Raw genomic sequence first — 54,883 nt, forward strand, 5'->3', positions numbered from 1 at the left:
CCTCCGCCACACCGGCCGCGACCACCACCGACCCCTGGCAGCCCTCGGCCTCACGTGATCAACCCGGACAGATCGCGATCATGCAATGACCCTGGTCAAGGCTCCGTCACCACATGCCGATAGCGCTGCTCCTTTCCCCAGAGGTCCCGCTTCAACACAACACCCAACGCGGCCGCGCCCGCAGGGCAGTGTCAGCCTCGTGAAGGACGACGCCATAGCACCCACCCCAGTACTGACACATGCGGAAGCCTCGTTGCCGCACCCAATTGCCCGCGCAACTCGCGCATTTCTGCTGGCACACACGCCTCGGGACCAGTACGAGGCGCTGCTCGACGCAGCCGAGGCAGTCGCAATCGTCATGAGTACAACAGTGGCAGCAGTGCTTCGTGGGAATGTCGTAGAAGGAAAGGGGTACCGAGAAGAAGACCAATCGGCCCTGGCGGCTCTCCAGCGCGCGCATCTCACATATAGCGGCGTCACCTTCGGCACTTGGACAACTTGGCTCGGACGTATCCGTCCTCTTGCCGAATTCCAACCCGACCTGATCCCTGGACTTCGAACTGCTCTCGGCGGAGAACGAGGCAACCAAGGAGTGTTGGCGCATCTTAATGCCCTGCGCGAGGAACGCAATCGCTCCGCTCACGGCAACAAACCCAAGAGTAGACAAGAGGCCGCCTTGCGCGTGGCTCAGCACACGCCCCACCTGGAGGCCGCGCTGGCTGCAAGCGCATTCCTTGAGCACCTCCCGTGGCTACTCATCAGATCGTGCGAGTATCGGCCGCAGGCACGAGACTTCAGCGTTGTCGCGGGTTACGCAATGGGCGACCATCCCGACTTCGAGCGCCGAACCTACATCTGGACTCGCCCCGTGGCCGGTGACTTGTTCTATGCGCTCGGCCCAAGCGGGCCCGTTGCCATGTTCCCCTATGTGGCAAGCCTCTTCTGCCCGCAATGTGAACAATCAGAAGTCTGTTACACATACAAGGCGGATAGAACCAGCGGCCCCGCCTACCTGAAGAGCTTCAGTCGCGGCCACGAAATATCGAACGATGAGCTGGGGTCCGAAGTTCGTTCACTCCTCAACTTTCAAGCCGACGGCGGGTCCTGATCTCCACCGATTCTCGGCCGATCGTTAGCACCCCAAAGACACCGACAGCTGCCCAACGCCCGGTGCCCGCCGGTCGATCCCACAGCGTAGCGGTCTCAGTTCTGGTCTCATTCACCCCCGTCCAGCTCGGTTCAGCGCTCGGGCAGCGACCTACTCCACCGCAGATCGGAACGGGTACGGCCGCTGGCGGACGGGGTCCAGCAGAATTGGAAAGCGTGTTGGGGGCAACCCTCACGAGTTCGAATCTCGTATCCTCCGCACCCGCCCGCCAGGGCAAACGAAGGACCCGACCGCACTGCAGCCGGGTCCCTCGTCGTTCCGTGGTTGCAGTTTTGGTTGCAGTTGACTCGAAGCTAGCAGTGTTCTCAGCCCTGCACTCCAGCAGCTAAGGCCATCCCATCCGGCCCATGGAACGCTGCAGGTACTCCGCACGGCACGCACCATGGACATATGAGCAGAGACGCCGGGCTCCCACCCAGGCGGCAGCGCCGGACTGTGCACCGCAACGCGGTACTACATGTCTACGACCAGCCGCTGTACCGCGACTGGGCGTTCTGGATGACCCTCGGCTTCGCGGTAGTGACGGCACTTTCCATTGGGACGAGCGATAAGCCGTCCTCGTTGCCTAGATGGCTGGACACCTCGCTGGCCGGGTCGGCCGGCACCTGCTCGAAGTCCGGCTTCAGAATCCGGCGCTCCGCGTAGTCCAAGGAGTCCTGCACGAGCCGCACAACCTGCCACTCGCCTGCTTCAGCAGTTCGTGCACGGGCTTCTTGCAGCAGGCGGACCAGCGCTTTTCCCCCTCTGCGATGTCCTCCCCGCCCGCCTTTCATATGTGCCACGGCGGCTGCGATCGCAGCTGTCACTTCCTCGCTGGCTGCCGCCTGCTGTGCGATCCCCAGCTGCAGTTCCAGTGTCCAGTCAGATCTGGTCTCCATGCGGGCGATTGTGGCGAGCGCATCTGACAGTCGGTCATCGCGAAGGGCCGTCATCGCACCCGATGGAACGGGGGGCAACCACCGTACGTCGCTGTCGCCTATACGAGCACAAGCCGCACGCGATCACCGCAGAGCTTGGTCATGTCGTCGATGTCCGAGGTCAGCAGGACGACCGGTCGCTGCTGCCGCACCGCCATCTCGGCCACTGCCGCGTCGATCGCGTACTTGTGGCCGTGCAGACCGGCAGCGATCAACATCGCGGAAGCTGTCCGGGCCTCTTCATCTCCCACTGGGACGATCCGCAGCCCAGAGAGAATCCATCGCAGACGGGCCTGGTCGGTACGGCCGTGCACGGCTTCGATGATGGTCAGCGCACTGATCGCCACCTCCATGCCTCGCTTCCGGGCCTCCGCGACCAACGCTACGGCCGGCTCATGGTCGTTGAGCAGCTTGGAGAGACCCTCGGAATCGAGTACCAAGGTGCCCTCGTGGCTCAGCTTGCGACGGGCCATCCGCCCTCCTCGGCGGACACCTCGTCGAAGACCTGCCGCGCGCGCTCCTGCTCCGCCGCCGAAATCGATCCCTTCCGATGTTCATAGTCGGCCAGGTACTCGTCCAAGATCTGGCCGCGCAGCTCCCGCTCCACAGCGGCAGCGATGAACGCCGAGAACTCGCGCTTGCCCACCCGTTGGCGGATCGCCTCGGCCGTACCTTCGGGCAGGGAGAGGCTGACCCTGGTGGCTGGCCCCTCACCAATGCTGTAGGGCATCTCAGTCATGGAGCCAGATTATCAAAGAAGTAGGAATAGGAGCCTCTGATCTGGCGGCCGACTGGCCTGGTTGCAGTTCTGGTGGCATTCACCCCCGTACGGCGGCGTCCGATGCTGGGCGAGCGAGCCACTCCGCCGCAGGTCTGGACGCTCTTGGACATCCCCGGACGGTCGGACGAACAGTTGGAAAGCGTGTCGGGGGCAGCAACCCCTCACGAGTTCGAACCTCGTATCCTCCGCACCCACCCGCCAGGGCAGACGAAGGACCCGACGGCACTGCAGTGGGGGTCCTCGTCGTTCGCGGCCTCAGTACGCATCTGGGAGTCGATGGCCGCGATCACATCAGCACCGTTCAAAAGAGTGTCGGCAGGGCACGCCGCCGCAGTCCAAGACGCCTGCGGCTGCCGCCGAACACCCGGACGAACAGCTGCAAAGCGTGTTTGGACAAAATCCTCACGAGTTCGTCGCGCGACGCGCCGGTGTGGGCACGGCCGGCGGCGGGCTGCCCGGTCGGTGGGCCGACGGGTCACCGACACCGGTGGTCAGTTGGCTTCGGGGTGCTCCTGGGTGTGCGGGGAGCAGCGGAGTTGTTCGTTGATGCGCAGGGCTTCCTCGAGCTGGTCCTCGAGGATGACGATGCGGCAGGCGGCGTCGATGGGGGTGCCCTGGTCGACCAGGTCGCGGGCGCGCATCGCGATCCGCAGTTGGTAGCGGGAGAAACGGCGGTGGCCGCCGTCGGAACGCAGAGGGGTGATGAGGCCCTGGTCGCCCAGGGAGCGCAGGAAACCCGGTGTGGTGCCGGTCATCTCGGCTGCGCGGCCCATGGTGTAGGCGGGGTAGTCGTCGTCGTCGAAGTTGCTGGCGGCGGCGGGGGCCTCGGGAGTGTGGGGAGTGTGGGGCCGGTTGGTGGTCGTGGCCATTGCACCTCTTTCTCTTACCTGGTGGGGGAACGCGTGGAGGGGCCCCGGCGCCATGACGGCTCCGGGGCCCCGAAGGGGAACAACACCATCTACCGGCCCTGGGCCGGGTTCCTTGTGTCCGCAACGCCCCGAGGGGATGGGGAGTGCGGGGATCGCAAATGCGTGACCGGAAACCACCGTCCTTCGTACATTGGGGGGTCTGCGGTGTCCGCCCGGACGGAACTGCGTGCTTCATGGGCCCGGGCGATCCTGATGGCGCTTGCGCCCTCCGTTCTTCCTCTGCGTGACTGATGTGCTGCGTACTGCCTCGTCCTGCTCAGGTGGCCGTGTGCCCACCTGGTCCGGCAGCCAGCCCCGTCGCCCGTCCTGCTCACCTGCTCGGCTTGGAACCCCACTGGCCGGACCTCCCGGCACGTGCGCCCGCAGTCCGGCGCCTTTGCTGGGATCCCGCGTAGTGCTGGTGACTGCGAATCGACGTGCGTCCTGCGATACCGCTCGACGGCTGCCCCTGATCACTGCGGGCAGCCCGGCCCGGTCGTCAGCCCTGTCGCCGTACTGCACCAAGCCTGGCTCCAGAACTCCACCACCGTGCCGACCTGCGAACTGCTGAACTGCAACCCGCCAGTTCGTGTCTGGCGGGTACCGCTGACTGCTGGCTACGAGAGAAACTCTAAGCACAGTCGGCGCCAATGTCTACTCTCGCCAGCATAGATTTGTCGGCGTCCGAGGAGGAGCTAGTCTTCGGGCCGCCGGCGGGGCGAAGTGGCCGGGATCGGCCGGTGGTGGGACGCCCGGGCCTGCCTCGGGTCGCGCCCCGGTGTCGCGCGGGTGACACTCGGTATCTGTGCCGTTACCGCACGGCACCGTCGACACGAGAGGCACCGACATGAGTGACGCGTCCGACAAGGTGAAGCACAAGGCGGAAGAGGTCGTCGGCTCGGCCAAGGAGAAGGTCGGCGAGGCGACCGGGAACGACCGGCTCAAGGCCGAGGGTCAGGGCGACCAGGCGGAGTCCAAGCTGAAGCAGGCCGCCGACGAGGCGAAGGACAAGGTCCAGGAGGGCGTTGACAAGGTCAAGGGCCTGTTCAACCGCTGAGCCACCGAGGGCGCGCGACCGGGAAGTGTCGCGCACGGCCGCCGGAGGCCCGGGTCACCATGAGGCGGCCCGGGCGTTCGGCCTGCCGGCAGGCAGGGGGCGGTGGTGCCCGGTCCGGGCGGTACCGAGAGTAGTGTGGGGATCACCGAAGGCACTTCGCATGCCGACACCTGACCCGGCGTCGTCTCCGGTGAACGGCTATCCCGGGCCCGGCCCTGGTCGGCGGGTGCGGAGACAGGTCTCTGATCATGACTGCGATCCTCGATCGCGCGACGACGCCGACCACCCCCGACCCTGCTGCGCGGTTCTCCCTTGCGCCCGACGGTGTGCGGGCCGGTCGGCTGGACGGGGCCTGGTGGCCCCGGTCACGTGACCTTCTGCTCGAGCTGCCCGCCCTGGCCGCCGAGCTCGACCGGCGGTGGGCCCGGGTCGCCAGGATCACCGTGAACCCCGCACAGTGGCCGGTCATCCCCTCGCGAATCCCGGTGGTGGGTCACACCGTTCACGCGGGCTGGTTCACCGTCGAGCAGGACGAACACATGATCATGGTGTGCTCGTACGCCCCGCACCGGTTGAGCCTTCTGGTGGTCCCACCGCAGACGGACGCCGTCACCGCCGCTGCTCTGATGTCCGAGGCGGCCGACCCTGCCAACATCAGGACTGCGAGCGCTCTGCTCGCCGCCCGGGCGGGCGACGGTGCGGCGGAGCCTGGGAGTGCCGAATTCCTGCCATCGGCCGTCCTGCCCGCCGGCGGTTCCGGCGGGGTCGGCGAGCGGGCGGACCTCGCCCGGAGTTGAGCCGACTCCTGGCCGGCCGTCGCGTAGGCGGTGGGTCAGGGCCAGGGCCGGGTCCGGGGTGGGCGCGTCACTCGCGTGACCACTCCGTCTCGGCCCGGGGCTCGCCGACCGCCTCGGCCCCGTCCCAGAAGCGGACCCTGACCGCCCGGGGCCCGGGGGCGGGCGAGGAGAGCTTACGGACGAACACGTCCCGCAGGTGGTTGGCCGCTCGCTGCGGCGTCCCGTCGTACTCCACGGGATTCGGCAGGGGGACGCCGTCCTGGCGGGACCAGTGGCCGTCGTCGTCCGGGGTCTCCAGCTCCCGGCGGTACTGCTGCATCCTGGCCTCCTGCGCCGACGGTCCCACCCCGTGACACGACCGTATGGGCCGGACGGGCCGACGGCGACCGGGAGTTGAGTGCTGTCGGGTGTCGCGCCCCCGGGTGCGGCCGGCTCACCGATAAGCGGAAGCTGGGGGCAGCAGTAAAGTTACTTATCGTAGTTGTCGGTTACACTCGGTACTGCCGACGGGAGTTGACCCGCGAGACCGAGGAGACCAGCGCGATGGCCAGCGAGAGCACGGACGTGGACCGCACCGACCCGGTGTACCGGGCCTGGCTCAAGGAGGCCGTGCGCAAGGTCCAGGCCGACGCGAACCGGTCGGCCGACACCCACCTGCTGCGCTTCCCGCTGCCCGAGGAGTGGGGGATCGACCTCTACCTGAAGGACGAGTCGACCCACCCGACCGGCAGCCTGAAGCACCGGCTGGCCCGCTCGCTCTTCCTGTACGCGCTGTGCAACGGCTGGATCCGGCCGGGGAAGCCGGTGATCGAGGCGTCGAGCGGTTCGACGGCGGTCTCGGAGGCGTACTTCGCCAAGCTGATCGGGGTGCCGTTCGTCGCGGTGATGGCGAAGACCACCAGCCAGGCCAAGATCGACCTGATCGAGTTCCACGGCGGCGAGTGTCACCTTGTCGACAATGCCTGCGAGGTCTACGAGGTCTCGGCGGAGCTGGCCGAGCGGACCGGCGGGCACTACATGGACCAGTTCACCTACGCGGAGCGGGCCACCGACTGGCGGGGGAACAACAACATCGCCGAGTCGATCTTCGCCCAGCTGCGGCTGGAGCCGCACCCCGAGCCGGCCTGGATCGTCGCCACCGCCGGGACGGGCGGCACCTCGGCCACCATCGCGCGGTACGTGCACTACCTGCAGCACGACACCCGGATCTGCGTGGCCGACCCGGAGAACTCCTGCTTCTTCGAGGGCTGGGTCGACCACAACCCGGACGCCACCTGCGACCGGGGCTCGCGGATCGAGGGGATCGGGCGGCCCCGGATGGAGCCGAGCTTCGTGCCGGGCGCGATCGACCGGATGATGAAGGTGCCGGACGCCGCGTCGATCGCCGCGATGCGGGTGCTGGAGCGGGTGCTCGGGAAGACGGCCGGGGCGTCGACCGGTACGGGGCTGTGGAGCGCGCTGCGGATCGTGGCCGAGATGCGGGCCGCCGGGGAGCACGGCAGCGTGGTGACGCTGATCTGCGACCCGGGCGACCGCTACCTGGACAAGTACTACTCCGACGACTGGCTGGCCGGCCAGGGCATCGACATCGCCCCGTTCCAGGAGGAGTTGGAGCTCTTCCTCAAGGGCGAGGGCGAGCTGAGCCGGTAAAAGCCTTGGCGTCCGGCACCGGGCAGATGGTATTCAGTGCGACATGGATGATCTTCTGACCGAACGCCTGACCCTGCACCCCTTCACCCCCGACGAGGCCGAACGGGTGGCCGCCGGCGAGCCCGGCCCCGCCGACCACTGGGCGCCCGGCTACCCGACCGAGGGCGAGCGGACCGGCGCCCGGATGTTCCTGAAGGGCTGTCAGGACGGCCAGGACCCGCACCCGTTCGGGAACTTCGAGATCCGCCGCCGCACCGACGGCGCCGCGATCGGCGGCATCGGCTTCCACGGCGGCCCGGACGACACCGGCGCGGTCGAGGTCGGCTACGGCCTGGCGGCGGCCGAACGCGGCCAGGGGTACGCCACCGAGGCGGTGCTCGCGGTGCTGGCGCACGCCAGGGCGGCCGGTGCGCGGGTGTTCCGGGCCGAGACCACGGTCGAGAACGCGGCCTCCCAGGGCGTGCTGCGCAAGGCGGGCCTGGCGCTGGTCCGGACGGACGGGGACGCGCTGCACTTCGAACTCCCGCTGGTGGGCGGCGAGTAGCGAGGGCCTCAGTCCGCGATCAGCAGTTCGCGCAGCTGCGCGCGGGCCTCGGCGGCGGCCGGGGCCGGCAGGCCCGGGTCGGTGACCCAGCTGTGCACGGCGGTCAGCGGGGCGATGGTGGAGAGCGCGACCACGCCCCACTTGGTGTGGTCGGCGACCACCACGGTGCGGCGGGCCGACTCGATCAGGGCCCGGTTGGTCTCCGCCTCGGCCAGGTTGGGGGTGCTCAGTCCGGCGTCGGCGGAGAGGCCGTGGGCGCCGAGGAAGAGCAGGTCGAAGCGGAGCGAGCGGATCGCCCGGTCGGCGACCGGGCCGACCAGGGCGTCCGAGGGGGTGCGGACGCCGCCGGTGAGGATCACCGTGGTGGCCGCCCCGGCGCCCTGGCGGCGGGCCCGTTCGAAGACCTCGGAGACCGGCACCGAGTTGGTCACCACGGTCAGCCGGTCGATCTCCAGCAGCTGCTGGGCCAGTGCGTACGTGGTGGTGCCGCCGGAGAGGGCGATCGCGCTGCCGGGGGTGACCAGGGCGGCGGCGGCCCGGGCGATCTGCTCCTTGGCGGAGGGTTCGAGCGAGGACTTGGCCTCGAAGCCGGGCTCGTGGGCCAGCGGGGCGCCGGGCGCGACCGCGCCGCCGTGCACCTTCTCGACCGCTCCGGTCCTGGCCAGCGCGTCCAGGTCCCGGCGGATCGTCATGTCGGACACGCTCAGCCGCTGGGTCAGTTCGTTGACCCGGACGCCGCCGCGCCGCCGGACCTCGTCGAGGATGAGCGCCCGGCGCTGCTCGGCCAGCAGGTTGCTGGTGTCGGACATCTGATCGGCCCTTCGCTGGATTCCCTCCGCCATCCTGTCAGATCGTCACACCGGAACGGGGCGGCGGAACCGGCAGATCGGCCGGCACCAGCAGCTGGAGCTCCTCGGTGGACGGGTCGGTCAGGTGGGCCACCCGCATCGCGTGCCGCTCCACCATGGTCTCGAAGACCTGCCGCGCGGTCCGCCCGTTGCCGAAACCGGGACCGCGCTCCAGCCCGGCGAAGTGCTCCAGCAGGGCCCCCTCGGTCGCCCCGGCGAGGGCGTACTCGTGCTCGGCGCACTGCGAGCGGGCGATCTCCAGCAGCTCGGCGGCGGAGTAGTCCGGGAAGGTGACGGTGCGGGAGAACCGGGAGGAGACCCCGGGGTTGGCGCTCAGGAAGCGCTCCATCTCGACGGTGTACCCGGCCACGATCACCACCACCTCGTCGCGGTGGTCCTCCATCAGCTTCACCAGGGTGTCGATCGCCTCCCGCCCGAAGTCCCGGGCGCCGTCCTCGGGCGCCAGCGCGTACGCCTCGTCGATGAACAGCACCCCGCCCCTGGCCCGGTCGAAGGCGGCCTGGGTGCGGATCGCGGTGGAGCCGATGTGCTCGCCGACCAGGTCGACCCGGGCCACCTCGACCAGGTGGCCCTGCTGGAGCACGCCGAGCGAGGCCAGGATCTCGCCGTAGAGCCGGGCCACCGTGGTCTTGCCGGTGCCGGGGGAGCCGGTGAAGACCAGGTGGCGGCGGAGCGAGGGCGCCTTCAGCCCGGCCTCCCGGCGGCGGCGGCCGACCGAGATCAGGTCGATCAGGGTGCGCACCTCCTGCTTCACGGTGGCCAGGCCGATCAGCGACTCCAGCTCGGCCAGCGCCTCGTCGGCCGGCCGGTAGTCCGGGATCGGGGCGATCGGGGTGGCCACCGGGGCGGCGGCGGCGGCGGCGGTGGTGAGTTGGGCGGTCCTGGGAGCGGGCAGCTCCGGCGCGGCCGGGGCCACGTCGTCGGAGACGCAGCCCTCGGTGACCGGGCCCGGCTCGGAGAACTCGAAGCCCGCCTGCTCGTTCTGCTCGGCCCGGCACCGGGTCAGCGCGGTGCGGCAGCCGTCCAGCACGTAGAAGCCGAAGCCCTTGCCGTGCGAGACCCGGCAGTCGGTGAAGCTGCCCCGGCCCTGGGCGAAGACGTACACGGCGGCCTCGGCGGCGCCGCGCACGGTGCAGTCGGAGACCTCGGGGTCGGCGCCCTTGGTGACGATCACCCCGGTGCTCACCTCGGAGATCTCGCAGCCGGTCAGCGTCCCGCCGCTGCCGTGGTCGCGGAACCACAGCCCGGTGCCGGCCTCCTGGATCCGGCAGTCGGCCAGCGCCACGGTGGCGCCGCCGCTGACCGAGACCGCCGAGCTGCCGATCCGGCTGAACGAGCAGTCCTTGGCGGTCACCCGGGAGCCCTGGTCGAGCACCGAGAGGGCGTCCCGCAGGTCGTGCAGCGAGCAGTCGGTCAGGGTGAGTTCGGCCCCGGCGCAGACCCAGACGGCGGGGAAGTCGCTGCTGCTGGAGTGGATCTCACTGGACACCGCCTCGGCCCGGGTGCCCGGCTCCCAGACCGAGAGCGCGCCCCGGCCGAAGTCCTGCAGGGTGCTCTTCTCCAGCCGGAGCCGGGAGCCCCGGCGCAGGTCGGCGGCGTTCTCCGGCAGGTCGTGCACCCGGCAGCCGGTCAGCGTCAGCTCGGCGCCGGTGTCCAGGGTGACGCCGTTGCCGGTGACCCGGTGGATCTCGCAGTCGGTCAGCCGGCCGGTCGCCTGGGACTCGGCCTGGACGCCGCTGCCGCGGATCTCGTAGATCTCACAGCCCGTCAGCTCGGCGGTGCTGCCCTGCTCGGCGAGCAGCACCCCGGCGCCGCCCGCGTGGTGCACCCGGCAGTTGGCCAGCCGGGCGGTGGCGCCCTCCAGCACGGCGAGACCGGCCTGGGCCGAGGAGGCCAACTCGGTGTCCTCGGCGAGCAGGGAGGCGCCGGAGCGGAGCCTGACGCCCAGGCCGCTCGGGTTGAGCACGGTGCAGCCGCGCAGCACCGCGGCGGCCCGGTCGGTGACCTCGACGCCGACCGCGGCCCGGGTCTCCACCCGGCAGCCGGCCAGCTCGGCGGCGGTGTCCGGGCCGGTGACCAGCACCGCGGGGACGGAGCTGTCGCCGCCCTCGATCACCAGGCCGTGCACCTGGGCGCCGGCGGTGACGGTCAGCGGGACGCCGCTGGAGGGGTTGATCCGGACGCTGCCGGGGCCGTCGGCGGGCCGCAGCACGACCGCCTTGTCCAGCGCGACGTTCTCCCGGTAGGTGCCCGCCCGCAGGGTCAGCGTGTCGCCGGGCTCGGCGGCGGCGATCGCCTCGGCGAGGGTCTCGTACTCGCCCGCCCGGCGCCGCCAGCGCGAGGCGCTGTCCTGCGTGACCCGGACCCTGTGCTCACCCATGACGACCTGCCATCCCCACCTCGGACCCGCCGGCGATCGGGGGGTCTCAGCCAACGACCTGCCCCGGACGCTGCGGTTGCCACACCGGATACAACGAGCGAGCAGGTTTTCGGTTCCGACGCGCTGGTCCTGCCGGGCTCACTCCAGCACGGTCAGCTCGTCGCCGAGGTGCAGGGTGCCGATCAGCCCGGTGAAGCCCGCCGGGCGTTCGGGGATCAGGTTCTGGCCGAAGACCAGCTTCTGGCCGATCCGGTGGTGCCGGCCGAGCGCGCGCAGCGGCTCGGGGCCCTGGCGGACGCCGGTCTCCTGGTCGGTGGTGGTGACCAGGCAGCGGCCGCAGGGCTTGGCCACCCGGAAGGTCAGCTCGCCGATCCTGACCCGGCGCCAGTGGTCCTCGGCCCAGGCCGGGGTGCCGTCGACCACCAGGTTGGGGCGGAACCGCTCCATCGGCAGGGCGGCGCCCTTGCGCTCGTCGTCCGGGTGGTCCTCGGCGATCCGGGCGTTCAGCTCGTCGAGCGAACCGGTGGTGGTGAGCAGCAGCGGGAATCCGTCGGCCATCGTCACGGTGTCGCCGGGGCCCGCGTGCTCGGGGTTCACGGGCCGGCTCAGCGGGTCGTCCAGGTGCACCAGCCGGACGCCGGGGAACCAGCCGGCGAACCAGTCGTTCACCTCGGGGGCGGCCAGCGCGGTGGCGAAGAGGGTGCCGAACACCTCGGCCTTCACCTCGGGGGCGCCGTGGGCGACCGAGGGGGCGGCCACCTCCAGCCTGCTGCCGTCCGGCCCGGTGACCGCCAGCGAGCCGTCCGGGGAGGGCAGGGCCCGGAACTGCCCGAGGGTGGGCTCGTCCCGCTGGGTGACCGCCCGGCCGCTCTCGTCCACCAGCATCCACCGCCGGTCGCCCAGCAGCCCCCAGGGCTCGACCTGGGCGCTCTCCGGGCTGAGCCGGTAGGTCGACTTGACGGGGTAGATGTGCAGTCCGGTGAGCTGTGGCATGGGCCCATCCTGCCAGTTGTCCCGGCGGTGTTCGCGCGGGCCCGGCGGGCCGGCCGTCCGGGCACGCGCGAGGGCCGCCCGGACCGTGGCGCGTAGTGGTCCGGGCGGCCCTCGGGACGACCGTGGTGCCCTGCTCCGTCCGGCTCCCCCCTGGGGCCGGGCAGGTGGTGCGCGGCTGGGGTCAGTAGGCGTTCCCCTGGTGGCCGGGCTGCGGGTACTGGCCCTGCTCGGCGTACTGCGGGCGCTGCTGCTGGACCGGGCGGACCTGGGCCACCGGGGCGGCCGGGCGGAGCTGGTTGCCGCCGAAGCTCTGGTCCTGGAAGCCCTGCGGGGCCTGGCCGTTGAAGCCCTGCGGCGCGCCCTGGTAGCCGCCCTGGGCGGCGAGGTTGGGCGCCGTGGCGTAACCCTGCGCACCGAAGGCCTGGCCGGCCTGCTGGTACTGCTGGAAGCCGGGGCCGGGTGCGGTGGGGCGCTGCGGCGGCAGGTACGGCTGCTGCTGACCGCCGTAGCCGGGGACCGGCGGCTGCGGGGCGGCGGCGTACTGCTGGGCCGGGATGTACTGGGTGGCCGGGGCCGAGCTCGGGCCTGGGCCCAGCGCGAGCCGGGCCGGCGGCAGCGCGGGCAGGTTGCTCGCGGGGCTGTCGAAGCCCGGATTCCCGTACCCGGAACCGTAGTTGTTGCCGTAGCCGTACCCGGAGGAGGCCGGGGGGAGGGCGGCGGGAACGTTGATGGGGGCGATCTGCGGGACACCGCGCTCTGCGACCAGGCTGTCGTAGATGGGCGTGCCGGAGCTGAAGGACGGAGAGGGGTAGCCGACTCCGTCGTAGGAGCGGGGCGAGGTCATGGGGCATACCGTAAGCCCACAATGTGCCTGCTGAGGAGAGTGGGAGGCGTAGGAGTTCCAGTGTTTACGTACTCTTCGCTAGAACAACTCACTCGAAAGTATGACGATCGGACATTTCGCCGTCGTTTTCCGGCCACTCAGGGGTTGCGGCGCGGGGCTGACGGTGGGTCGAACGCGCGGCGAACGGGTCGTGTCCGCGCGTCTCCGCGAACCCGGCGGTGAGCCGAGGGCGCGTGTCGGCGTGGCGTGAGCCCCCGGGGTGGTCCCCGGTCGGTCGCCGGGCCGGTCGCCGGATCGCTCGCCGGACGCGCCACGGCCCGGCAGCGCGGGGCCGCCGGGCCGGGTGGGGCGGTGCGGGCCTAGCGGGAGGCCAGCGCCTGGGCCGGGAAGCCGGGGCGCCCGGCCAGCTCCGAGGTGCAGTGCGAGCAGCGCAGCGCGGCGGCCGGAATCGAGCTCAGGCAGTCGGGGCAGTCGGTCTTGGCGACCGGGACGTCCTTGATCGGCTCGAACCGGGCCTGCAGCCGGCCGACCGGGAGCACCACGGCGAAGTAGATCACCGCGCTGATCAGCACGAAGCTGATCAGCGCGTTCAGGAACGCGCCGTACGGGAAGCTGGTGCCGCCGATCTCGAAGGAGCGCTTGCTGTAGTCGCCGACGGCACCGGTCGCGACACCGAGCAGCGGGGTGAGGAACGCCGTGACGAATCCGGTGACGACGGCGGTGAAGGCCGCGCCGATCACGATACCGACCGCCAGGTCGACGACGTTTCCGCGCAGCAGGAAGCTGCGGAATCCCTTGAACACCGGGAACTCCAAACCATGAGGAGGCCGGGGGGCCGGCCGGGGGAGGGTGGGGCCAGCAGGCCCAGCGGGTCATTCTGCCCACTCAACCCCCTTGTGGTCCAAGTGAGTTCACCCTATCCGCCTAATCGCCGCACCCCCGTGCGAGGCCCGAATGGGCTTGCCGCCCGGCCCGGCGGGGCACCGGGCGGCCGAGTGGCGGGCTCAGAGCCCGGTGGCGCGCAGGCGCTCCGCATACGGCTGGATCCGGGCGACCGCCTCGGCGGTCCGCCGCACGGTCGCGGCGTCCATCTGGGTCCACAGCGGCACCGTCAGTACGGCGGCGGCCAGCCGGTCGGTGACCGGCAGCGCCTCGGCCTGGCCGAGGTGGGCGTACGCCTGCTGGCGCTGCACCGGCGGGTGGAAGTAGCGCCGGGTGTCGATGCCCTCCGCCTTCAGGGCCCGGCCCAGCTCGTCGGCGGTGAGGCCGAAGGCCCCGGCGTCCAGGATCAGGGTGAGGTCCTTGAAGGTGGAGACGTCGCCCTCCTCGGGCAGCGCCAGCCGCAGCCCGGGCAGCCCGGCGGTGGCCCGGGCGAACTCGGCCACCAGCGCGCCCCGGTGGGCCACCCGCTCGGGCAGCTCGGCCAGCCAGCTCAGCCCGACCGCCGCGTGCAGCTCGCTCATCCGGGCGTTCAGGCCGGGGAAGAGCGTGTTGTAGTCACCGGGGTTGCCGTAGTCCCGGCCGTGCCGCAGGGTCTGCGCGAGCGCCGCGTCCCGGGTGGCGACCAGGCCGCCCTCGCCCGCCACCGCGACCTTGGTCGGGCTCATGCTGAACACCTCGGCCAGGCCGAAGTTGCCCACCGGCACGCCCTTGCGGCTGGAGCCGAAGCCGTGCGCGGAGTCGTACACCAGCGGCAGCCCGGCCGCGTCGGCGATCCGCTGCAGCTCCTCGGTCTGGCAGGGGGTGCCGTAGACGTGGGTGGCCATCAGCGCGGCCGGGTTGTCGGCGGCCTTCAGCCGGGCCTCGGCGTCGGCCGGGTCCAGCGTGATGTCCACCTCCCGGGCCTCGGCGAACAGCGGGGTGCCGCCCGCCCAGTGCGCGGCGTGCGCGGTGGCCGAGAAGGTGAAGCCCGGCATCAGCACCGGCCGGCCCTCGCCCACCCCGGCGGCCTGCAGCACCAGCATCAGCCCGGCGGTGCAGTTGGAGACCGCCACCACGTGCGGTACGTCCAGCAGTTCGGCGGCCCGCTGCTCCAGCTCGGCCACCGTCCGGCCGTTGGTCAGCATGCCGCTGTCCAGGACGGCGCCGAGCCGCGCCAGCAGTCCGGCCCGGTCCGGCACCTGCACCCGGGTCAGCGGCAGGCCGTCGGGGAAGGCGGGTGCGCCGCCGAGAAAGGCGGGTGTGGCAGTGTCAGTGGAAGTCATGGTCGGGTCGATCCCCCCTGGGTCGAGGTGGTGGCTGGGACGGACCGCCGGGACCGCCCATGCGGGCCGGGCGGAGCTCGGAGGTCGGCGGACGGGAACCCCACTGGCCGGGCTGGGCCCGCCAGACCGGCGGCCGGGAGCGCCGCCGGCCGACCGGGCGGTCGCCGTCGCCCTCGGGTCTGGGCACGGCCAGCAGGACGAGCACCAGCGGCAGTACCTGGACCCGCTCGCGGGACAGGATGCCGAGGTTGTTGATGGTCGAGAAGGCCCAGCAGAACAGCAGCGTGTACACCAGCGCGAAGGCGATGTACGAGCGGCGCAGGAACAGCCGGGGGAGCTGACGCATCCTCGGCCAGCCCCGGATGAACATCACCAGCAGGGCGAAGCACTCCACCGACTGGAACAGGCTCTGGATGTTGGACGCCTCGAACGGGAACGGCCGGAACAGCACGCTGACCACGGCCATCGGCAGCCCGGCCGGATTGAGGCTGAAGGCGGGTGCGGCGTCCTCGGGGGCCGGTTGGTTGATCACCGAATTGCCCTGCGAGGTACGGCGGGAGGTCTCCGAGAGCACCTGGTTGACCGAGTCGCCCCCGCCGCCGGTGGTGCCGAAGAAGGTGTTGACCTGTTGCAGCATCAGCATCACCATCGCGCCCAGCACCACCACCGTGACCACCATCCGCAGCGGCCCCAGCGCACTGACCTGCTTCGGCCGCTTGCGCAGCACGTACGCCACGGTGAGCCCGGCCCCGGCCAGCACGGTGACGTGCGGGCGGACCATCGCGGTGCCCAGCGAGCCCAGCGCGATGAGCACGAAGGCGCCGAACCGGCGGTCCAGCAGCCGGGCCACGCCGTAGGTGGTCAGGCCCAGACAGAACATCATCCAGGCGTCCTTGCCGATGCTGGACGGCCAGAACAGCAGCGAGGGCAGGAAGAAGACCAGCTTGGCGTAGCGCCGGGTGTCCGCCTCCGGGAAGGCGATCTGCAGGGCCCGCCAGAACAGCAGCAGCCCCCAGAAGCCGAGCCAGGAGAACACCAGGAAGCCGCCGACCAGCGACGGGCCGGTGATCGCGTAGATCACGCCGGTGACGATGATGACGAAGCCGGTGCCCGCGACCTTCATGCCGAGGTCGTAGTGGATGCCGGCGGAGAAGTCCGCGCGGTCCAGGAAGAGCGCCAGCTCGCCGCCCTTCTGGTGGTACATCTTGGCGTCCGCCGCACCGCCGTAGAGCACGAAGGCCATCAGGTACCGGGGGAAGGCGCAGAGCAGCTTGAGCGCCATCGCCAGCATCAGCAGCTTGAAGATGTCCCGCTCGGGGTTGTTGGCGGCCACCCGGGCCAGGATCGGGGTGCCGATCGCCATCAGGGCGGGCAGCACCAGCAGGGCGCCCCAGGTGTCGTAGCTGGTGTGCACCATGGCCAGCACGAACACGGTGACGTAGCCGAGCACCAGCGACCCGGCCACCACGGACGGCCACGGGACCGACCGCGGCAGCGGGGGCCGGCCCATCAGAAGACCTCCAGGTCACCGAGGGTGAACCGGAAGTCCGCGAGCCCCGGCGGCGGCCGGCCCGCCGGCGTCCTGGCGGCCAGCCGCAGGCCGGTGCGCGGCGCGCGCAGGTAGCCCAGCCGGAGCGCCGCCCGGCCCGCCTCGGTGCCCGGCACGAGGTGGGTGGCCACGTGGTCGCCGCCGGCCCGGGCGGCGGCCCGGAGCAGCCGGGCGGCCGACTCGCCGTCGCCGGGCCGGACGATCAGGTCGGCCAGCGTGAACTCGACCAGCGGCCCGCGCCGCCGGGGCCGGCCGAAGGCCACCCCGGCCAGCTCGCCGCCCCGGTGACAGGTGATCACCCGGTAGTCCAGGCCCGGCGCGTCGCCGTACCGCCAGCGCAGGAACTCCTCGGTGCGCAGCACCGCGAGCCGGGTGTCGGGCGCGTCCGCCGCGGCCCGCTCGTGCAGCAGCTCGGTGATCGGCTCGGTGCCGAACCAGTCGGCGGCGGTGGGCAGTTCGCAGCTCACCGGACCGGCCGAGGCCCGCCGCCGGGTGAGCGCGGCGCGGGCGCCCCGGGCGAACGACAGCGGCCGGGCCACCCGGAGCGTGACCGGGACCTGGCCGAGGTCCTGCCAGCCCATCCGCAGATAGCCGGGCAGGCTGTTGCCGTTCGGGGTGTTGAAGACCAGCTCGGCCTCGGAGGAGACCTGTTCGAGCAGCTGGGTGGTGAGCCGGCGGAACACGCCCCGGCCCTGGAAGTCCGGATGGGTGGCGGTGTCCACCGGGCGGACCGCACGGACCACCTGCCCGCCGCGCTGCCACTCCCAGCGCAGGAACAGCCGGACGCCGACGATCCGGCCGGCCGGGGTGACCGCCACCAGACCGGGGCTGGCGCCGAACGGGTTGCGACGGTGCTTCCAGTCGAAGAACCCGGCACTGCGGGTACCGGTCGGGCCGCCCGCCAGCGAGGCGGTCAGCAGGTCAAGTACCGCGGGGTGGTCGGCCGGGGCGAGCGGACGGCAGATCAGCTCGGCGGCGTCGTCCCGGCCTTGCTCGGGGCTCGCGCTCACGGTGGTGGTCTTCCTCTCGGAGGGGCGGGGCGGGCGACGGTCAGCTCCGCAGCACCTGCTCGTACACCTGCTCCACGGCCCGTTGGGCCCCGGCCACGTCGAAGCGCTCGGCGCGCAGCCGGGCGGCGGCGCCGAGCCGCTCGCGCAGTCCGGCGTCCCCGGCCAGCCGCCCGAAGGCGGTGGCCAGGCCGGCCGGGTCGCCCGGCTCGACCAGGAAGCCCTGCCCGCCGTCGTCCAGCACCTCGGGCATCCCGCCGACCCTGGTCACCACCGAGGGCAGCCCGCTGGTCATCGCCTCCATCAGGGCGACCGGCAGGCCCTCCTGACGCGAGCTCAGGGTGAACACGTCGAAGCCCGGCAGCAGTTCGGGAACGTCCGACCGGGAGCCGGCGAACAGCACGCCCTCGCCCGCCGCCGCGCGCAGCTCCGCCTCCAGCGGGCCCGAGCCGATCAGCACCAGCCGGGCCTCCGGGTGCCGCTCGCGGAGCAGGCCGAACGCGGTCAGCAGGGTGGCCTGGTCCTTCTTGGGGGTGAAGTTGGCGACCGTGCCGATCACCAACGCGTCCGCCGGCAGCGCCAGTTCGGCCCGGGCGTGGGCGCGGGCGGCCGGACCGCCGGCCGCACCGCCGAGGTCGGGGCCGTGGTGCACCACGTGCACGAACGCGCCGGCCCGGCGGCGGGCCGCCGGGATCGCCGCGGCCACCGCGTGCGAGACCGCGATGACGGCCCGGTTGCGCCGGTAGGTCAGCGAGTTGGCCCACCGGGTGGCGGTCCGGTAGCGCTCCCAGACGTTGTGCTCGGTGTGCACCAGCACCGGCCGCCGCCGGCCCAGGGTCAGCAGCCGGACCGCGGCGGCCGGGACCGGCATGTGCGAGTGCACCAGGTGGTAGCGCCGCCGGGCCAGCAGGCGGGCCAGCCGCCAGGGCCAGAGCCGCCCGGGGGCCGCGCCGAGACAGTGCACCCGGACGCCCGCCGCCTCCAGCGCGGGCACCAGCGCGTCCTTCCACGGCAGCACGTACGCGACCTCGATCTCGTACCGTTCGCGGTCCGCGTGCCGGGCGCAGTTGACCAGCAACTGCTCGGCGCCGCCCCGGCCCAGGCCCTTGGTCAGCCAGAGCACCCGGATCGGCCCGGCGGTCATCGGAGCTCGCCCTCGTGGCCGCCGGCCGCCGACTCGGCACCGGGAGGCGCGTGCTGGGTGCGCCGGGCCCAGGTGGGCGAGGCGCGGTGCCGGGGCTCCTCCCTCGGCTGGTGCGGCTGGCTGGGCACCGGGCCGGTCGGCTGCGCCGGTCCGCCGGGCTGGGAGCTGCCTGGCTGGGCGCCGCCGTGCATGCCGTCGCGCTTGCGGCGGACCGACTGGCCGAGCGTGCCGAGCAGCGCCACGCCGGCCACCGGGACCCCCGTCCGGGACAGCAACTCGCTGACCCGGTCGGCCTGTTCGGGTGTCACATTGCCGGCCATCGCGGTCACCAGCACCGCGTCCGCGTGCCGGACCAGGTCGTACGCGTCGTTGGCGTGCAGCAGCGGGGAGCTGTCGATCAGCACCACGTCCGCGTGCCGGCGGGCCCGGCGGAGCACCTCGCCCGCGCGCAGCACCAGGGCGGCCGGGTAGGCGGTGGTGTTGCCGCCGGTGATCAGGTGCACGCCGTCCACGTTGGTCCGCCGGATCAGGTCGTCCAACTCGGGCAGCTGCTCACCGCTGAGCAGCTCCGCCATCCCCGGCCCGGAGCTCACCCCGAACTGCTCGTGCGCGTGCGGGTGGCGGAAGTCGCAGTCCAGCACCAGGACCTCGCGGCCGGTCTCGGCCAGCGCGGCGGCCAGGTTGGCCACCGTGGTGGTCCGCCCGTCGCCGCTGCGGCCGGACATCACCAGGATCACCGGCGCGGGCTGGGCCAGCCGCCGGGAGACCAGCTCGGCCGGGTTGAGGTTGCCGTCGGCCAACTGCGCGGCGAGCGAGGGCGGTCCGGTCAGCAGCAGGGTGGAGCGCAGCGAGCGGAACGCCTCGGCGCCCGGGTCGGACGGCCGGGCCACCACCAGCGGGTCGCGCAGCCGGCGCAGCCGCCGGGAGAGCTGCGGGATCTCGCCGATCACCGGGAGGTTGAACGCCTCCTCCACCGCGTTGCGGGAGCGCAGCCGGGTGTCCATCCGACTGAGCATCAGCGCGGCCACCACGCCCAGGGCCAGCCCGAGCACCACCGCGAGGGTCAGCCGGACGCCCCGGTTGGGCGAGCTGAGCAGGTTGCCGCCCGCCTCCTTGGCGTCGATCGAGCCCCACTGCTGGATGGCGTCGGTCTGGCTGACGTTCTGCAGGTCGCTGATCGCGGTCAGGGTCTTGGTCAGCGAGGCCAGCGCGGCCGTCAACTGCGGCTGCAGCTTGGGCTGGTCGGCCGGCTTGGCGGCGGAGAACTGCTGCTGGAACTTGTTGACCTGCTCCTGCTGGGTGGCCGCCTGGGCCTCCAGCCGCTTGATCGACTCGCTGGCGCTCTTCGCCGACTCCTGGCTGTAGCCGTTGATGATCGCCTCGGCGAAGGCGGCGGCGGTGTCCGCGCAGTTGTGCTGGGTCGGACCGGTGACGGTCACGGACAGCATCTGGGTGCTGGCCGCGGAGACCGTGCGGCGGGCCGCCAGGGCCGCCACGTCCGTGACGCCGAGCTTCTTGGCGGCCGCCGTGGTGACGTCCGAGCCGCCGGCGTACGAGAGCACCTGGTCCGCCCGGACCGCCTCGCCCGAGCCGGCCACCGGGGTGATCGCCACCTTGCACTGCCACTTGCCGTTGTCGACGGTGTCGACGGTGGGGGTGAGCAGCAGACCGATGATCAGGGCCGCCACCGTGCAGCCCGCCAGCAGACGCCAGTAACGGCGCAAAACCATGAAGTGGTTAGCCGGTTCCACCGGTTGGTTCCCCTCGCGTTCGTGGTGCATACGCCGTACGGACCGGCCGGGCCGGATGCAGGGTCGGCTCCGTACGATCCGGCGAGGGCTCGCGGCCGCGCGACACCCCCCGACGTCGCCGACCCTCCCCGAAACCCCCGAGCCTGATGCTTGCGGCACCTGACGTGCGGCGCAAGCGCTTTGGCCAATCTCATCCCCGCCGCAGTGATCTTTCGTAGAACTCGACCATCTGACCCGAGACGTGGTGCAGGGTGAATCGGGTCAGGAACCTGGCCCGGGCCGCCTTCACCCGCAGCGCGGCGGCCGAACGGTCACCGAGCGTGTCCAGCAGCGCGACCGCCAGCTCGCCCGGCCGCTCCGACGGCACCAGCCGGGCGTAGTCCTCCGAGCCGACCGTCTCGCGGAGCGCGGCCACGTCGGCACAGACCAGCGGGACGCCGACCCCCATCGCCTCCATCGCCGCACTGCCCAGGCCCTCCCAGCGGGACGGCACGGCGAACGCGTCGGAGGCCGCCATCAGGTCGAACACGTCCGAACGCGGGCCCAGGAAGCGGACGTTGCCCGCCCGGTCGGCCAGCTTCCGCAGTCCCGGGGTCTCGGTGCCGGGGCTGCCCGCCAGCAGCAGCACCGCGTCGGGCAGCCCGGCCCGGACCGCGGGCCAGGCCTCCAGCAGGACGTCGAGACCCTTCTGGTACTGCTGCCGGGCGGCGGCCAGTACCACCGGCGTGTCGGCGGACAGCTCCAGCGCCGCCCGGACGGCGGCCCGGCGGTCGGGCGTCACCGAGCCGAGCAGCTCGGGGTCGCGGCCGCGCGGCACCACGTCGATCCGGTCCGGCGAGACATGCAGCCGACGGGCCATCACCTCGGCCACGTGCCTGGTCAGCGCGTGGAACCGCCGGGTGCCCTGCGCGGTGGCCGCGTCCACCGCCTGGGCGGCCCGGACCTTCCACGGGTTCAGGCCACGGGCGTGCAGGTGCTCGGGCCCGTACGCGGAGTTGACCAGACTGGACACCACCGGCACCCCGCTGGCCAGCGCGGCCGAGCGGCCGAGCACGTCCGACTCGTAGAGCGTGGTGTGCACCAGCTCGGGGCGGCGACGGCGGACCAGCCGCCGGAGCGCCGCCAACTCGCCGACCCGGTTCGCCGCGTGCACGCCGAAGACGGTGGCGCCGGCCTGGGTCAGCTCGGCCTGGAAGCCGTCCGGCGAGTGCCGCAGGTATGCCACGTCCAGTTGGATGCCCGAGCGGACCAGTTGCGGTGCCATCGCCACCAAGCCCTGCTCGGCACCGCCGATTCTGCTCACGCTGTCGATCACATAGAGCACGTGCACAGCGGCAACCCCCAGCAAGACCCCCGGCGCCGGCCCCCCGGCCCAGCACGCTCTGACAGACGATCAGCATCCCAGGTGGGGCGGGGGATCCGCCAGCGAATGGGCAGACCGGCGGGAACGGTGACCCCAGGCCGGCCCGCCCGTCCCGCCGGAAGGGCCTGCGGGGAGGGCGTCCGGTGTGGAAGGTTGGCCGCATGGCTGACGGACCTCGTGTGCTGCACCTGATCACCGATCCCCGGGGCCGGGGTGCCCAGCAGCTCGCCCGCGACCTGCACACCGAACTGCTGCGCCGGGGCGCGCCGTCCACGCTCCGTTCGCTCCAGCCGCACGCCGACGCGCCTTCCGACCACGACGCCCCGGTGCTCGGCCCGTCCCGGCACCACCCGGCGACGCTACGGGCGCTGCGGGCCGCCGCCCGGCAGGCGGACGTGGTGGTGGCGCACGGCTCCAGCACCCTCCAGGCGTGCGCCGTCGGACTGGTGGGCACCGGGGTGCCCTTCGTGTACGTCAACATCGGCGACCCCAGGCACTGGACCGCGAGCCTGTCCCGGCGGCTCCGGGTGGGTGCCTTCCTGCATCGGGCCGCCGCCGTCTCGGCGATCTCGGACGGTGCCAGGACGGTGCTGCTGGAGCGCTTCCGGCTGCCCGCCCGGAAGGTCCGGACGATCCCGAACGGCCGGGCCGCCGACCGCTACCGGCCCGCCGCCGACCAGGCCGAACGCGAGGCCGCCCGAGCGCGGTTGGGCCTGCCCCGGCAGGGCCCGGTGGTGGCGTGGATCGGCGCGCTGGCGCCGGAGAAGCGGCTCGACCTGGCCCTGGACGCGCTCGACCGGCTGCCGGACGTGCACCTCGCGGTGGCGGGCGACGGTCCGCTCGGCGGCAGCTTCCCGCCCTGCGACCGGGTGCACCTGCTCGGCCGGCTCGCCGACCCCGGAGTGCTCTACCGGGCCGCCGACGTCCTGCTGCTGAGCAGCGACAGCGAGGGCGTGCCGGGCGTGCTGATCGAGGCCGCGCTGGCCGGGCTGCCCGCCGTCGCCACCGACGTGGGCTGGGTCGGCGATGTCGTCCTGGACGGCCGGACGGGCGCGCTGGTCCGGCCGGGCGACCCGGTCGCGCTGGCCGAGGCGCTCGGCGCGGTGCTGTCGGGGGACCGGACCGCGCTCGGGGCGGCGGCCCGGGCGCACGCCCTGGAGCGGTTCGACCTGGCCGTGGTGACCGACTCCTGGCAGCGCCTGCTCCGGCAGGTGGCCCCCGGCCGCTGACGGGCCTGAAGGAGCGTCGTCCGGCGTCTGTTCTCCCCACGGGGCCGCGCGCATACTGTGCCCGCGGCCGCCGTCCGTCGGCGGCCCGACGGGGAGGAAGACAAGCATGGAGATCGTGCTCGGGGGGCTCGGCGCCCTGGCGGCGCTGGCGGTGGCCTGGCTGGTGACCGGGTTCCGGGTGGTGCAGCAGTACGAACGCGGGGTGGTGTTCCGGCTCGGCCGGGTCAGCGGAGCGCCCCGGCAGCCCGGGCCGACGCTGCTGATCCCGTTCGTGGACCGGCTCAGCAAGGTCAACATGCAGGTGATCACCATGCCGGTGCCGGCCCAGGACGGCATCACCCGGGACAACGTCTCGGTCCGGGTGGACGCGGTGGTCTACTTCCGGGTGATCGACCCGGTCCGGGCCAGCGTCGACGTGCAGAACTACGGCTTCGCGATGTCCCAGGTGGCGCAGACCTCGCTGCGGTCGATCATCGGCAAGAGCGAGCTGGACGACCTGCTCTCCGGCCGGGAGGGCCTGCACCGGGGGCTCGAACTGATGCTGGAGAGCCCGGCCGTGGGCTGGGGCGTGCACATCGACCGGGTGGAGATCAAGGACGTCGCGCTGCCGGAGTCGATGAAGCGGTCGATGTCCCGGCAGGCCGAGGCGGAGCGGGAGCGGCGGGCCAGGGTGATCACGGCGGACGGCGAGTTCCAGGCCTCCGCCAAGCTGGCCGAGGCGGCCCGGACGATGGCCGAGACCCCCTCCGCGATGCAACTGCGGCTGCTGCAGACCGTGGTGGAGGTGGCGGCGGAGAAGAACTCCACCCTGGTGCTGCCCTTCCCGGTCGAGCTGCTCCGGTTCTTCGACAGTGCCGCCCAGCAGAGCGCCAAGGCCGTGGCGGCGTCGGAGCCGCAGCCGCAGCCGCAGCCGCAGCCCGAGCCGGAGCCGGAGCACGAGGGCTGACCCGGCGTTGGGCCGTCCGGGCGAAGTTCCGCACCGGACGGCCCGTCAGCTCGCCCGGCGGTGCCGGACGCTGGCAGCATGACCGGCTGTGAACCCGCTCCTGCGCACCGCCGTGCTGGCCGCCGTCGCCAGCGGACTGCTCGTCACCCCTGCCGTCGCCGCCCCCGAGGTCCCGCACGAGGGGGGCCTGGTGGGCCGGATCGACAACCCCGGCCCCGGCCGGGCGGTGAAGCAGGAGGCCGTCGAGTTCTTCTGGTACGACTGCGGGCACTCCCAGCAGCTGGAGGTCCCGCTCGAGCGCTGGGCCGAGAAGCACCGCTCCGACGTGACGCTCCGTCGGGTGCCGGCGGTCTGGGCGGGCAGCCGCGAGGAGCAGACCCAGCGCGGGCACGCCCGGCTGTACTACACGCTGGAGCAGCTCGGCGAGGTGGACCGGCTGCAGCTCGCGGTGTTCCGCGCGGTGCACGAGCGGGAGACCGACGTGACCACCGAGGAGACCGCGCTGGCCTGGGCCCGGACGGCCGGGCTCGACCCGGCGGGCTTCCTGACGGCGTACCGCTCCGAGGAGGTCCAGCGGGCCACCGACGCGGCCGCCGGTCTGCTGACCCGGTACCAGGTGGACGAGCTGCCGACCGTGCTGGTGCAGGGCGGGCAGCGGGTGCAGCCGAGCCGGGACGGCGGGGTCGAGGGGATGCCCGACGCGCTGGACCGGCTGGTCGGCTGACCTCCCTCCTCCGTCCACCCTCCCGACCGACGGCGGCTCTGAGCAGCCCGAATTCTTCACCGAACCAGCCCCTTGCTCGCACACTCTGTGCCAGAGTGGTCGCCGCGGCCGAACTGCCTCTGCAGCGGCCCGGATTCGAGGCTCGTACCTCGGACGTCACCGAATCACTCGGCACCGGAGAAGGCGGGGTTCCGTGGGGGGACAGCGCGCGCAGGTCCTGGACCAGCGCGACAACCAGACCGAGGCGCGGCGGTCGGGGGCCGACGGACCGCCCGCCGAACTGATCTTCAAACGAAGGCTGCGGCCCGCCCAGGTGGCCCGCGAGCTGTTGGGGGCGCGCGAGTTGGTCCGCGCGCTCGCGGAGCGTGATCTGCGGGCCCGGTACAAGCAGGCGGTGCTCGGCTTCGCCTGGGCGGTGCTCACGCCGCTCGCCCTGTGCGCCATCTTCACGCTGGTGTTCCAGCGGGCGGTGAAGATCGACACCGGCGGGGTGGCCTACCCGCTGTTCGCCTATGTCGGCCTGATCGTCTGGCAGTTCTTCAGCAACACGATGAACCAGGGCGCACTCAGCCTGGCCAACAACCTGAGCCTGCTGAACAAGGTCTACTGCCCGCGCGAGGTCTTCCCGCTCGCCACCATGCTGGTCGCCAGTGTGGACATGCTGATCGGCGTCGGCGTGCTCGGGCTGCTCTTCCTGGCCTTCTGGACGCCGCCCGCCGTCACCTTCCTCTGGGTGCTCCCGCTGCTGCTGATCCAGATCGCCTTCACCTACGGCGTGGCGCTGGTGCTGTCGGTCGCCGTGGTCTACCTGCGGGACGTCCGGCACCTGCTGCCGATCATCACCCAGATGGGAGTGTTCGCCACCCCGGTCGCCTACCCGCTCTCGCAGATCCCGCAGGGCCTGCAGGAGTTGTACGTCGGCATCAACCCGCTGGGCGCGGTGATCGAGGGCTACCGGCGGGCCCTGCTCTACGGCCAGACCCCGGACCTGACCCTGACCGGGATCGCGGCCGCCAGTTCGGTGGTCTTCCTGGTCGGCGGCTACCTGCTGTTCAAGAAGCTGGAGACGGGGATCGCCGATGTCGCATGACCTTTCGAGCAGGCAGAGCCTCCCGCTGGGCACGATCAGGACCGAGCAGGTCTGGAAGCGCTTCAAGGCCGACCAGCAGCGGATGCTGCTGCGCGACAAGGTCGAGCAGCTGACCCGTCGGCTGCGCGGCGGCCGCGGTGAGGACTGGCGCTGGGCGCTGCGGGACATCAACCTGCACATCGAGCCCGGCGAGTCGGTCGGCCTGATCGGCTCCAACGGCTCCGGCAAGTCCACCCTGCTCAAGATGCTGACCAGGGTGATGTACCCGTACGGCGGGGTGATCGACGTGCGCGGCCGGATCGGCGCACTGATCGAGATCCGGGCCGGCATCCACCCCGACCTGACGGGCCGGGAGAACATCTACCTGTTCGGCGCGCTGCTCGGTCTGAAGCGTCGTGAGGTGGCCTCCCGGTTCGACGCGATCGTCGAGTTCGCCCGGCTCGGCGGGGCGATCGACCGGCAGGTCAAGTACTACTCCTCCGGCATGCAGATGCGGCTCGGCTTCGCGGTGGCCGCCTACCTGGAGCCGCACGTGCTGCTGGTGGACGAGGTGCTGGCGGTCGGCGACGCGGTCTTCCAGCAGCGCTGCCTGGACCGGATGCGCGAGGTGGCCGAGCAGGGCACCACGATCGTCTTCGTCTCGCACGACCTGCCCGCCGTCGAGTCGATCTGCCGCCGGGGGGTCTGGCTGGAGCAGGGCTCGATCCGGGTGGACGCGGGCATCAAGGAGGCGATGTCCGGCTACCGGGACTCGATCGAGGCGCAGTCCGAGGGCGGTGGCCGGGTCGGCGAGCCGCTCCAGCTGCTCAAGCACGAGATCCTCGGCGACGGCCGGGAGAACCTGACCACCGACGAGCTGATGACGGTCGAGCTCACCCTCGGCGGCGACTACCGGGGTGACGCCACGCTGCACCTGGGCGTCAGCGAGGGCACCTCCAGCCCGATCTTCCAGATCAGCCACGAGATCCGGCTCACCGGCGAGGACCACCAGGTCGCCTGCCTGATCCCCAACCTGCCGCTGCCGCGCGGCCGTTACACGCTCTGGGCGGGTGTCTACAGCATCGGCAAGACCGACGGCGGGACACTGATGAGCTGGCACTCGGTCGGCCAGTTCGACGTCTTCGGCCCGATGCTGGACACCCCGCCACGTGCCGTGGTGCTGGCCGCACCGGTCTTCGTCCCGCACCGCTGGGAGGAGTGAACCGGTGAGCGGCCTCAGAGTACTGGTCCACCTCAACAACCTCGCGCTGGGCGGCGCCCAGTTGAACGCCGTGGACATCGCCCGGACCCTGCGCGACCGGGGCCACCACCCGGTGCTGTTCGCGCAGGGGGTCGAGGGGCCCGCCCCGCTGGTCGAGCTCGCCGCCGGGCACGGCCTGCAGCTGGTGGTGGAGGGCGGGCCGGACACCCCGGCCCGGGTGGTCCGGGCGAGGCTGAACCAGGTGGCCGAGGAGCACGGCAGCCAACTGGTGCACGCCTGGGAGGTCCGGGCCGCCCGGAACGCCTTCTTCGGCCCGGGCCGGCTCGGCCGGATCCCGGTGATCACCACCTTCTACGGCATCCGGATGCTGCGGGGGCTGCCCCGCCACCAGCCGCTGGTGCTCGGGCTCGGCGCCCTGATGGGGGAGGGCCGGGCCTTCGGGCACCGCGACGTCCGCCTGATCGAGCCGCCGGTGAACACCGTGACGGACGCCCCCGGCGTGGTGGACGGTGGTGCGTTCCGCCGCGAACACGGCATCGGTGAGCAGGAGTTGCTGCTCGCCATCGTCACCCGGCTGGTGCCCGACCTGGAGAAGGACGCGGGCGCGCTGCGCACCGTCGAGGCGGTCCGGGCGCTGGCCGACCCCCGGGTCAGGCTGGCCGTGGTCGGCGCCGGGCCCAGCCTGGAGCCGCTGCGGGCCGCCGCGGCGGCGGCCAACGCCGCCCTGGGCCGCGAAGCCGTCCTGGTACCGGGCCAGTTGGCCGACCCCCGGCCCGCCTACCAGGCCGCCGACGTGGTGCTCGGGATGGGCGGCTCGGCCCTGCGCGGCCTCGCCTTCGGCAAGCCGGTGGTGGTGCACGGCGCCGCCGGGTACACCGCCCTGCACGAGCCGGGCCCGCTGGTCGAGCCGCACGCCTCGCGCTGCATGTACGGCTTCGGTGACGGCGCCGCCCCGCCGCAGTTGCTGGCCGAGCAGCTCCGCCCGCTGCTCGACCAGCCGGACCGCCGGGCCGACCTGGGGAGTTGGGGCCGGGAGTGGGTGGTCGGCCGGTTCTCGCTGGAGAGTGTCGCCAGCGCCTTCGAGGCGCTCTACCGCGAGGTGGTCACCACCCCGCCGGGCCGGGCGAGCTGGCTGCGCGACCTGGAGCAGATGAGCCGGTTCGAGTACAGCAAGCCGACCGCCGCGCGGCTGCTCGGACGGTAGGTCTCCGGCAGGCGGGCCGCCTGCCGGAGAACCGATGACCCGTCAGTCCGCCCGGCGCAGCAGCAGGGTGAGGAACCCGAGCGTGCCCCGGTAGCCGCCGAGCCAGCCCAGCCGGTGCTCGGCCGCGACGGTGCCGGCCTCGGCACTGTCCGGGTGCTCGGGGTGGTCCAGGGCCCACTCGGCGAGCGAGCCCGCCCAGGCCCACTCGTAGTCGTCCCACTCCTCCGGCGTGCTGATGTGGCCGAGGACCGGCACCCAGCCCTGCTCGGTGACCAGCCGGACGGTGCCGGTCAGGTCGGCGTGGTCGTCCGCGTTCGGGACGCCGAGCCCGGCCAGCGCGGCCGCGTCCGGCTCCCGCTCCCAGAAGCAGTCACCGATCAGCACCAGCCCGCCCGGGGCCAGCGACTCCCGGGCCGCCGCCAGGGTCGGCAGCAGCCCGCCGAAGGCGTGCGTCGCACCGACCGTAAGCACCACGTCGAACGGCTGGTGGGCCTTGAACTCCTTGGCGTCCTGGTGGTGCAGCCCGAGCCGCCGGGCCACCCCGAGGGCCTCGGCGCGCTCCCGGCCGAGCGTCAGCGCGGCCTCGTCCAGGTCGACGCCGACCGCCTGCAGTTCCGGGTACGCGGCCAGCGCCCGGAGCAGCCAGGCGGCCTCCCCGCAGCCGAGGTCGAGCACCCGCCCGGCCCGGCCCCGGAGGGCCCGGTCCAGCAGCCGCTGGACGTTGCGGTCGGAGAGCGGCGCCGCGATCGGGTGGTCGGAGTGGGCGATCCTGCTTCGTAATTGATGGTCCATCCGGTCAGTCTGACGCAGGACCGTCATCCGGTTCCAGCACCTTTCCGTACGTCCGCCCCTTCCACGCCGCACCCCGCCCGCGCCAGTGCTGGACGGCCGAGTCCACCGTCATCAGCAGGTACAGCAGCGCGGTGAACGGCAGCAGCAGCGCGGCCGCCGCCGGCTGCCCGTAGTAGCGGAGCATGGGGGTGAAGGTGCCGGCCATCAGCGCCCAGGCCGCGCCGCCCGCCGCCGCGACCCACCACGTCCCGGTGACCGCCCCGGCCACCGTCGCCACCGGCGGCACCAGGTACACCAGCGCCAGCCCGAGCACCGTGCCGAGCAGCAGCAGCGGCGAGTGCCGCAGCTGCGCGTACGCGCTGCGCGAGACCATCCGCCAGAGCTGCCCGAGCTCCGGGTAGGGCCGGACGCTGTCCACCTGCTCGGCCAGGCCGAGCCAGGTCCGGCCGCCGGTGCGCTTCACCGCCCGGGCCAGGTTCACGTCGTCGATCACCGCGCCCCGGATCGCGGCGATCCCGCCGGCCCGCTCCAGCGCCGTCCGGCGCACCAGTGAGCAGCCGCCCGCCGCGGCGGCGGTCCGCGAGCCGGGGCGGTTGCTCCACCGGAACGGGTACAGCTGGGCGAAGAAGTACACGAAGGCCGGCACGATCAGCCGCTCCCAGCCGGTCTCCACCCGCAGCCGGGCCATCTGCGAGACCAGGTCGAGGCGGTGGCCCTCGGCCGCCGCCACCAGGGCGGCCAGCGAGTCCGGCCGGTGCGCGATGTCGGCGTCGGTGAGCAGCAGGTACTCGGGCCGGCCGGCCTGTTCCACGCCGTGCCGCAGCGCCCAGAGCTTGCCCGTCCAGCCGGGCGGCAGCGGCGGGGGAGTGGTCACGGTCAGCGGCAGTCCGCCGCCGGTGGCCAGCCGGCGGGCCAACTCGCCCGTCCCGTCCGAGCTGTGATCGTCCACCAGCACCACCCGGGCCCGCCCCGGGTACCGCTGCGCCAGCAAGCTCGGCAGGCTGACCGGCAGCACCTCGGCCTCGTCCCTGGCCGGCACCAGCACCACCACCTCCGGCCACCGCCCGGTCTCCACCGGCGCGGGCAGCCGCTGGTCGGTCCGCCAGAAGAACCCCTGAGCCAGCGTCAGCCACACCCACGCCGCCAGCGACACCCACACCAGTACAATCACCTTCGGCAGTCTAGGCAGGCACCCGGGAATCGACGGCCAGGCGCTCGGGACCGCACCTTTGGCAGGCGGCCCAGTTGCCCGGTCCAGGGGCTGCGCCGCAGGCAGGCGCTCAGCGGTCGACTACCCAGGGGCTTGGGGGCTGCGCCGCAGGCAGGCGCTCAGCGGTCGACTACCCAGGGGCTTGGGGGCTGCGCTGTAGGCAGGTGCTTAGCGGTCGACTACCCAGGGGCTCGGGGAACTGCGAGGAGATCTGGCGTGCGGGTCACTGCGAAAGTGCCTGACCACCCCTGAACAGATCACCTTGCAGGGGCCGGCGTCGCAGTTCCCCGAGCCCCTGGACCGTAGCCGGTGAGCACCTGCCAAAGGCTGGCGTCGCCCACGCGGCGGAGCCGCACATCAGCAGAGCCCCGAGCCCCTGACTCCGTAGTGGGCTGAGCACCTCCCAAAGGGTCGGCGGCGCCCGCGCGGCGGAGCCGCACAACATCAGGGCCCCGAGCCCCTGATGGCTGAGCCCGGCGCGCAGCTGACCGGAGCGGAGTTCCCCGGCGCGGCTCAAGTAGAGTCGTGAACCGTGAAGATCGCACTGGTGGACTCCGGACTCGGACTGCTCGCGGCCGCCGCGGCCCTGCGCCGCCGCCGCCCCGACCTGGACCTGGTGCTCTCGTCCGACCCCGACGGGATGCCCTGGGGGCCGCGTACGTCCGAGGACATCGCCGCGCACGCGCTGGCCTGTGCCCGGGCCGCCGCCGAGCTGGAGCCGGATGCGCTGGTGATCGCCTGCAACACCGCCTCGGTGCACGCGCTGGAGGTGGTCCGGGCCGAGCTCGAGCCGGGCCTGCCGGTGATCGGGACCGTCCCGGCGATCAAGCCTGCGGCGGCGGCCGGGGCCCGGGTGGCGATCTGGGCCACCCCTGCGACCACCGGGAGCCCCTACCAGCAGCAGCTGATCCGGGAGTTCGGCGGCGGAGCCACCGTCACCGAGGTGGCCTGCCCCGGGCTGGCCGATGCGGTGGAGCGGGCCGACCGGGAGGCGATCGCCGCCGCCGTGGCCGACGCCGCCGCGCGGACGCCCGCCCGGACGGACGCGATCGTGCTCGGCTGCACCCACTACGAGCTGCTGGCGGAGCAGATCCGGGCAGCCGTGGTCGCTCCGGGCGGTCCGCTGCCGGTCTGCCACGGCTCGGCCGAGGCGGTCGCCGCCCAGGCGCTGCGCCGGATCGGCACCGACCGGCCCGCAGGCGGCGGCACCGTCACGGTGCTGCTCAGCGGCCGGGTCGGCAGCCTGCCGCCCGCCGTCCTGCGGTACGCCGAGGGCCGGCTGCTGGCCGAGCCCGCGCCGGTGCGCTGACGGTTACCAGTGGCCGGCCCTCCGCAGCCCGGACGGCAGCCGGGTGCTCGCGTTCCCGCGCGCCGCGTTGAGCTGGGCCTGGGTCAGGAAGAGCGCCCCGGTCAGGTCGGCCCCGGTCAGGTCGGCGTCCCGGAAGTCCACGCCGATCAGGTCGGCTTCGCGCAGGTCGGCCCGCTTGAGGTCGGCCGCGATCAGGTACGCCCCGCGCAGGTTGGCCCCGCGCAGGTTCGCCCCGGCCAGCCGGGCGCCCATCAGGTCGGCGCCCCGGTGGTTGCGCTTCTTGCCCGGCACCCCGGCCCGGACCAGTTCGCTGGCCCGCAGCAGCAGCTCGCCGACCTCCTGACGGATCGTCGGCACGTCCGCCGCGACCAGCTCGGCGGCGGTGCCCCGGGTCAGCGCCTCGATCCGCTCCAGCGCCGCGCGCAGCTGGCCGTGCACGGACTTCGCGGCCCGCAGGGTGCCCGCCTCGGTCAGGTAATACAGCAGCTCGTGCAGCTGCCGCATCACCGGGAACACCTCGTACATCGCCCCGGCGGTCTCGGGAGCCTCCCGCCAGCTGCGTCCCTCGAAGGTGATCTGGGACACCTTCTGCCCGGCGCCGAAGCAGTCGAAGACCGTGCAACCGGTGAAGCCGGTGGTCCGCAGCTCGGTGTGGATGCCGCAGCGGAAGTCGGTCCGCAGGTTCTTGCACGGCGTGCCCGCCGGCTTGGTGACCGCGAAGTCGGCCGACCGCGCGAACGGCAGGGCCACGCAGCACAGGCCGAAGCAGTTCGCGCAGTCGGACAGCAGCTCGAGGTTCTCGGACACCACGGGGGGACTCCCGGCACGGACGGGCGCCGTGCTTCCTCCGGCGCCCTGGACGGGTCCATTGTCCCCGACCGTCCGCCCGCTCCGGCCCCGGGCCCCGGCGGTTCGGCCCCGGTCCGGCCGCTGCTGGTCAGCGGGGAGGGGTTACGTGTATACCAAGAGGTCGATGACCGGTCGCAGGACGGTCGCCACCACCGACCGAAAGGCCCACGGAGCCGATGTCGCCCCGACTCTCCGTCGTCGTCCCGATCTACAACGTCGAGCGTTACCTCCAGGAGTGCCTGGAGTCGATAGCCGCGCAGTCCTTCGAGGACTTCGAGTGCGTGCTGGTCGACGACGGCTCGACCGACGGCAGCGCGGCGATCGCCGAGACGTTCGCCGCCGGGGACCCGCGTTTCCGGCTGGTCCGGCAGGAGAACAAGGGTCTCGGCGCGGCCCGCAACACCGGCTGGCGGCACCTCGCCCCGGGCGCCGAGTACCTGACCTTCGTGGACAGTGACGACACCCTGCCGACCGGCGCCTACCAGCTGATGGTCTCGACCCTGGACGAGTCCGGCTCGGACTTCGTGGCGGGCAACGCGCTGCGGCTGCGGGTGGCCGGGCTGTTCCCCTCGCACGGCCACCGCAGGCCGTTCGCCGAGACCAGGCTGAGGACCCACGTGCGCGAGGTGCCCAGCCTGGTCACCGACCGGACGGCGTGGAACAAGGTCTACCGCCGCTCGTTCTTCGACGCGGCCGGCGTGCTGTACCCCGAGGGCATCCTGTACGAGGACGCCCCGGTCAGCGTCCCGCTGCACTACCTGGCGAAGAGCGTGGACGTGCTCTCCGAGCCGATCTACCACTGGCGGGTCCGGGAGAGCGGCGACCTGTCGATCACCCAGGTGAAGACCGACCCGCGGGGCGTGATCGACCGGGTCCGCTCGATCGAGCTGGTCCGGGAGTGGCTGCTGGCCAGGCCCGAGCCGGAGTTCGCCGAGTACCTGCGGACCTACGACCACAACACGCTGGTCGAGGAGCTCCCGATGTTCTTCTGGTCGGTGCCGGACGGCGACCGGGGCTACCGGGCGGCCTACCAGGAGCACGTCAGCCGGCTGCTCCGGGCGATCGGCGTGGAGCGGATCGACGGGCTGCCCGCCCAGCTGCGGCTGAAGTACCGGCTCACGCTGGCCAACCGGATGGAGCGGTTCGTCGCCGTCCAGCGGTTGCACCGTCAGGTCCGGAACCTCCGCTCCCGGCGCGCGGCGGCCTGACGCCGGGTCGGCTCCCGGTGACCTGCCCCGGGAGCCGACCCGACCGTCACTCCGTGACGGTCGGGCTCTTGCGCCAGCGCTGTACGGCGGGCTCCAGGCCGGACAGGATGGTGTCGAAGCGCCGGGTGCTGGTGGTGGAGTCGACCTGCAGCCGGCTGATCCGGAGCGGGTGGACGGGCAGCCGGGGGCCCAGCCGGTGGTCGGACAGGAAGCCGAGCCGGTAGCCGAGCTGGCGCAGCAGGGTGTCGGCGCGCGGGTCGTAGCCGCCGTTCGGGTAGGCGAACGCGGTCGGCGGCTCGCCGAGCCAGCGGGTGAGCGCCTGGTGCGCCCCGGTGATCTCGGTCTGCACGGTCGAGTCGTCGCAGCGGGCCAGGCAGGGATGGCCGAGCGTGTGGTTGCCGATCGCGACGTTGCCGTCCTGGAGGGCCCGCAGGTCCTCGGGGGAGAGCTGGTCCTGCCCCGGCGGGCGGCGGCGGGCGCTGACCCGCAGCTCGTGCAGGCTGCGGCGGCGGTCCGGGTCCGGCAGCGCCTTCAGCCGGGCCAGCAGCTGCTCCGGGCGGACGTGGCTGCGCAGTGAGCGGGCCTGACCGCCGTGCCGGGCCAGGAACGCCGCCTCGTGCCACCAGAACGGGCGGTCGGTGCCGATCAGCTCGGAGATCACGAAGGCGGCGGCCGGAATCCCCCGGGCCGTCAGCTCCGGCAGCGCGTGGGTGAGCACCGAGCGGTCGGCGTCGTCGAAGGTGATCAGCACCGAGCGCGGCGGCAGCGGCTTCCCCTCGGCGATCGCCTGGTCGACGTCGTCGACCGAGACCGGGGTGGCCAGCCGCCGCAGCCGGTCGAGCTGGGCGCCGAACGACCGGGGATCGGTCACCCCGTGGTAGGCGAGCACCGCGAGCCGCTGGGCGGCCCGGGCGCGGAACAGCGGCTGGGCGGGCGAGAACCGCAGCCAGCCGCCCCGGTCGGACTCCGGTCCGGCGTCGTCGGCCGTGGCCGTCGTGGTGCCGGCCTTCGCCGGCCGGCTGCTGACGGTACTGCTGAGTGTGGTGGCTTCGGACTGCGGCACAGGGCCCCCCTCGGTCGCCGGTGCGGCGTGGTGGTACCACCGGGGGGCCCTGACCGCCCTCCGGTCCCGGGGCGCGGCGGCGCCGCCCTCGGCTCGGCCGACCACGGTGGGGACTCCCAACCCGCTCCGCGGACGGCCTGGTTCGCTGCTCTCGATTGCTGCTGGCTCTGCTGGGCCCGGGCGGCCGGCGGGCGGTGTGTGGGCACCGTCCCGACCGGCGGCCGGGCTCGATCCGGATCGCTCAATGTAGTGGAGACCACTCGGGGGCACCGATGGTTGTACGGCGTTTCGGCGAGATTTCGCGGGAGCGCGCCGGGGGCTCGGAGCGGTCGCGGTAGGGTGCGCCGGGCCGGGGCCCGGCGGCCGTCACGGATCGGGCGACGGGTATACCGTGGGTGGCATGGGAGAGACGCAACGTGATCATGGCGGGAAGCCCGCAGCCCGGATCTGGGCCGGCGCGGCCCTGCACCGGCACCAGGTGCTGCTGACCGTGGTCGGCGCGGCCTGCATCGCGATGGGCATCCTCACCGCCGTGCTGGTCCCGGAGAGCGACGGCCCCGCCTGGGCGATGGCGGTGGCCGGCTGCCTGGCGGCGGGCGTGCTGCTGCTCGGCCGGATCGCCTTCGCGGTGCTCCGCCGGGGCGAGCGGACCGCGCTGTAGGCCCACCCGATCACCCTTCGCCCCGGCGTACGCGGGGTGAATGCGCCGGTCAGATCCGGTCCGGTCCGGCGTCGAGCTGATCGGACCGGCTGATTTTCGGCCTATCTGCGCGCTTCTTTCACAACTTCCGGGCATCAGCCCCACACATCCCCCTAGTCTGGGTCCCGCCCGGTCGGCAACTGCCGCCGTGCGCTGGACCACTTGCGGTGCCGGGGAGGGCATCGCAGAGGGGGGAACGATGGCGGGCACCGCTGTGTCCGGAGACATCCGGGGCAGGGTCAAGCAGCAGTTGGCACGGGTGGCGGGGGGTGTCCCCGGCGAGGGTGCCACGGTACTGATCTACCACCGGGTCGGCGGCGGCTCCGCCGACGAACTCGACGTCACCACCGCCGACTTCACCGCCCAGATGGACCTGCTGGCGGAGCTGCCGCCCAGCCGGGTGGTTGGCCTGGACGAGGCCACCGACCGGCTGGAGGCCGGCCGCCGGACCCCGAGCACCGTGCTGACCTTCGACGACGGCTTCGCCGACGTGTACGAGAACGCCTGGCCGCTGCTCCGGGAGCGCGGCCTGCCGTTCACCGTCTACCTGGCCAGCGGCCAGGTCGGCGGCGAGATGCGCTGGGAGGGCTCGACCGCCAAGGAGTCCGGCGCCCCCGGCCTGAGCTGGGACCAGCTCAGGGAGATGGCCGGCTCGGGTCTCTGCACGGTGGCCAACCACACCCGCAGCCACGCCCGCCCCGACCTGCTCAGCACCGCCGAGCTGGACGCCTGCAACGACGACGTCGAGCAGCACCTCGGCACCCGTCCGAAGCACTTCGCCTACACCTGGGGTGTCCCCGTTCCGCACATGGACGAGGCGCTGCGCGCCCGGTTCCGCACCTCCGCCACCGGACGGGTCGGCCGGAACGACCCCGGCTTCGACCCGGTCCGGTTCTGCCGGGTCCCGGTCCGCCGGACCGACCCGATCGACTTCTACCGTGCCAAGCTGTACGGCCGGCTGCTCCCCGAGCGGGCCTACGCCCGGATCGTGGCCACCGCGAAGGCGGTCGGCGCCCGTGCCTGAGACGCCGTCACCCCGGCTGCGCGGCCCCGGCGGCCGCCCGCTCCGGGTGGTCCACCTGACCACCGTGGACATGAGCCTGCAACTGCTGCTGGCCACCGAGCTGCGGGTCGACGTCGAGTCCGGTTTCGAGACCTACGGCCTCAGCGCCCCCGGCCCGTACCTGGAGCAGCTCGAGGCGATCGGCATCCGGCACGAGCCGCTGCCCTCGCTCACCCGGGCCTGGCAGCCGGGCGCCGACCTGGCCGCCGCCCGCGAACTGCTCGGCGCGCTGCGCCGGATCAGGCCCGACGTGCTGCACACCCACAATCCCAAGACCGGCGTGCTCGGCCGCATCCTCGGCCGGCTGGCCGGTGTCCCGGTGGTGGTCAACACCTGCCACGGACTCTGGGCGCAGGCCCACGACCCGTTCGCCAAGCGGCTGCTGGTGCTCGGGGCGGAGGCCGTCGCGGCCCGCTTCTCGCACGCCGAGCTGTACCAGAACGGCGAGGACCGGCAGACCCTGGCCCGGTTCGTGCCGGCCCGCCGCTCCCGGGTGGTGGGCAACGGCGTGGACCTCTCCCGGTTCGGCCCCGACCCGGCCGCCCGGGCCCGGATCAGGGCCGAACTCGGCGTCGCCGACGACGAGTTGCTGGTGGCCGGGGTCGGCCGCCGAGTGGCCGAGAAGGGCATCGTCGAGTACGCGTCGGCGGCCCGCGCGCTGGCCGGCAAGGCCAGGTTCTGCTGGATCGGCCCGCAGGACGCCGACAAGCCGGACGCCCTGGCGGCGGAGGAGGCCGGGGTCGACTTCCTCGGCAGCCGCTCCGACATGCCCGAGCTGTACGCCGCACTGGACGTCTTCGTCCTGCCCTCCTACCGGGAGGGCTTCTCCCGCTCCGCCATGGAGGCCGCCGCCAGCGGCCTGCCGATGGTGCTCAGCGACATCCGGGGCTGCCGCGAGATCGGTACCCACGGCGAGCACCTGCTGCTCGCCCCGCCCGGCGATGCCGGAGCCCTCACCACCGCGCTCGGCCGGCTCCTCACCGAGCCCGCCCTGCGTGAGCAGCTGGGCGCGGCGGCCCGTCGCCGCGCCCTGGCCGAGTTCGACCAGCGCGGCGTCGCGGCGGTCTCCCTGGAGACCTACGCGGCCGTGGCCAGAGCCAAGCGGTTGGCCTGGTCGGTCGGCTGAGCCAACCTCACACCACACCCGCTGGGGGAGAAATGAAACGAGGGGGGGACCTCGTGGTCACCGCGCTGGCCGGAAGCATCGCGCTTCCGCTCGGCCTGGTGATCGCGATCCTGATCCGCTGCACCATGGGCGGCCCTGTGCTCTTCCGTCAGACCCGGACCGGCCGTGCCGGTGCGGAGTTCGAGATCCTCAAGTTCCGCACCATGCGGGACAAGCGCTTCGCCGACGAACCCGACGCACCCCGGATCACCCGGCTGGGGGCGCTGCTCCGCAAGACCAGCCTGGACGAGTTGCCGCAGCTGTGGAACGTGGTGCGCGGCGAGATGGGCGTGATCGGGCCCCGGCCCACGCTGCCCGAGCAGGTCGTGCACTACTCGCCCCGGCAGCGGGGCCGGCTGGCGATCCGGCCCGGCCTGACCGGTTGGGCCCAGGTCAAGGGGCGCAACTCGATCAGCTGGCCGGAGCGGATCGAGCTCGACCTCTGGTACATCACCAACCGGACGGTCGGACTCGACCTCCGGATCCTGCTGATGACCGCCCGTCAACTGCTCCGCCCGGCCGGGATCACCGCCGTCGGCGGGGTCAACCCGGGCTTCCCGGTCCCGACGACCACCACCACCCGCATCGTGCTGCCCCGGCAGGCGACGGCCCCGCGGATCCCGGTCGAGGAGGCCTCCTGAGCTGTCCAGGGGCCCGGGGCTCCGCCGACGTGCGGCTCCGCCGCGTGGGCGAGGAGATCCGGCGTTCGGGTCACTGCGAAAGTCCCTGACCATTCACGTACGTTGAACACTCCCGAGGCCGGCGCCGCCGTTCCCCGGGCCCCTGGAGCGTACGACCGGAGGTGGTGCACATGTGGATCGTCGGGGCCGGCGGGGTCGGGCGGGAGGCGCTGGACACGGCGTTGGCGGCCGGGGTGCCGGTGGCCGGGTTCCTGGACGACCGGGCGCAGGGGAGCACCGTGCGCGGCTTGCCGGTGCGGGCGCCGAAGGAGCTGGCCGCCGGGGAGGGGTACCTGATCGGGATCGCCGATCCGGCGGTGCGGGCCCGGCTGGCCGCGCTGCTGGGCGGTCTCGGCGGGCACCCGGTGACGCTGGTGCACCCGAGGGCGATCGTCGCGCCGGAGACCGAACTCGGCCCCGGCTGCCTGGTGATGGGGGGAGCGTACGTCTCCAGCAGCGTCCGGATCGGCGCGCACAGCCAGGTGCACTACAACGCGACGGTCGGCCACGACACGGTGCTGGCCGAGCTGGTGACGGTCTATCCGGGCGGCAACGTGTCCGGGTCCGTGCACGCGGAGCAGGGCGCCACCGTCGGCAGCAACGCCGTGGTGCTGCAGGGGCGCAGGCTGGGCCGGTACGCGTTCGTCGGCGCCGCCGCCGTGGTCACCCGTGATGTACCGGCGGACACCACCGTGGTCGGCTGCCCGGCCCGTCCGACGGTCCGCCGGGGCCACTGACCCGGGGGTTCGCCGGGCACCGGCGGGGCCCGACCGCATAGGGTCGGGCCATGGCCATTCCATCCTTCCTGGCGGAGCTGCGCTCCGTCGTCGGCACCCGCCCGCTCTGGCTCTCCGGCGTGGGGGCGGTGGTCCGCGACGAGCAGGGCCGGGTGCTGCTCAACCGCCGGTCCGACTCGGGTCGTTGGGCGATCGTCGGCGGCATCCTCGACCCGGGTGAGCAGCCCGCCGACGGGTTGGTCCGGGAGGTGTTCGAGGAGACCGGTCTGGTGGTCGAGCCGGTGGCGCTGGCCGCGGTGACCGTCTCGCCGCCGATCAGCTACCCGAACGGGGACCAGAGCCAGTACCTGGACCTGACCTTCCGCTGCCGCCGGGTCTCCGGCGAGGCGCGGGTGAACGACGACGAGTCGCTGGAGGTGGCCTGGTTCGCCCCGACCGAGCTGCCCGAGCTGGACGACTACGCCCGCTACCGGCTGGAGGTGGCGCTGGCCGGCAAGGCCGAGACGGTGTTCGTCTTCACCCCGCCCACCGGCGACCCGGCCTGACCGGGGCGCGGTGCCCCGGTCCGGTCCGGGGTCAGAGGGTCCGGAACCACTCGGCGGTCCGCTCGATGCCCTCGCGCAGCGGTACCGGCACCACCTCGGGGAACAGCTCCCGGAGCCGGCTGTTGTCGGCCTGCGAGTCCCGGACGTCGCCGGGGCGGGTGTCGACGTGCTCGGCGGTCAGCGGCAGGTCGAGCACCGAGCCGATCTCGTCGATCAGCTCCAGCAGGGTGGTCCGGGTGCCGAAGGCCAGGTTCACCGGGTCGGCGTGCACCACCCGGCGGACCACCGCCTCGCTGATCACCTGGGTGACCGTGCCGACGTAGGTGAAGTCCCGGCTCTGGCCGCCGTCCCCGTGCACGGTCAGCGGCCGCCCGGCCAGCGCCGCGTCCAGGAAGGCGGGCAGCACGGCCGCGTAGGCGTGCCCGGCGGGCTGCAGCGGGCCGAACACGTTGAAGAACCGCAGCGGCAGCACGCCCAGCCCGTAACAGTGGTGATAGGCCGCCAGATACGCCTCGGTGGCCAGCTTGCTGACCGCGTACGGGCTCATCGGCGCCGTCCGCATGGTCTCCCGCTTGGGCAGCTCCCGGTTGGCCCCGTAGACCGAGGACGAGGAGGCCGCCACCAGGTAGCCGACGCCGGCCCGGCGGGCCGCCTCCAGCACCTCCAGGGTGCCGGTGGCGTTGGCGTGGTGGCTGGCCAGCGGATCGGCCACCGAGCGCGGGACCGAGGGCAGCGCGGCCAGGTGCACCACCGCGTCGGCGCCGGCGAAGGCGTCGTCCAGCAGGGCCGGGTCCAGGATGGTGCCCTCGTGCAGGGTCACGTCCAGGCCGGCCAGGTTCGCCTTGCTGCCGGTGCTGAGGTTGTCGACCACGGCCACGTGGTCCACCTCCGGACGGGCCAGCAGGGCCCGGGCGAGGTTGGCTCCGATGAAACCGGCTCCGCCGGTCACGACCACCCGCATGTTCAAGCTCCCCCCACCGTCGGCCCGCGGCCTCCCCGCCTCGGGCGCACTGCGCCGCATGCTATCGGCGGGACCACCACCGACGTGCGGATCCGGTGAACTCCGGTGCCGATCGGGTGGATCGCCGGGCTCAGAGCTTGCGTTGGCGGTACATCTCCTCGGCCGCGTCCAGCACCGCCGTCAGGTCCCCGCCCGCGCTGGCGGTGGCCACCGCCGCCACCGCCCCCTCCACGAACGGGGCGTCGGCCAGCCGGACCGGGAACGGCAGACCGTGCTCGTCCGCGTCGGTGAGCAGCGCCCGGACGGTGCCGACCGCACTGCCCAGGTCGGCCAGCACGGCGACCCCGTGCCCCTGGTCCACCCGGCGGGCCGCCGCGGCCACCAGGACCGCGCTGGTGCCGAGCCCGTCCGCCAGGCTGCCCCCGGTGGCGGCCACCGCCGCCGGATCGTCGGCCCGGGTCAGCCCGACCGCCAGCGCGGCGACCGCCTCGGCCAGCCGCTGGCTGTGCGAGACCAGCACCACGCCGACCCGCCCGAGCCCGGCCGCCCGGGGGTGGCGCGGAGCCTCGGGCTCCGGCTCGCCGGGGTGCGGCGCGGACGGGGCCTGTGAGATGGGGATCACATCGGCCCGGGGGTCCTCCCGGCGTTCCATGACTGCTCCTCGGGCCTCTGCGGTACGCGGTCTGACGGGACGTCTCCTGACGGGGCGTGGGACAACACTCTCGCAGTCGTCCCCCGGCCGCGACCGGATCCGCCCGGTGTGTCCCTCTAGCACAGCACCCGTGGCGGGCGCGGCGGAACGGTTTATCCGGCCCCGTGCGGAGGAGCGAAAGCCGCAAGCCGGTCCGGTCCCGGGCCGGCTGGATACGCTGGGGCAACGTTCGACAGGGAGGAGCACCCAGTGGCGGCCGACAGTGGCACCAGCGTGGCGGGCAAGGGCGGGGCGGTGGCCCAGGGGCACGGCCCGAAGCCCGAACTGGACCTCACCGGGGCGGAGTGGCTCGGCTGCGACCCGGACGACCTCCAGGGCAACGGCGCAGTTCAGGTCGCCTTCGTCGGCGAGTACATCGTGATGCGGGACGGGCGGGCCCCGGACGGGCCGGCCCTGGTCTTCACGCCGGCCGAGTGGCGGGCCTTCGTCCTGGGTACCCGGGACGGCGAGTTGGGTTCGCGGGTCGGCGGATCCGACGCGAACTGACCGCTACTGCGTCAGGTCGCGGACCCCGTTCCGACACCGGGAGGAAATCTGATGGCCCGATACTCGTTGACTGTTCGACAAGTAACGGCCCACAGTAAGAAGCAGACAGACGCCGTGCCCAACGCCCCCACGCGTCCAGGCACGGCGCCTGCTGTACGGTCCGGGCACAAGTGCCGGACCCCTCCCGAGGTAGAACCCCGGACGCACCTGGGTGCGCCGTCGCCGGGAGGCGTGGCCCCGGCGAACGAGAGCGACTCGGACGCCGGTGCCGGGTTCCCAGGATCCGCACGCCCCCACGCGGCGGTGTCCCGGGCAGGTTCGCGAGCTGCGACGGGGCCGGGGCCCCGCGAACCTGGTCCATGGGTGTTCTGTGTGGTGCTCTGCCTGACGCTACTCGACGGTCGGTGGACAGCGGAAAGTGCCTGTGCAGGTGACACGGGTCTCGCACGACGATGTGCATGAGGAAACGCGCACCAGGGCGCGCTGCGACAACGCCGCCCCCCGGTGGATCGAGTCCACAGCGGCTGTCGTGCTGAACCGAACGTAGCCCGGACGGTTGCTCAGAGTCAACATTGGTCTCTGAGCGTGGATCTCGCCCGGGGCACCCACCCGCCCCGTGAGCAGGGCGTGACCGCACCGTACGATGGTGTCATGTCATTTCTCCGCCGCCGCTCCGGCTCTCCCGCGGGACCGGACTTCGACGTGCTCGCGATGGATCCCGGCGACTGGCCGGGCGACTTCGGCGCCATGATGATGAGCGGCCCGGACGGCTCCTGTCAGGGCATCTTCCTCCGGTACGACCTGTTCGGCGGCCGTGGCCCCGCGATGTTCATCGGCAACCTGCCCGAGGGGTCGCCGGCCCGGGACGCCGAGGACGGCGTCCCGTTCGAGATCCGCCAGTTGCTCACCGCGCTGGAGAACGAGGAGCCGGTCGAGTTCGTCTCGGCCGAGGACTTCCCGGTCATGCTCGGGGACGACCTGCTGATCGTCCGGAAGGTCAAGGTCAGCGAGGAGCGGGTGTTCTGCGCCCAGTTCGGCCGCAGCGACGGCGTCCAGGTGACCATCGCCTCCTGGGACCGGCCGATCGCGGACGATCTCTACCAGCTGCTCAAGCCGCTCCCCGCGGACATGTTCCAGCAGGGCTGATTCCGGCCAGGCCTTGCTTGACGCTGACGATCAACGCTTCGTACAGTCACCAGCATGTCGTGTCGCCGCCTGCTGCTCACCCGCCGCAGACATCTGGATCTGCGGCGTACCGCGAGCGCGGCGTGTCCGGGCCGCTGAGGGGGAGTCGACTCCTCCGGCGGTCCGTCTCCGGCTGAATCCAGCCGTTCTGCCGACGTCCGCCTACGGTTCCGCGCACCCACACCGGTGCGCCCGCCCGCAGTTCGCCGCGCACCACGCTGCCGCCCGGAGGCACCCCCGATGACCGTCACTGATGGCACCTCACCCCTCGCGGACGCCCTCGTCCGGCTGCCCAGGGTGGTCGACCTGCTGGCGGCCCGGGCCGAGGAGCACGACCGGGACGCCACCTTCCCGTACCAGGGCATCGAGGCCGTGCACGAGGCGGGGCTGCTCACCCTGACCATCGGTCAGCGCTACGGCGGACCCGGCGGAAGTCTGGCCGAAACCGTCCAGGTGCTGGCCCAACTCGGGCGCGGGGACGCCTCGGTGGCGGTGCTCACCGCCTTCACCCTGCTCCAGCACGCCGAGCAGGCCAGGAACGGCAACTGGCCGGCCGGGATCTACCGCCGCCTGCTGACCGAATCCCGCCGGGGCCCGGCGTTGGTCAACACCCTGCGCGCGGAGCCGGGCGGCCGACTGGCCACGGTGGCCCGCTGGGACGGCAGCGGCTGGCGGCTGACCGGCCGGAAGACCTTCTGCGCCGGCGCCGAGGCGCTGGCCTGGCTGGCGGTCCGGGCCAGGACCGACGAAACGGTTCCGCGGACCGGACTGTTCCTGGTCAGGGGCGACAGCCCCGGCATCGAACTCGACCCGGTCTGGGACCAGTTGGGCCTGCGGGCGAGCGCCGGTCACGACGTGGTGCTGACCGACGTCGCGGTGGCCGCCGACGCGGTGGTCGGGCTGGCCCGCCCGCCGGCCGAGGAGCCGCCCGCCGACCGGCTGGACCGGGCCTGGCGTGAACTCGCCCTCTCCGCCGTGCACCTGGGCGTCGCCCGGGCCGCCCAGGAGTGGCTGATCCGCTTCCTCGGGCAGCGGACACCGGCCAATCTGACCGAGCCGCTGGCGACCGTGCCCCGGTACCGGACGGCGGTGGCCGAGATCGAGGCGTCGCTGATCGGCGCCGAGGAACTGCTGTTCGGCCTGGCCGCGCGGGTGGACCGGGGTGAGCAGGCGGCCGCCGCCCGCTCCGGGGCCGCCCAGCTGCTGGTCAACCGCACCGCCACGGCAGCCGTCCAACAGGCCGTCACCCTCACCGGCAACCCCGGCCTCAGCCGCCGCCACCCGCTGGAGCGCTACCTCCGCGACGTCCTCAGCGGCCGCACCCACCTGGCCCCGGAGGACGCCATCCTCGACACCCTCGCCCGCACCCTCCTGGGCTAGCACTGCGCTGCTGTGCGGCCCCGCCGCTACGGTGCCGACCCTGGTGGCAGGTGGTCAGCCCGCTACGGAGTCAGGGGCTCGGGGAACTGCGACGCCGGCCTCGTGCAAGGTGATCTGTCCGTAGATGGTCAGGCACTTTCGCAGTGACCCGAACGCCAGATCTCCTCGCAGTTCCCCGAGCCCCTGGGTAGTCGACCGCTGAGCACCTGCCTACAGTGCAGCTCCTGGACCGTAGACCGGAGCGCCGCCTGCCAGGAAGCTGAGCGTCTGTCCGGCAGGGCGTCAGCGGGTGCCGACCGCCGTGCGGACGGCCCTGCGGGCGAGGGCTGCGTCGTCGTAGAGGCGGCGGATCATGATGCGCTGTTCCTCGCCCGCGCCGGGCACATCGTGCAGGCGGATCTCCCGCATCAGCACCAGGACCAGGTTGACCAGGAACGCGTCCCGCGCCACCGTCCCGCCGGACTGCGCGAGTTGGCTGATCTGGCGGCGGGCGGCCGAGTCCCCGGAGAGCACGCTCCAGAGCACCGCCAGGTCGTACCCGGGCAGGTACCAGCCGGCCTGCTCCCAGTCGACCAGGACCGGCCCGGAGGGCGCGAGCAGGATGTTGCCGAGCAGCGCGTCGCCGTGGCAGAGCTGGAGCGGGCTGCCGGCCAGGCCGTGCAGCAGGGCCCGCAGGTCGCCCGCGTCCCGGTCGGTGAGCTGGCCGACCGAGTGGAAGCGGGAGATCTCCAGCTGGTAGTCGAGCGGCTTGCCGAACACGTCGGTCGGCGGCCGCCAGAGGTTCAGCGAACGGATCGAGCCGAGTACGGCGCGCAGCTCGCCGGGGGTCGGCGCGCTGACCGGGTGCCGTTCGCGGGCGGCCTGACGGCCCGGCACCCGCTCGATGACCAGCACGCAGCGGTCGTGGTCGGCGGCCACCAGCCGGGGCAGCCGGACCGGCGGACGGTGCCGGACGAAGGCCCGGTAGACCGAGACCTCGTGGTGGAAGCGTTCGATCAGCTGCTCGGCGTGCTCGCTGCGCAGGGCCTGCGGGGCGAGGCACTTGGCGACCACGGGCGCCCGGCCGATGGTGCCGGCGATCAGGATGTGTCGGCTGCCTTCCCGCAGGACCTGGCGGGGAAGGAAGCCAGGGCATATCCGCGCGATGTTGGCGAGCGCGGCCCGTACCGCGGGGGTCTGCAGGGCGGCCGGGTCCAGCCGGTCGGCGGTGGCGGCCTCCAGGGCCCGGCCGCGCTGCAGCCGGTCGGTGCCGTTGCGGGCCGCGAGCTGGTCGGCCTGCCGGGGGAGCAGACCGCGTGCGGCGGCCAGCGCCCTCGGGTCGCGGTACGGGGTGGGGCTCTGGCCCGGGCGACCGCCGGCTGCGGTGGGGGGGCGCAGCGCGGTACGGGTCTGGGTGGGGGTGCCGGTGGTCGCTGAGGAGTACATGGGGTGGTGAGGGTCCCTTCCTGGCCGGCGGCTGACCTCTGCCGGTATCTGCTGCGGACTGCCCCGGGTGGCGGAGGTGTGCACCGTCGCGGTGCACCGCCGGGGCGGAGGGGTGGAGCGCAGGCGCCGGGCACGGAACTCGGCCGGTCGGCCCGGCCCGCATCCTGGGGAATGCGTGCCGTGCGCCTGCCCTGGCCATGCCCGGCGCCAGTGCGCCACCCTGCCGCGCCACCCCCTCGGATGAGGCCCCGGAAAGTCCGTTGACGACTGCTCAGGGCAGTCCCTGAGCCGTTTTCGGGCCTTCCGACCCGGGGTCGGGGTGGCGCATCTCTACCTGACACCCGGTCAGCACTGGTGCACCATGTGGCGGACCCTGGCGAAGCGTGGCGAATGGTCGCGCGGCACATGCCAGCGCACTAGGGTCGAAAGCAGCCGAGGATCCTGGGGGCTTCACGTGAGCAAGGGGCCGAACGCCAGATTCGCCGACCTCTTCGCCCTGACCGGTTGGTCGAAGGGCGAGTTGGCGAGGCTGGTGAACCGGCGCGGTGCGGCGATGGGTCAGCAGCAGCTGTCCACCGACACCTCGCGGGTGCGGCGCTGGATCGAGCAGGGGGAGATCCCCCGCGATCCGGTGCCGAGACTACTGGCCGCCGTGTTCACCGAGCGGCTCGGCCGTGTCGTCACCACTGAGGACCTCGGTCTGGAACGACACCGGCCCACCAGGTCCGGCAGCACGCCGTCAGCAGAGCCCTGGGAGCCGGATCGGACGGCTGAAGTCCTCACCGAGTTCACGGGAATGGACCTCATGCTGAACCGACGCGGACTGGTGGGTGCGGGCTCCGCACTCGCCGCGGGTGCTGTCATCGGCGACAACCTGCACGACTGGATGCGGGGCGCCGACGTGGCGTCCGCGGCCGGGCGGACCGGCCCCCGGAGAGTGCTCACCCAGGGCGGGCCCCGGCCGGTGATCGACGTGTACGAGCCCGGCCCGGTGGGCGCGGAGGAGGTGACCGCGCTGGAGCGGTCGGTGGAGGTGTTCCGGGCCTGGGACGCCTCCCGCGGCGGCGGCCTGCAACGCAAGGCGGTGGTCGGCCAGTTGAACGAGGTGGGCGGGCTGCTCACGCACGACCTGCGGCCCGAGGTGAAGCAGCGGCTCTGGACGGTCGCGGCCAACCTGGCCGTGCTGGCCGGCTGGATGTCGCACGACGTGGGCCTGGAGCCCACCGCGCAGCGGTACTTCGTGATCGCCGCGCAGGCGGCCAAGGAGGCGGACGACCGGCCGCGGGCGGGTGAGGCGATCTCCCGGGCGGCCCGGCAGATGCTCCATCTCGGCCGGGCCGACGACGCGCTGGAGCTGATGCAGCTGGCCCGGGCCGGCAGCGGCGACCGGATGCTGCCGCGGACCAGCGCGATGCTGCACACCGTGGAGGCGTGGGCGCAGGCCGCGCTCGGCCGGGCGGAGGCCACCCGCCGGGTGCTGGGCGAGGCGGAGGAGCTGTTCGTCCGGCCCAGCGACCTCCCGGTGCCGACCTGGATGGCCACCTTCAACGAGGCCGAGCTGCACGGCATGCAGGCGCTGGTCTACCGGACGCTGGCGGAGCACGACCCGGGCGCGGCCCGGTTGGCCGAGCGGCACGCGCAGCGCGCGATGGACCTGCGGGCGACCACCGGCCGGGAGCGCTCCAGTCTGCTCGACGAGATCACCCTGGCCTCGGTCTACTGGCTCTCCGGGGAGCCCGAGGGGGCGATGACGCACGCCAAGCTGGCGCTCAACTCGATCGGCCAGACCTCCTCGACCCGGACGTGGGACCGGCTGCGCGAGATGTACCGGCTGTCCAGCCGCTACCAGGGCGTGCCGGCCGTGGCCGAGCTGCGGGCGGAGATCCACCAGGTGCTGCCGGCGCCCCGGCAGGGGGCCTGAGGCCGCGGCGGGGCCGGTGGCTCAGGCGAGCTGACGGAGCGACATCCGCAGGGCGGTCACCCGGCCGTCCTGGTCGAGCATGGGCTCGCCGGTGACCTGGACGCGGCGCGGTTCGTCCCCGGGCCGTTCGATCGGCACCAGCCCCGATTCGGGCCGCCCGCGCAGCAGGACGGAGGTGACCACCCGGCGGAGCGTCGGCCGGTCGGCCCGGAGCAGCTGGTCGAGGCTGAGCGGGCCGAGCCGGGGGTCGCGGCCGAGCAGCCGGTAGACCTCGGGCTGCCAGCTGACCTGGTCGGTGCGCAGGTCCCAGACGGCGGTGCTCATCGCTACCCCTGACGAAGGTATGGACAAGGAGGACGCCCAGGCCGTGCGGCGGTGGAAAGACTGTGCCACGTGGGTAGGGATGACTGTGAGGGGTTCGGCACATCCTTCACGGAATTTCCATTGGCATATGCGACGACGGGGGTCGGCGGCCGACCTGATCGGTCCTGTGTGCGTAAGGGGCGCCCAGGCGGTAACCTTCGGTGATTCCGGCGCCCGGGCGCCCTTGCAGGAGCCATCAGACCCCCCGGCGACGGAAATCCCGTTGCCACCACGACCGCCGCAACGGATGCTGACGTCATGTTCGAGCCAGTGATAGCGCCCAGTGCCAGCCTCCTCGGCCTCCTCCAGCGAGGCCGTGGTGACGGACAGCTGCATGCGCTCGCGGCCGACCGTCACGAGGCGATCGCCGCCTTGGAGGAGTGCGTCACCAGCGACCCCAGGGCCGACTGGCAGGTCGAGAACCGCTCCCTTTACTACGCCCGCCTCTTCATGGAGCTGGAGGCGCCGCTCAGCGGGCTCGAACAGCACCTGCACGGAGCGGAGGACGCCCTGGAGCCGGACGAATTCCGCACCGGCCTGGCCCTCGCGGTGCTCGGCCACCTGGCGGCGTACGGCCGGCGGGACGCCCTGGACCTGCTGCGCGGCTACGTGGCGGTCGGCACCAACTGGGCCTGGGCCCTGGACGAGCTGGCCCTGCGCGACGACGACCGCTCGCTGCTCTCGTTGGCCTCCGCCGTGCTCGGCCGGTTCCCGGCCGACCCGCAGGGCGACGCCGAGCTCAGAGCCGCGATCAGGGCCGCGTACGAGCCACGGCCGTGGCGGCTGTGGGCCGCGCACCACCCCCGGATCGCCGCCGCGAGCGAGCAGTCCCCGTTCGACCTGTGGCAGCGTCAGATGAATCGCGGCGGGGTCACCCCCGGCTGGAGCACCACCGACGTGCTGGCCTGGGCCGACCAGGCCGAGCCCGGCGGCTCCGCCGAGCGCCGGTCGGCCGCCGCCGCCCGCTGCCTGGCCGCCGTGGTGCGCCCGGAGGACCGGCCGACGGTGCTGGAGGCCGCCCGGTCGGGTTCGTCCGGCGCCCGGACGGCCGCCCTCCGCTACCTGGTGGACCAACAGGATCCGGACGCCGCCGAACTGATCGAGGCCGCCGCCGCCGACATCGACGAGCGGGTGGTCGACGCGGCCCTGTCGGTGCTCGGGCGGATGCGCGGCCCGGCCGCGCTGGCCCACGCCCGCCGCTGGGCCGATCCGGCCACCGGCGGCGCCGACAGCGCGCTCGGCGAGGCCGCCGTCCAGCTGCTCGCCGACGCCGGTGACCCGGCCGACGGCCCGCTGGTGGTCGACGGGCTGCGCCAGTGGATCTCGGTCCGTGGCGTGGCCGGAGCCGGTCTGGGCACCCTGGTCGACGGTGTGGGGCGGCTGGCCGCCGCCGGAGCCGTCCCCGCCCTGCGCCACGTCTACGGCGAGGCCGCCTCCTCCGAGCTGCGCGGCCGGGCCGCCCGGGCGCTGGCCGCCACCGATCCGCACTTCGGGCGCGGCATAGCGGTCGAGTGCCTCTGGGACTGCGAGGAGGCCACCCGCGAGCTGGCCGCCCGCCACGTCACCACCACCGGCGACGTCCGGGTGCTGGAGCGGTTGCGCCGACTGGCCGCCGATCCGGCCGAGGAGGCCGAGCTGCACGCGGTCATCCGCGGCCGGCTGACCGGGCACTGACGCCGGCCGGCCCGGGAGCGGTGCCGTTCGGCACCGCCGGGCGCGGGGCGACTGGCATGATGGACGGGCCCGCCGCCCGTCCGTACCCGGGAGCCCCGTCGCCGATCAACCGTCACCTCTCGCTCGCCCGCCTCGCCACCCCGATAGCCGCCCTGGCCGGGGTGGTGCTGCTCGGCGGGCCCGCCTTCGCGCACACCGGGGTCACCTCCCAGCAGGCCCAGGCACTGGCCGTGGACGCCGTGCTGTCGTTCAAGGCGGCCGGGGAGTCGGACACCGCCGGGATCGACGAGGTCCAGGTGGTGCTGCCGGCCGGGATCGGGCCGGCCGACGTGAGCCTGGTGAAGGCTCCGGAGGGCTGGACGTTCAAGCCGGGGGCCGAGGGCTTCTCGGTGTCCGGACCGGGGCTGGCACCGGGGAAGAACGCCGAGTACCAGGTGAAGGTGCGTCAGCTGCCGGACGCCCAGCAGGTGGTGTTCAAGACCCTGGTGATGTACACCGACACCCAGGTGGACCGCTGGATCGAGGTCCCGCAGGGCGGCGCCGAGCCGAAGAACCCGGCCCCGGTGCTCAAGCTGGCGAAGGCCGCGCCGGGCGCCGTGCTGCTGGCCGCACCGACGCCCAGCCCCAGCCCGACCCCCACGCCGAGCCCGTCCCCGACGCCTTCGCCCTCGGTGGCGGCCCCCACCGCGAGTGCCGCTCCGCTGCCTGCCGCCGAGACCGCGGACAAGGGCTCGGGCAGCGGCGGGATCGTCATCGGTGCGGTCGCCGTCCTGCTGGTCGCGGTGGGCGGCGTGATCTGGTGGCGCCGCCGCTCGGCCGACGGCTGAGCGACGGCGCCACCGGGGTCACTTGGCCGGCACGCCCGCGTCCGGGGCCAGCACGCCCGCCGTCACCAGGCCGATGATCAGGATGCCGAGCAGGATCCGGTAGATCACGAACGGCAGGAAGCTGTGGCTGGAGATGTACTTCAGGAACCAGGCGATGGCCGCGTAACCGACCGCGAAGGCGATCACGGTGGCCAGCACGGTCGGGCCCCAGGCCGGGGCCGGCCCCTCGCCGATCTTGAACAGCTCCAGCACGCCGGAGGCCAGCACGGCCGGGATGGCGAGCAGGAAGGAGTACCTGGCCGCCGCCTCCCGGCTGTAGCCGAGCAGCAGGCCCGCGCTGATCGTGCCGCCCGAGCGGGACACGCCGGGGATCAGCGCGAGTGACTGCGCCAGCCCGTAGGCGACGGCATGAGGCAGCGTCAGTTCGCTGATCGGCTTGGCGTGCCGGACCGCCCGGGTGCGGTCGGCGACCGCCAGGATCACGCCGAACAGGATCAGCGTGGTGCCGATCACCCGGAGGTCGCGCAGGGTGGTCTCGATGGTGTCCTGGAAGAGCGCCCCGAAGATGCCGATCGGCAGGGTGCCCAGGATGACGAACCAGCCCAGCCGGGCGTTCGGGTCGCTGCGCCGCTCGCGCCTGAACAGGGCCACCACCCAGGCCGAGACGATGGCGGCGATGTCCTTCCTGAAGTAGATCAGCACCGCCGTCTCGGTCCCCAGCTGGGTCACCGCGGTGAACGCCGCCCCCGGGTCCTGCCAGCCCATCAGGGCGGAGAAGACCCGCAGGTGGGCGGAGGAGGAGACCGGGAGGAACTCGGTGAGACCCTGCACGAGGCCGAGCACGGCGGCGTGGAACCAGTCGATCACCGGGCACCCGCCGCGGTTATCTGGGGGAGGGTGCGCATCAGCTCTGGTCCTGTTCTGTTCACGGAATCCGGGGCGCGCCGCCCCGCCGTCGCTCCGGCACCGCCGGGCTCACAGGGCACCGTCCGGCGCAGCCAGATGATAAGGCTTCAAGGTGTACGTCCGTTGCCGAGGGCCCGGAGCGAGGACGGCTGACGGACGGTCGGCGAGGCCGCAGACCGGGTTGGTCGCGGTCTGTGGCATCATCCCGGGATGATCACTGCAGCGAGCTCGGGCACCTGGACCCTCGGCGACCTGACCGTCCACCGGATCGGCTTCGGCGCGATGCGGCTGACCGGTAGCGCCGCCTTCGACCTCGGCACCCCGAGCGACCGGGAGCGCTCGATCGCGGTGCTCCGGCGGGCCGTCGAGCTGGGCGTCGACCACATCGACACCGCCGCCTTCTACTTCTCCTCGCTGCGCTCCGCCAACGAGCTGATCAACCGGGCGCTCGCCCCGTACGCCGACGACCTGGTGATCACCACCAAGGTCGGCCCCGGGCGCGGCCCGTCCGGCGACTGGCTCGACTGGGCCCGGCCCGACCAGCTGCGCGGCCAGGTCGAGGAGAACCTGCGACAGCTCGGCCGCGACCACCTCGACGTGGTGAACCTGCGGGTGTCCGGCCGGGGCCCGGTCGCCGAGCACTTCGGCGCGCTGGCCGAGCTGCGGACGGCGGGCCTGATCCGGCACCTGGGCGTCTCGAACGTGGACGCCGCCCAGCTGGCCGAGGCGCAGACCGTCGCGCCGGTGGTCTGCGTGCAGAACCGGTTCGGGATCGGGGCCGGGGCCGACCAGCAGGACCTGCTGCGCAGCTGCGGCGCGCAGGGTGTGGCCTTCGTCCCGTTCTTCGCGATCGCGGGGGAGGGCAGGGAGAGCGGCGTGGGCGGCGGCGACAGCCCCGAACTGCTCGCGGTGGCCGCCGCCCACGGCGCCTCGCCGGCCCAGGTCCGGCTCGCCTGGACGCTGGCCCAGGGCCCGCACGTGCTCGCCATCCCCGGCACCGGCAATCCCGACCACCTGGTGGAGAACATCGCGGCCGGTGCCCTCCGGCTGTCCGCCGCCGAGCTGGCCGCCCTGGCCGCGCGGTGACCGCCGCCGCAGCGCGGCTGGCACTCCGTCACATCGCGGCCCGGGCCACCGGCGGGCCGGTCGCCCCCGACCTGCGGGTGACGCTGAACTTCCACCCGGACCGGGGGCCTTCGACCCGCTCGATCCTGCGCGCGCTGGCCGAGGACGGTGGCTACCACTCCCAGTTCGTCACCGGCACGGGCAACGGCGGCCTGACCGCCCACCCCGGCGGCGACCGCTGGCACTGGGAGAGCCGGATCTTCGGCGGTGCCTACGACGCCGCGCCCGCCGAGCAGCGCCCGGTGTACGGCGCGCTGAACTTCCGGCAGCGGCCGGCCGGGGCAGCCCCCAGGTTCGGCTCCGCGCACTTCCGGCTGACCGCCGAGGCGCTCACCCGCACCACGTTCTGCTACCCCGACAGCTTCCTGGAGCCGGCCGACTTCGGCACCGCCGACCGGATGTCCCTGATCGAACTGGCCGAGGCCGACGAGCAGGACCTGCTGGACGACTACGTCGAGGCCCATGTGCACGGCGGGGTCAGGCTGGACCGTGACGTGGAGGCGCTGGTGCTGGACCCGAGCTTCCGGGGCACCGCCGTCGAGGCCGACGCGGCCGCGCTGCCCTGCCCGGTCGAGTGGCACCCCGGGTACCGGCTCTCGGTGTCCGAGCTGCGCCGCCACCCCGGCTACCGGGGCGCGCAGTACGTCGAGCTCGGCGCCGCGATCGCCGAGGACGGCCGGCTCGACCCCCGGGTGCTCGGAGTGGCGGTCGCCGCCGGGGAGCACGACCCGCAGGACCTCAAGAAGGTCTGGCACTACCTGGCCCGGTTCGGTGCGCCCGGCTGAAAAAGCACGGGCCGTCGTCGGCGGCGGTCGGTAGCCTGCGCTCCATGGACCTCGATGCCCTGCCCACGATGGAGTTCGCCTTCCCCGGACCGCTGCGCGACCGGCTGGTGGCAGCGATCCTGGCCGGTACCAAGACCACCACCACCGCGCTGCTGGCCGGGTACGAGTACGACGGCGAGCCGGTGCCCGAGGCCGGTCTGCACTGGGCGGTGCCGGACTCGGCGGGCCGCCGGGTCGCGGTGGTCGAGCTGACCGAGGTCCGGGTGGTCCGGCTGGCGGAGGTCGACCTGCGGCACGCGCTGGACGAGGGCGAGGGCGACGAGTCGGTGGCGCAGTGGCGGGCCACCCACGAGGAGTTCTGGCACGGCCCCGAGATCCGGGCCGAGCTCGGCGCCGACTTCACGGTGGACGACGACACCCTGATCGTGGCCAAGCGATTCCGGCTGCTGGACGCGGTTCCCGGGCACTGACCCTTCGTCAGCCGTCCTGGGCGCCGAACGCCCGGCGGCCGTGCGCCAGCAGCGCCCGGAGGGCGGGGTTGCTGGTGTCCCGCCAGACCAGGGCGAGCAGGGCGGGCAGGTCGACGTCGTCGATGCCGACCGGGGTGAGCCGGTCGCGGTAGTGCGCGGCCATCGAGGCGCTGAGCACCGCGACGCCGAGCCCCCGGGCGGCCAGGTCGGCGATCGCGTCCGCCGCACTGGCCTGCAGCGCGATCCGGGGCTCGACGCCCTGTCCGGCGCAGGCCCGGTCGAGCACCGCGCGCAGGCCGGTGCCGGCCGGCATGCAGATCAGCGGGTGGGCGAGCAGCTGCCGGAGCGTCACACCGCTCCGGCCGGCCAGCGGATGATCCGGCGGGACGGCGGCGACCAGCCGTTCGCTGATCACGGTGAACGCCTCGAGCCCGGCGGGGGTGGTGGCCGCGGCGCCGATCAAGGCCAGGTCGAGGGCACCGGAGTGCACGCCCGACACCAGCCGGTCCGAGCCGTCCTCCAGGAGTGAGAGCTCGACCCCGGGGTGGGCGCGGTGGAAGCCGGCCAGCGCCTCGAACAGCGGGGCGACCGTGCAGCCGACCACCATGCCGACGGTCAGCCGGCCCCGGATCAGGTCGGTCACCTCGCCGACCGCCTGCCCCACCGCCCCGGCGGCGGCCAGTGCGGCCTGGGCGTGTTCGAGCGCGGCCTTGCCCGCGACCGTCAGTGTGGCGGTGCGGGTGGACCGGTCGAACAGCTCGGCGCCCAGCTCGCGTTCGAGCTGCCGGATCTGCGCGCTGACACCGGACTGGCTGATGTGCACCCGCTCGGCGGCCCGGGTGAAGTTCCGTTCCTCGGCGACCGCGACGAAGTACTCCAGCTGTCTCAGTTCCATGAGCCGGGATTCTAGTTCCGATCGGAACCAGCTGTTGGACTTGTCGAACGGGCCGGGCCAAGCTGGAGACCCACCAGCACGGGACACCCGGAGGAAGCCATGACGGACTACCAGGCGTACGAGAAGG

At 73.1% G+C, this 54,883-nt stretch carries 56 protein-coding genes (1 of these 56 cut by a window edge); 30 read left to right on the forward strand and 26 right to left on the reverse strand.

Annotated elements, in window-relative coordinates; all coding sequences use genetic code 11:
- Positions 1-199: 199 nt before the first annotated feature.
- Positions 200-1,108, forward strand: a complete 909-nt coding sequence (locus ACIRPK_RS28580) for a hypothetical protein (protein ID WP_403043446.1) — start codon at positions 200-202, stop codon at positions 1,106-1,108.
- Positions 1,109-1,629: 521 nt separating this feature from the next.
- Here ACIRPK_RS28580 and ACIRPK_RS28585 read toward each other — a convergent pair.
- The 4 genes from ACIRPK_RS28585 to ACIRPK_RS28600 form a co-directional block, all read right to left on the reverse strand.
- Positions 1,630-2,046 (reverse strand): hypothetical protein, encoded by a 417-nt coding sequence (locus ACIRPK_RS28585; protein WP_403043449.1) that lies wholly within the window; start codon positions 2,044-2,046, stop codon positions 1,630-1,632.
- A 98-nt stretch (positions 2,047-2,144) separates the two neighbouring features.
- On the reverse strand, positions 2,145-2,558 hold the full coding sequence (locus tag ACIRPK_RS28590) for a PIN domain-containing protein (RefSeq protein WP_403043451.1): 414 nt from the start codon (positions 2,556-2,558) through the stop codon (positions 2,145-2,147).
- The gene (locus ACIRPK_RS28595) at positions 2,540-2,824 is read right to left on the reverse strand and encodes a hypothetical protein (protein WP_403043454.1); all 285 of its coding nucleotides are present in this window, start codon (positions 2,822-2,824) and stop codon (positions 2,540-2,542) included. Before ACIRPK_RS28595 ends, ACIRPK_RS28590 begins: the two co-directional genes overlap by 19 nt.
- A gap of 533 nt (positions 2,825-3,357) precedes the next feature.
- Positions 3,358-3,735: a MerR family transcriptional regulator gene (locus ACIRPK_RS28600; protein WP_403043456.1), complete on the reverse strand. Its 378-nt coding sequence runs from the start codon at positions 3,733-3,735 to the stop codon at positions 3,358-3,360.
- An 886-nt stretch (positions 3,736-4,621) separates the two neighbouring features.
- Between ACIRPK_RS28600 and ACIRPK_RS28605 the strand changes: the two genes are divergently transcribed.
- Both ACIRPK_RS28605 and ACIRPK_RS28610 read left to right on the forward strand, forming a co-directional pair.
- Entirely contained in the window at positions 4,622-4,831 is a 210-nt protein-coding gene (locus ACIRPK_RS28605; RefSeq protein ID WP_403043459.1) for a CsbD family protein, read from the forward strand.
- 248 nt (positions 4,832-5,079) lie between these two features.
- Positions 5,080-5,628: a DUF5994 family protein gene (locus ACIRPK_RS28610; RefSeq protein ID WP_403043462.1), complete on the forward strand. Its 549-nt coding sequence runs from the start codon at positions 5,080-5,082 to the stop codon at positions 5,626-5,628.
- 67 nt (positions 5,629-5,695) lie between these two features.
- Here ACIRPK_RS28610 and ACIRPK_RS28615 read toward each other — a convergent pair whose 3' ends face one another.
- Positions 5,696-5,947, reverse strand: coding sequence for a hypothetical protein (locus ACIRPK_RS28615; protein WP_403043464.1), 252 nt, complete (start codon positions 5,945-5,947; stop codon positions 5,696-5,698).
- Between the two features lie 224 nt (positions 5,948-6,171).
- Between ACIRPK_RS28615 and ACIRPK_RS28620 the strand changes: the two genes are divergently transcribed.
- Both ACIRPK_RS28620 and ACIRPK_RS28625 read left to right on the forward strand, forming a co-directional pair.
- Positions 6,172-7,278 (forward strand): PLP-dependent cysteine synthase family protein, encoded by a 1,107-nt coding sequence (locus tag ACIRPK_RS28620; RefSeq protein ID WP_403043647.1) that lies wholly within the window; start codon positions 6,172-6,174, stop codon positions 7,276-7,278.
- 43 nt (positions 7,279-7,321) lie between these two features.
- Positions 7,322-7,822, forward strand: a complete 501-nt coding sequence (locus ACIRPK_RS28625) for a GNAT family N-acetyltransferase (RefSeq protein ID WP_403043466.1) — start codon at positions 7,322-7,324, stop codon at positions 7,820-7,822.
- Positions 7,823-7,830: 8 nt separating this feature from the next.
- Here ACIRPK_RS28625 and ACIRPK_RS28630 read toward each other — a convergent pair whose 3' ends face one another.
- From ACIRPK_RS28630 to ACIRPK_RS28680, 11 genes are all read right to left on the reverse strand, one after another.
- Positions 7,831-8,631 (reverse strand): DeoR/GlpR family DNA-binding transcription regulator, encoded by an 801-nt coding sequence (locus ACIRPK_RS28630; RefSeq protein ID WP_403043468.1) that lies wholly within the window; start codon positions 8,629-8,631, stop codon positions 7,831-7,833.
- Between the two features lie 37 nt (positions 8,632-8,668).
- Complete coding sequence (locus ACIRPK_RS28635) at positions 8,669-11,071, reverse strand: right-handed parallel beta-helix repeat-containing protein (RefSeq protein ID WP_403043470.1); 2,403 nt, start codon at positions 11,069-11,071, stop codon at positions 8,669-8,671.
- Between the two features lie 138 nt (positions 11,072-11,209).
- Positions 11,210-12,064 carry an MOSC domain-containing protein gene (locus tag ACIRPK_RS28640; RefSeq protein ID WP_403043473.1) on the reverse strand — a complete coding sequence of 285 codons (855 nt, stop codon included), beginning with the start codon at positions 12,062-12,064 and terminating at the stop codon, positions 11,210-11,212.
- Positions 12,065-12,245: 181 nt separating this feature from the next.
- Entirely contained in the window at positions 12,246-12,908 is a 663-nt protein-coding gene (locus ACIRPK_RS28645) for a DUF6643 family protein (RefSeq protein ID WP_403043475.1), read from the reverse strand.
- Between the two features lie 359 nt (positions 12,909-13,267).
- Positions 13,268-13,711, reverse strand: a complete 444-nt coding sequence (gene mscL / locus ACIRPK_RS28650) for a large conductance mechanosensitive channel protein MscL (RefSeq protein WP_403043477.1) — start codon at positions 13,709-13,711, stop codon at positions 13,268-13,270.
- Positions 13,712-13,912: 201 nt separating this feature from the next.
- Complete coding sequence (locus ACIRPK_RS28655) at positions 13,913-15,112, reverse strand: DegT/DnrJ/EryC1/StrS family aminotransferase (protein WP_403043479.1); 1,200 nt, start codon at positions 15,110-15,112, stop codon at positions 13,913-13,915.
- Positions 15,099-16,622: a hypothetical protein gene (locus ACIRPK_RS28660; RefSeq protein ID WP_403043482.1), complete on the reverse strand. Its 1,524-nt coding sequence runs from the start codon at positions 16,620-16,622 to the stop codon at positions 15,099-15,101. Before ACIRPK_RS28660 ends, ACIRPK_RS28655 begins: the two co-directional genes overlap by 14 nt.
- Positions 16,622-17,671 (reverse strand): GNAT family N-acetyltransferase, encoded by a 1,050-nt coding sequence (locus ACIRPK_RS28665; protein ID WP_403043484.1) that lies wholly within the window; start codon positions 17,669-17,671, stop codon positions 16,622-16,624. Before ACIRPK_RS28665 ends, ACIRPK_RS28660 begins: the two co-directional genes overlap by 1 nt.
- A 40-nt stretch (positions 17,672-17,711) precedes the next feature.
- Complete coding sequence (locus tag ACIRPK_RS28670; protein WP_403043487.1) at positions 17,712-18,812, reverse strand: glycosyltransferase; 1,101 nt, start codon at positions 18,810-18,812, stop codon at positions 17,712-17,714.
- Positions 18,809-20,542, reverse strand: a complete 1,734-nt coding sequence (locus ACIRPK_RS28675) for a tyrosine-protein kinase family protein (RefSeq protein WP_403043489.1) — start codon at positions 20,540-20,542, stop codon at positions 18,809-18,811. Before ACIRPK_RS28675 ends, ACIRPK_RS28670 begins: the two co-directional genes overlap by 4 nt.
- A gap of 211 nt (positions 20,543-20,753) precedes the next feature.
- Entirely contained in the window at positions 20,754-21,866 is a 1,113-nt protein-coding gene (locus ACIRPK_RS28680) for a glycosyltransferase family 4 protein (RefSeq protein WP_403043492.1), read from the reverse strand.
- 221 nt (positions 21,867-22,087) lie between these two features.
- On the opposite strand from ACIRPK_RS28680, the gene ACIRPK_RS28685 reads away from it, so the two are divergent.
- From ACIRPK_RS28685 to ACIRPK_RS28710, 6 genes are all read left to right on the forward strand, one after another.
- A complete protein-coding gene (locus ACIRPK_RS28685; protein WP_403043495.1) occupies positions 22,088-23,155 on the forward strand; it encodes a glycosyltransferase in 1,068 nt (355 codons plus the stop codon).
- A 106-nt stretch (positions 23,156-23,261) separates the two neighbouring features.
- Positions 23,262-24,101, forward strand: coding sequence for a slipin family protein (locus ACIRPK_RS28690; RefSeq protein WP_403043498.1), 840 nt, complete (start codon positions 23,262-23,264; stop codon positions 24,099-24,101).
- A gap of 88 nt (positions 24,102-24,189) precedes the next feature.
- A complete protein-coding gene (locus tag ACIRPK_RS28695) occupies positions 24,190-24,825 on the forward strand; it encodes a thiol:disulfide interchange protein DsbA/DsbL (protein ID WP_403043501.1) in 636 nt (211 codons plus the stop codon).
- 193 nt (positions 24,826-25,018) lie between these two features.
- Positions 25,019-25,915: an ABC transporter permease gene (locus ACIRPK_RS28700; protein WP_403043504.1), complete on the forward strand. Its 897-nt coding sequence runs from the start codon at positions 25,019-25,021 to the stop codon at positions 25,913-25,915.
- Positions 25,905-27,116: an ABC transporter ATP-binding protein gene (locus tag ACIRPK_RS28705; protein WP_403043506.1), complete on the forward strand. Its 1,212-nt coding sequence runs from the start codon at positions 25,905-25,907 to the stop codon at positions 27,114-27,116. Before ACIRPK_RS28700 ends, ACIRPK_RS28705 begins: the two co-directional genes overlap by 11 nt.
- Before the next feature lie 4 nt (positions 27,117-27,120).
- Positions 27,121-28,320, forward strand: coding sequence for a glycosyltransferase family 4 protein (locus tag ACIRPK_RS28710; protein WP_403043509.1), 1,200 nt, complete (start codon positions 27,121-27,123; stop codon positions 28,318-28,320).
- A 42-nt stretch (positions 28,321-28,362) separates the two neighbouring features.
- Here the strand turns inward: ACIRPK_RS28710 and ACIRPK_RS28715 are convergent, their stop codons facing one another.
- A complete protein-coding gene (locus tag ACIRPK_RS28715) occupies positions 28,363-29,112 on the reverse strand; it encodes an SAM-dependent methyltransferase (RefSeq protein WP_403043511.1) in 750 nt (249 codons plus the stop codon).
- 4 nt (positions 29,113-29,116) lie between these two features.
- Positions 29,117-30,283 (reverse strand): glycosyltransferase, encoded by a 1,167-nt coding sequence (locus tag ACIRPK_RS28720; RefSeq protein ID WP_403043513.1) that lies wholly within the window; start codon positions 30,281-30,283, stop codon positions 29,117-29,119.
- 571 nt (positions 30,284-30,854) lie between these two features.
- Here ACIRPK_RS28720 and ACIRPK_RS28725 point away from each other — a divergent pair.
- Positions 30,855-31,631: a glutamate racemase gene (locus ACIRPK_RS28725; protein ID WP_403043515.1), complete on the forward strand. Its 777-nt coding sequence runs from the start codon at positions 30,855-30,857 to the stop codon at positions 31,629-31,631.
- Positions 31,632-31,634: 3 nt separating this feature from the next.
- Here ACIRPK_RS28725 and ACIRPK_RS28730 read toward each other — a convergent pair whose 3' ends face one another.
- Complete coding sequence (locus ACIRPK_RS28730; protein WP_403043517.1) at positions 31,635-32,438, reverse strand: pentapeptide repeat-containing protein; 804 nt, start codon at positions 32,436-32,438, stop codon at positions 31,635-31,637.
- Positions 32,439-32,656: 218 nt separating this feature from the next.
- Between ACIRPK_RS28730 and ACIRPK_RS28735 the strand changes: the two genes are divergently transcribed.
- Positions 32,657-33,688 carry a glycosyltransferase family 2 protein gene (locus tag ACIRPK_RS28735; RefSeq protein WP_403043520.1) on the forward strand — a complete coding sequence of 344 codons (1,032 nt, stop codon included), beginning with the start codon at positions 32,657-32,659 and terminating at the stop codon, positions 33,686-33,688.
- Positions 33,689-33,734: 46 nt separating this feature from the next.
- On the opposite strand, the gene ACIRPK_RS28740 is transcribed toward ACIRPK_RS28735, so the two are convergent.
- Positions 33,735-34,751 carry a polysaccharide deacetylase family protein gene (locus ACIRPK_RS28740; RefSeq protein WP_403043522.1) on the reverse strand — a complete coding sequence of 339 codons (1,017 nt, stop codon included), beginning with the start codon at positions 34,749-34,751 and terminating at the stop codon, positions 33,735-33,737.
- Positions 34,752-35,151: 400 nt separating this feature from the next.
- Between ACIRPK_RS28740 and ACIRPK_RS28745 the strand changes: the two genes are divergently transcribed.
- The 6 genes from ACIRPK_RS28745 to ACIRPK_RS28770 all read left to right on the forward strand — a co-directional run bounded on the left by ACIRPK_RS28745 (position 35,152) and on the right by ACIRPK_RS28770 (position 39,641).
- Positions 35,152-35,412: a hypothetical protein gene (locus ACIRPK_RS28745; RefSeq protein ID WP_403043525.1), complete on the forward strand. Its 261-nt coding sequence runs from the start codon at positions 35,152-35,154 to the stop codon at positions 35,410-35,412.
- Between the two features lie 238 nt (positions 35,413-35,650).
- A complete protein-coding gene (locus tag ACIRPK_RS28750; RefSeq protein ID WP_403043528.1) occupies positions 35,651-36,475 on the forward strand; it encodes a polysaccharide deacetylase family protein in 825 nt (274 codons plus the stop codon).
- On the forward strand, positions 36,468-37,640 hold the full coding sequence (locus ACIRPK_RS28755; protein ID WP_403043531.1) for a glycosyltransferase family 4 protein: 1,173 nt from the start codon (positions 36,468-36,470) through the stop codon (positions 37,638-37,640). Before ACIRPK_RS28750 ends, ACIRPK_RS28755 begins: the two co-directional genes overlap by 8 nt.
- Before the next feature lie 32 nt (positions 37,641-37,672).
- Positions 37,673-38,320, forward strand: coding sequence for a sugar transferase (locus ACIRPK_RS28760; protein ID WP_403043534.1), 648 nt, complete (start codon positions 37,673-37,675; stop codon positions 38,318-38,320).
- 170 nt (positions 38,321-38,490) lie between these two features.
- Positions 38,491-39,096, forward strand: coding sequence for a NeuD/PglB/VioB family sugar acetyltransferase (locus ACIRPK_RS28765; RefSeq protein ID WP_403043536.1), 606 nt, complete (start codon positions 38,491-38,493; stop codon positions 39,094-39,096).
- Positions 39,097-39,146: 50 nt separating this feature from the next.
- Positions 39,147-39,641, forward strand: a complete 495-nt coding sequence (locus ACIRPK_RS28770) for an NUDIX hydrolase (protein WP_403043539.1) — start codon at positions 39,147-39,149, stop codon at positions 39,639-39,641.
- A 31-nt stretch (positions 39,642-39,672) separates the two neighbouring features.
- Here ACIRPK_RS28770 and ACIRPK_RS28775 read toward each other — a convergent pair whose 3' ends face one another.
- A complete protein-coding gene (locus ACIRPK_RS28775) occupies positions 39,673-40,602 on the reverse strand; it encodes an NAD-dependent epimerase/dehydratase family protein (protein ID WP_403043542.1) in 930 nt (309 codons plus the stop codon).
- A gap of 130 nt (positions 40,603-40,732) precedes the next feature.
- Entirely contained in the window at positions 40,733-41,254 is a 522-nt protein-coding gene (locus tag ACIRPK_RS28780; RefSeq protein ID WP_403043544.1) for a PTS fructose transporter subunit IIA, read from the reverse strand.
- A 273-nt stretch (positions 41,255-41,527) separates the two neighbouring features.
- Between ACIRPK_RS28780 and ACIRPK_RS28785 the strand changes: the two genes are divergently transcribed.
- The 4 genes from ACIRPK_RS28785 (at position 41,528) to ACIRPK_RS28800 (ending at position 44,365) form a co-directional block, all read left to right on the forward strand.
- Entirely contained in the window at positions 41,528-41,800 is a 273-nt protein-coding gene (locus ACIRPK_RS28785) for a DUF397 domain-containing protein (RefSeq protein ID WP_403043649.1), read from the forward strand.
- A gap of 651 nt (positions 41,801-42,451) precedes the next feature.
- Positions 42,452-42,946: a hypothetical protein gene (locus ACIRPK_RS28790; protein WP_184922226.1), complete on the forward strand. Its 495-nt coding sequence runs from the start codon at positions 42,452-42,454 to the stop codon at positions 42,944-42,946.
- Positions 42,947-43,000: 54 nt separating this feature from the next.
- On the forward strand, positions 43,001-43,084 hold the full coding sequence (locus ACIRPK_RS28795; protein ID WP_403043652.1) for a putative leader peptide: 84 nt from the start codon (positions 43,001-43,003) through the stop codon (positions 43,082-43,084).
- Positions 43,085-43,225: 141 nt separating this feature from the next.
- Positions 43,226-44,365, forward strand: a complete 1,140-nt coding sequence (locus tag ACIRPK_RS28800; protein ID WP_403043547.1) for an acyl-CoA dehydrogenase family protein — start codon at positions 43,226-43,228, stop codon at positions 44,363-44,365.
- A 282-nt stretch (positions 44,366-44,647) separates the two neighbouring features.
- Here the strand turns inward: ACIRPK_RS28800 and ACIRPK_RS28805 are convergent, their stop codons facing one another.
- A complete protein-coding gene (locus ACIRPK_RS28805; protein WP_403043549.1) occupies positions 44,648-45,790 on the reverse strand; it encodes an aminoglycoside phosphotransferase family protein in 1,143 nt (380 codons plus the stop codon).
- A gap of 454 nt (positions 45,791-46,244) precedes the next feature.
- On the opposite strand from ACIRPK_RS28805, the gene ACIRPK_RS28810 reads away from it, so the two are divergent.
- Positions 46,245-47,711 (forward strand): hypothetical protein, encoded by a 1,467-nt coding sequence (locus ACIRPK_RS28810; RefSeq protein ID WP_403043551.1) that lies wholly within the window; start codon positions 46,245-46,247, stop codon positions 47,709-47,711.
- A gap of 21 nt (positions 47,712-47,732) precedes the next feature.
- Here the strand turns inward: ACIRPK_RS28810 and ACIRPK_RS28815 are convergent, their stop codons facing one another.
- Positions 47,733-48,035, reverse strand: coding sequence for a hypothetical protein (locus tag ACIRPK_RS28815; protein WP_403043553.1), 303 nt, complete (start codon positions 48,033-48,035; stop codon positions 47,733-47,735).
- A gap of 297 nt (positions 48,036-48,332) precedes the next feature.
- Here ACIRPK_RS28815 and ACIRPK_RS28820 point away from each other — a divergent pair, with 297 nt between their 5' ends.
- Both ACIRPK_RS28820 and ACIRPK_RS28825 read left to right on the forward strand, forming a co-directional pair.
- The gene (locus ACIRPK_RS28820; protein ID WP_403043556.1) at positions 48,333-49,748 is read left to right on the forward strand and encodes a HEAT repeat domain-containing protein; all 1,416 of its coding nucleotides are present in this window, start codon (positions 48,333-48,335) and stop codon (positions 49,746-49,748) included.
- Positions 49,749-49,804: 56 nt separating this feature from the next.
- The gene (locus tag ACIRPK_RS28825) at positions 49,805-50,575 is read left to right on the forward strand and encodes a DUF1775 domain-containing protein (RefSeq protein ID WP_403043559.1); all 771 of its coding nucleotides are present in this window, start codon (positions 49,805-49,807) and stop codon (positions 50,573-50,575) included.
- Positions 50,576-50,593: 18 nt separating this feature from the next.
- Here the strand turns inward: ACIRPK_RS28825 and ACIRPK_RS28830 are convergent, their stop codons facing one another.
- Positions 50,594-51,439: an undecaprenyl-diphosphate phosphatase gene (locus tag ACIRPK_RS28830; protein WP_403043654.1), complete on the reverse strand. Its 846-nt coding sequence runs from the start codon at positions 51,437-51,439 to the stop codon at positions 50,594-50,596.
- A 252-nt stretch (positions 51,440-51,691) separates the two neighbouring features.
- Here ACIRPK_RS28830 and ACIRPK_RS28835 point away from each other — a divergent pair, with 252 nt between their 5' ends.
- Genes ACIRPK_RS28835 through ACIRPK_RS28845 form a run of 3 tightly spaced genes read left to right on the forward strand, consistent with a single transcriptional unit; the run spans position 51,692 to position 53,861 of the window.
- Positions 51,692-52,567, forward strand: a complete 876-nt coding sequence (locus ACIRPK_RS28835) for an oxidoreductase (RefSeq protein ID WP_403043562.1) — start codon at positions 51,692-51,694, stop codon at positions 52,565-52,567.
- Positions 52,564-53,391 carry a DUF3626 domain-containing protein gene (locus ACIRPK_RS28840; protein ID WP_403043563.1) on the forward strand — a complete coding sequence of 276 codons (828 nt, stop codon included), beginning with the start codon at positions 52,564-52,566 and terminating at the stop codon, positions 53,389-53,391. The genes ACIRPK_RS28835 and ACIRPK_RS28840 overlap by 4 nt, the downstream gene beginning before the upstream one ends.
- 44 nt (positions 53,392-53,435) lie before the next feature.
- A complete protein-coding gene (locus tag ACIRPK_RS28845; protein WP_403043566.1) occupies positions 53,436-53,861 on the forward strand; it encodes an ASCH domain-containing protein in 426 nt (141 codons plus the stop codon).
- A 7-nt stretch (positions 53,862-53,868) separates the two neighbouring features.
- On the opposite strand, the gene ACIRPK_RS28850 is transcribed toward ACIRPK_RS28845, so the two are convergent.
- Positions 53,869-54,756: a LysR family transcriptional regulator gene (locus ACIRPK_RS28850; RefSeq protein ID WP_403043569.1), complete on the reverse strand. Its 888-nt coding sequence runs from the start codon at positions 54,754-54,756 to the stop codon at positions 53,869-53,871.
- A 99-nt stretch (positions 54,757-54,855) separates the two neighbouring features.
- Here ACIRPK_RS28850 and ACIRPK_RS28855 point away from each other — a divergent pair, with 99 nt between their 5' ends.
- A protein-coding gene (locus ACIRPK_RS28855; protein ID WP_403043572.1) for a YybH family protein crosses the window boundary here: on the forward strand, positions 54,856-54,883 show its 5' end (the start). The gene runs 347 nt beyond the window's last position; the window shows 28 of its 375 coding nt (coding positions 1-28); its start codon is at positions 54,856-54,858; its stop codon lies off the right edge, out of view.

This window comes from Kitasatospora sp. NPDC101801, assembly GCF_044766665.1.
Classification (GTDB): domain Bacteria; phylum Actinomycetota; class Actinomycetes; order Streptomycetales; family Streptomycetaceae; genus Kitasatospora.

Excerpts from the sequence above, each read along its gene's own strand:
- ACIRPK_RS28660 (WP_403043482.1), bottom strand. The coding sequence starts at position 16,622 with ATGGGCCGGCCCCCGCTGCCGCGGTCGGTCCCGTGGCCGTCCGTGGTG.
- ACIRPK_RS28675 (WP_403043489.1), bottom strand. The coding sequence starts at position 20,542 with ATGGTTTTGCGCCGTTACTGGCGTCTGCTGGCGGGCTGCACGGTGGCG.
- ACIRPK_RS28605 (WP_403043459.1), top strand. The coding sequence starts at position 4,622 with ATGAGTGACGCGTCCGACAAGGTGAAGCACAAGGCGGAAGAGGTCGTC.
- ACIRPK_RS28585 (WP_403043449.1), bottom strand. The coding sequence starts at position 2,046 with ATGGAGACCAGATCTGACTGGACACTGGAACTGCAGCTGGGGATCGCA.
- ACIRPK_RS28795 (WP_403043652.1), top strand. The coding sequence starts at position 43,001 with ATGTCGTGTCGCCGCCTGCTGCTCACCCGCCGCAGACATCTGGATCTG.
- ACIRPK_RS28640 (WP_403043473.1), bottom strand. The coding sequence starts at position 12,064 with ATGCCACAGCTCACCGGACTGCACATCTACCCCGTCAAGTCGACCTAC.
- ACIRPK_RS28615 (WP_403043464.1), bottom strand. The coding sequence starts at position 5,947 with ATGCAGCAGTACCGCCGGGAGCTGGAGACCCCGGACGACGACGGCCAC.
- ACIRPK_RS28685 (WP_403043495.1), top strand. The coding sequence starts at position 22,088 with ATGGCTGACGGACCTCGTGTGCTGCACCTGATCACCGATCCCCGGGGC.
- ACIRPK_RS28805 (WP_403043549.1), bottom strand. The coding sequence starts at position 45,790 with ATGTACTCCTCAGCGACCACCGGCACCCCCACCCAGACCCGTACCGCG.
- ACIRPK_RS28845 (WP_403043566.1), top strand. The coding sequence starts at position 53,436 with ATGGACCTCGATGCCCTGCCCACGATGGAGTTCGCCTTCCCCGGACCG.
- ACIRPK_RS28690 (WP_403043498.1), top strand. The coding sequence starts at position 23,262 with ATGGAGATCGTGCTCGGGGGGCTCGGCGCCCTGGCGGCGCTGGCGGTG.
- ACIRPK_RS28760 (WP_403043534.1), top strand. The coding sequence starts at position 37,673 with ATGAAACGAGGGGGGGACCTCGTGGTCACCGCGCTGGCCGGAAGCATC.
- ACIRPK_RS28780 (WP_403043544.1), bottom strand. The coding sequence starts at position 41,254 with ATGGAACGCCGGGAGGACCCCCGGGCCGATGTGATCCCCATCTCACAG.
- ACIRPK_RS28630 (WP_403043468.1), bottom strand. The coding sequence starts at position 8,631 with ATGTCCGACACCAGCAACCTGCTGGCCGAGCAGCGCCGGGCGCTCATC.
- ACIRPK_RS28590 (WP_403043451.1), bottom strand. The coding sequence starts at position 2,558 with ATGGCCCGTCGCAAGCTGAGCCACGAGGGCACCTTGGTACTCGATTCC.
- ACIRPK_RS28745 (WP_403043525.1), top strand. The coding sequence starts at position 35,152 with ATGGGAGAGACGCAACGTGATCATGGCGGGAAGCCCGCAGCCCGGATC.
- ACIRPK_RS28815 (WP_403043553.1), bottom strand. The coding sequence starts at position 48,035 with ATGAGCACCGCCGTCTGGGACCTGCGCACCGACCAGGTCAGCTGGCAG.
- ACIRPK_RS28625 (WP_403043466.1), top strand. The coding sequence starts at position 7,322 with ATGGATGATCTTCTGACCGAACGCCTGACCCTGCACCCCTTCACCCCC.
- ACIRPK_RS28800 (WP_403043547.1), top strand. The coding sequence starts at position 43,226 with ATGACCGTCACTGATGGCACCTCACCCCTCGCGGACGCCCTCGTCCGG.
- ACIRPK_RS28770 (WP_403043539.1), top strand. The coding sequence starts at position 39,147 with ATGGCCATTCCATCCTTCCTGGCGGAGCTGCGCTCCGTCGTCGGCACC.
- ACIRPK_RS28750 (WP_403043528.1), top strand. The coding sequence starts at position 35,651 with ATGGCGGGCACCGCTGTGTCCGGAGACATCCGGGGCAGGGTCAAGCAG.
- ACIRPK_RS28825 (WP_403043559.1), top strand. The coding sequence starts at position 49,805 with ATGATGGACGGGCCCGCCGCCCGTCCGTACCCGGGAGCCCCGTCGCCG.
- ACIRPK_RS28850 (WP_403043569.1), bottom strand. The coding sequence starts at position 54,756 with ATGGAACTGAGACAGCTGGAGTACTTCGTCGCGGTCGCCGAGGAACGG.
- ACIRPK_RS28595 (WP_403043454.1), bottom strand. The coding sequence starts at position 2,824 with ATGACTGAGATGCCCTACAGCATTGGTGAGGGGCCAGCCACCAGGGTC.
- ACIRPK_RS28820 (WP_403043556.1), top strand. The coding sequence starts at position 48,333 with ATGTTCGAGCCAGTGATAGCGCCCAGTGCCAGCCTCCTCGGCCTCCTC.
- ACIRPK_RS28610 (WP_403043462.1), top strand. The coding sequence starts at position 5,080 with ATGACTGCGATCCTCGATCGCGCGACGACGCCGACCACCCCCGACCCT.
- ACIRPK_RS28635 (WP_403043470.1), bottom strand. The coding sequence starts at position 11,071 with ATGGGTGAGCACAGGGTCCGGGTCACGCAGGACAGCGCCTCGCGCTGG.
- ACIRPK_RS28670 (WP_403043487.1), bottom strand. The coding sequence starts at position 18,812 with ATGACCGCCGGGCCGATCCGGGTGCTCTGGCTGACCAAGGGCCTGGGC.
- ACIRPK_RS28600 (WP_403043456.1), bottom strand. The coding sequence starts at position 3,735 with ATGGCCACGACCACCAACCGGCCCCACACTCCCCACACTCCCGAGGCC.
- ACIRPK_RS28705 (WP_403043506.1), top strand. The coding sequence starts at position 25,905 with ATGTCGCATGACCTTTCGAGCAGGCAGAGCCTCCCGCTGGGCACGATC.
- ACIRPK_RS28765 (WP_403043536.1), top strand. The coding sequence starts at position 38,491 with ATGTGGATCGTCGGGGCCGGCGGGGTCGGGCGGGAGGCGCTGGACACG.
- ACIRPK_RS28645 (WP_403043475.1), bottom strand. The coding sequence starts at position 12,908 with ATGACCTCGCCCCGCTCCTACGACGGAGTCGGCTACCCCTCTCCGTCC.
- ACIRPK_RS28835 (WP_403043562.1), top strand. The coding sequence starts at position 51,692 with ATGATCACTGCAGCGAGCTCGGGCACCTGGACCCTCGGCGACCTGACC.
- ACIRPK_RS28735 (WP_403043520.1), top strand. The coding sequence starts at position 32,657 with ATGTCGCCCCGACTCTCCGTCGTCGTCCCGATCTACAACGTCGAGCGT.
- ACIRPK_RS28715 (WP_403043511.1), bottom strand. The coding sequence starts at position 29,112 with ATGGACCATCAATTACGAAGCAGGATCGCCCACTCCGACCACCCGATC.
- ACIRPK_RS28775 (WP_403043542.1), bottom strand. The coding sequence starts at position 40,602 with ATGCGGGTGGTCGTGACCGGCGGAGCCGGTTTCATCGGAGCCAACCTC.
- ACIRPK_RS28655 (WP_403043479.1), bottom strand. The coding sequence starts at position 15,112 with ATGACTTCCACTGACACTGCCACACCCGCCTTTCTCGGCGGCGCACCC.
- ACIRPK_RS28620 (WP_403043647.1), top strand. The coding sequence starts at position 6,172 with ATGGCCAGCGAGAGCACGGACGTGGACCGCACCGACCCGGTGTACCGG.
- ACIRPK_RS28790 (WP_184922226.1), top strand. The coding sequence starts at position 42,452 with ATGTCATTTCTCCGCCGCCGCTCCGGCTCTCCCGCGGGACCGGACTTC.